The 57,671-nt window shown below is 39.3% G+C and carries 49 protein-coding genes and 1 tRNA gene (1 of these 50 running past the window's edge); 28 read left to right on the forward strand and 22 right to left on the reverse strand.

Annotated features, from left to right (window positions below; all coding sequences use genetic code 11):
• Positions 1-63: 63 nt before the first annotated feature.
• The 5 genes from EDC17_RS06810 to EDC17_RS06830 form a co-directional block, all read right to left on the reverse strand.
• Positions 64-2,004, reverse strand: coding sequence for a CHAT domain-containing protein (locus tag EDC17_RS06810; RefSeq protein WP_132777347.1), 1,941 nt, complete (start codon positions 2,002-2,004; stop codon positions 64-66).
• Positions 2,005-2,721: 717 nt separating this feature from the next.
• Positions 2,722-3,132 (reverse strand): hypothetical protein, encoded by a 411-nt coding sequence (locus EDC17_RS06815; protein ID WP_132777348.1) that lies wholly within the window; start codon positions 3,130-3,132, stop codon positions 2,722-2,724.
• A 428-nt stretch (positions 3,133-3,560) separates the two neighbouring features.
• Positions 3,561-5,423 carry a M1 family metallopeptidase gene (locus EDC17_RS06820; protein ID WP_132777349.1) on the reverse strand — a complete coding sequence of 621 codons (1,863 nt, stop codon included), beginning with the start codon at positions 5,421-5,423 and terminating at the stop codon, positions 3,561-3,563.
• A 91-nt stretch (positions 5,424-5,514) separates the two neighbouring features.
• Positions 5,515-5,934, reverse strand: a complete 420-nt coding sequence (locus EDC17_RS06825) for a DUF983 domain-containing protein (RefSeq protein WP_132777350.1) — start codon at positions 5,932-5,934, stop codon at positions 5,515-5,517.
• Positions 5,935-5,962: 28 nt separating this feature from the next.
• On the reverse strand, positions 5,963-6,811 hold the full coding sequence (locus tag EDC17_RS06830; RefSeq protein WP_132777351.1) for an AraC family transcriptional regulator: 849 nt from the start codon (positions 6,809-6,811) through the stop codon (positions 5,963-5,965).
• 246 nt (positions 6,812-7,057) lie between these two features.
• Between EDC17_RS06830 and EDC17_RS06835 the strand changes: the two genes are divergently transcribed.
• The 3 genes from EDC17_RS06835 to mfd all read left to right on the forward strand — a co-directional run bounded on the left by EDC17_RS06835 (position 7,058) and on the right by mfd (position 11,541).
• Positions 7,058-7,501: a hypothetical protein gene (locus EDC17_RS06835; RefSeq protein WP_132777352.1), complete on the forward strand. Its 444-nt coding sequence runs from the start codon at positions 7,058-7,060 to the stop codon at positions 7,499-7,501.
• A 199-nt stretch (positions 7,502-7,700) separates the two neighbouring features.
• Entirely contained in the window at positions 7,701-8,126 is a 426-nt protein-coding gene (locus EDC17_RS06840) for a nuclear transport factor 2 family protein (RefSeq protein WP_132777353.1), read from the forward strand.
• A 79-nt stretch (positions 8,127-8,205) separates the two neighbouring features.
• Positions 8,206-11,541 carry a transcription-repair coupling factor gene (gene mfd, locus EDC17_RS06845; protein WP_132777354.1) on the forward strand — a complete coding sequence of 1,112 codons (3,336 nt, stop codon included), beginning with the start codon at positions 8,206-8,208 and terminating at the stop codon, positions 11,539-11,541.
• Positions 11,542-11,670: 129 nt separating this feature from the next.
• Here mfd and EDC17_RS06850 read toward each other — a convergent pair whose 3' ends face one another.
• On the reverse strand, positions 11,671-14,169 hold the full coding sequence (locus EDC17_RS06850) for a M14 metallopeptidase family protein (RefSeq protein WP_132777355.1): 2,499 nt from the start codon (positions 14,167-14,169) through the stop codon (positions 11,671-11,673).
• Between the two features lie 117 nt (positions 14,170-14,286).
• Between EDC17_RS06850 and EDC17_RS06855 the strand changes: the two genes are divergently transcribed.
• A complete protein-coding gene (locus EDC17_RS06855) occupies positions 14,287-15,471 on the forward strand; it encodes a trans-sulfuration enzyme family protein (protein ID WP_132777356.1) in 1,185 nt (394 codons plus the stop codon).
• A gap of 54 nt (positions 15,472-15,525) precedes the next feature.
• Here the strand turns inward: EDC17_RS06855 and EDC17_RS06860 are convergent, their stop codons facing one another.
• The 4 genes from EDC17_RS06860 to EDC17_RS06875 form a co-directional block, all read right to left on the reverse strand.
• Positions 15,526-16,647, reverse strand: coding sequence for a TlpA disulfide reductase family protein (locus EDC17_RS06860; protein WP_132777357.1), 1,122 nt, complete (start codon positions 16,645-16,647; stop codon positions 15,526-15,528).
• 96 nt (positions 16,648-16,743) lie between these two features.
• Positions 16,744-17,553 carry a TPM domain-containing protein gene (locus EDC17_RS06865; protein WP_132777358.1) on the reverse strand — a complete coding sequence of 270 codons (810 nt, stop codon included), beginning with the start codon at positions 17,551-17,553 and terminating at the stop codon, positions 16,744-16,746.
• 10 nt (positions 17,554-17,563) lie between these two features.
• Entirely contained in the window at positions 17,564-17,998 is a 435-nt protein-coding gene (locus tag EDC17_RS06870; protein WP_132777359.1) for a TPM domain-containing protein, read from the reverse strand.
• An 85-nt stretch (positions 17,999-18,083) separates the two neighbouring features.
• Positions 18,084-18,662 (reverse strand): LemA family protein, encoded by a 579-nt coding sequence (locus tag EDC17_RS06875; protein ID WP_132777360.1) that lies wholly within the window; start codon positions 18,660-18,662, stop codon positions 18,084-18,086.
• Between the two features lie 160 nt (positions 18,663-18,822).
• Between EDC17_RS06875 and EDC17_RS06880 the strand changes: the two genes are divergently transcribed.
• The 3 genes from EDC17_RS06880 (at position 18,823) to EDC17_RS06890 (ending at position 21,031) form a co-directional block, all read left to right on the forward strand.
• A complete protein-coding gene (locus EDC17_RS06880; protein ID WP_132777361.1) occupies positions 18,823-20,364 on the forward strand; it encodes an NAD(P)/FAD-dependent oxidoreductase in 1,542 nt (513 codons plus the stop codon).
• 99 nt (positions 20,365-20,463) lie between these two features.
• Positions 20,464-20,536: transfer RNA gene (locus EDC17_RS06885), tRNA-Gly, on the forward strand.
• A 48-nt stretch (positions 20,537-20,584) separates the two neighbouring features.
• A complete protein-coding gene (locus tag EDC17_RS06890; protein WP_132777362.1) occupies positions 20,585-21,031 on the forward strand; it encodes a PH domain-containing protein in 447 nt (148 codons plus the stop codon).
• Here EDC17_RS06890 and EDC17_RS06895 read toward each other — a convergent pair.
• A complete protein-coding gene (locus EDC17_RS06895) occupies positions 21,024-22,262 on the reverse strand; it encodes an MFS transporter (protein ID WP_132777363.1) in 1,239 nt (412 codons plus the stop codon). The genes EDC17_RS06890 and EDC17_RS06895 overlap by 8 nt on opposite strands.
• A 170-nt stretch (positions 22,263-22,432) precedes the next feature.
• On the opposite strand from EDC17_RS06895, the gene EDC17_RS06900 reads away from it, so the two are divergent.
• A complete protein-coding gene (locus tag EDC17_RS06900) occupies positions 22,433-23,410 on the forward strand; it encodes an energy transducer TonB (RefSeq protein WP_132777364.1) in 978 nt (325 codons plus the stop codon).
• Between the two features lie 72 nt (positions 23,411-23,482).
• Here EDC17_RS06900 and sufD read toward each other — a convergent pair whose 3' ends face one another.
• From sufD to sufB, 3 genes are all read right to left on the reverse strand, one after another.
• Positions 23,483-24,790, reverse strand: coding sequence for a Fe-S cluster assembly protein SufD (sufD, locus tag EDC17_RS06905; protein WP_132777365.1), 1,308 nt, complete (start codon positions 24,788-24,790; stop codon positions 23,483-23,485).
• 55 nt (positions 24,791-24,845) lie between these two features.
• On the reverse strand, positions 24,846-25,604 hold the full coding sequence (gene sufC / locus EDC17_RS06910; protein ID WP_132777366.1) for a Fe-S cluster assembly ATPase SufC: 759 nt from the start codon (positions 25,602-25,604) through the stop codon (positions 24,846-24,848).
• Positions 25,605-25,689: 85 nt separating this feature from the next.
• The gene (gene sufB, locus EDC17_RS06915) at positions 25,690-27,141 is read right to left on the reverse strand and encodes a Fe-S cluster assembly protein SufB (protein ID WP_132777367.1); all 1,452 of its coding nucleotides are present in this window, start codon (positions 27,139-27,141) and stop codon (positions 25,690-25,692) included.
• Positions 27,142-27,552: 411 nt separating this feature from the next.
• Between sufB and EDC17_RS06920 the strand changes: the two genes are divergently transcribed.
• Both EDC17_RS06920 and EDC17_RS06925 read left to right on the forward strand, forming a co-directional pair.
• The gene (locus tag EDC17_RS06920; RefSeq protein WP_132777368.1) at positions 27,553-28,023 is read left to right on the forward strand and encodes an Lrp/AsnC family transcriptional regulator; all 471 of its coding nucleotides are present in this window, start codon (positions 27,553-27,555) and stop codon (positions 28,021-28,023) included.
• Positions 28,023-29,096, forward strand: coding sequence for a DUF6695 family protein (locus EDC17_RS06925; RefSeq protein WP_132777369.1), 1,074 nt, complete (start codon positions 28,023-28,025; stop codon positions 29,094-29,096). The genes EDC17_RS06920 and EDC17_RS06925 overlap by 1 nt, the downstream gene beginning before the upstream one ends.
• Position 29,097: 1 nt before the next feature.
• On the opposite strand, the gene ung is transcribed toward EDC17_RS06925, so the two are convergent.
• Positions 29,098-29,769, reverse strand: a complete 672-nt coding sequence (ung, locus tag EDC17_RS06930) for a uracil-DNA glycosylase (RefSeq protein ID WP_132777370.1) — start codon at positions 29,767-29,769, stop codon at positions 29,098-29,100.
• Positions 29,770-29,868: 99 nt separating this feature from the next.
• Between ung and EDC17_RS06935 the strand changes: the two genes are divergently transcribed.
• On the forward strand, positions 29,869-30,408 hold the full coding sequence (locus tag EDC17_RS06935; protein WP_132777371.1) for a DUF2892 domain-containing protein: 540 nt from the start codon (positions 29,869-29,871) through the stop codon (positions 30,406-30,408).
• A 37-nt stretch (positions 30,409-30,445) separates the two neighbouring features.
• Here the strand turns inward: EDC17_RS06935 and EDC17_RS06940 are convergent, their stop codons facing one another.
• Positions 30,446-30,904, reverse strand: coding sequence for a hypothetical protein (locus EDC17_RS06940; RefSeq protein ID WP_132777372.1), 459 nt, complete (start codon positions 30,902-30,904; stop codon positions 30,446-30,448).
• 10 nt (positions 30,905-30,914) lie between these two features.
• Positions 30,915-31,388, reverse strand: coding sequence for a DUF4293 domain-containing protein (locus EDC17_RS06945; protein ID WP_132777373.1), 474 nt, complete (start codon positions 31,386-31,388; stop codon positions 30,915-30,917).
• A 53-nt stretch (positions 31,389-31,441) separates the two neighbouring features.
• On the opposite strand from EDC17_RS06945, the gene truA reads away from it, so the two are divergent.
• The 5 genes from truA to EDC17_RS06970 all read left to right on the forward strand — a co-directional run bounded on the left by truA (position 31,442) and on the right by EDC17_RS06970 (position 36,754).
• Entirely contained in the window at positions 31,442-32,257 is an 816-nt protein-coding gene (gene truA / locus EDC17_RS06950; RefSeq protein ID WP_132777374.1) for a tRNA pseudouridine(38-40) synthase TruA, read from the forward strand.
• 68 nt (positions 32,258-32,325) lie between these two features.
• The gene (locus EDC17_RS06955; RefSeq protein ID WP_394343351.1) at positions 32,326-34,023 is read left to right on the forward strand and encodes an ABC transporter ATP-binding protein; all 1,698 of its coding nucleotides are present in this window, start codon (positions 32,326-32,328) and stop codon (positions 34,021-34,023) included.
• Positions 34,024-34,109: 86 nt separating this feature from the next.
• Complete coding sequence (locus tag EDC17_RS06960) at positions 34,110-35,207, forward strand: DUF695 domain-containing protein (RefSeq protein ID WP_132777376.1); 1,098 nt, start codon at positions 34,110-34,112, stop codon at positions 35,205-35,207.
• A 95-nt stretch (positions 35,208-35,302) separates the two neighbouring features.
• A complete protein-coding gene (locus EDC17_RS06965; protein ID WP_207895708.1) occupies positions 35,303-36,304 on the forward strand; it encodes an endonuclease/exonuclease/phosphatase family protein in 1,002 nt (333 codons plus the stop codon).
• Positions 36,305-36,310: 6 nt separating this feature from the next.
• Positions 36,311-36,754, forward strand: a complete 444-nt coding sequence (locus EDC17_RS06970) for a hypothetical protein (RefSeq protein WP_132777378.1) — start codon at positions 36,311-36,313, stop codon at positions 36,752-36,754.
• Between the two features lie 75 nt (positions 36,755-36,829).
• Here EDC17_RS06970 and EDC17_RS06975 read toward each other — a convergent pair whose 3' ends face one another.
• Positions 36,830-38,941: a M3 family metallopeptidase gene (locus tag EDC17_RS06975; protein ID WP_132777379.1), complete on the reverse strand. Its 2,112-nt coding sequence runs from the start codon at positions 38,939-38,941 to the stop codon at positions 36,830-36,832.
• Positions 38,942-39,167: 226 nt separating this feature from the next.
• Between EDC17_RS06975 and EDC17_RS06980 the strand changes: the two genes are divergently transcribed.
• The 5 genes from EDC17_RS06980 (at position 39,168) to EDC17_RS07000 (ending at position 44,792) form a co-directional block, all read left to right on the forward strand.
• Positions 39,168-40,277, forward strand: coding sequence for a DUF4407 domain-containing protein (locus EDC17_RS06980; RefSeq protein ID WP_132777380.1), 1,110 nt, complete (start codon positions 39,168-39,170; stop codon positions 40,275-40,277).
• 70 nt (positions 40,278-40,347) lie between these two features.
• The gene (locus EDC17_RS06985) at positions 40,348-41,535 is read left to right on the forward strand and encodes a DmpA family aminopeptidase (protein ID WP_132777381.1); all 1,188 of its coding nucleotides are present in this window, start codon (positions 40,348-40,350) and stop codon (positions 41,533-41,535) included.
• The gene (locus tag EDC17_RS06990; protein WP_165894379.1) at positions 41,504-42,610 is read left to right on the forward strand and encodes a serine hydrolase domain-containing protein; all 1,107 of its coding nucleotides are present in this window, start codon (positions 41,504-41,506) and stop codon (positions 42,608-42,610) included. The genes EDC17_RS06985 and EDC17_RS06990 overlap by 32 nt, the downstream gene beginning before the upstream one ends.
• Positions 42,611-42,622: 12 nt before the next feature.
• A complete protein-coding gene (locus tag EDC17_RS06995; protein WP_132777383.1) occupies positions 42,623-43,369 on the forward strand; it encodes an aspartate/glutamate racemase family protein in 747 nt (248 codons plus the stop codon).
• Between the two features lie 10 nt (positions 43,370-43,379).
• The gene (locus EDC17_RS07000) at positions 43,380-44,792 is read left to right on the forward strand and encodes an aldehyde dehydrogenase family protein (RefSeq protein ID WP_132777384.1); all 1,413 of its coding nucleotides are present in this window, start codon (positions 43,380-43,382) and stop codon (positions 44,790-44,792) included.
• Between the two features lie 57 nt (positions 44,793-44,849).
• On the opposite strand, the gene EDC17_RS07005 is transcribed toward EDC17_RS07000, so the two are convergent.
• A complete protein-coding gene (locus EDC17_RS07005) occupies positions 44,850-45,197 on the reverse strand; it encodes a phage holin family protein (protein WP_132777385.1) in 348 nt (115 codons plus the stop codon).
• A 161-nt stretch (positions 45,198-45,358) separates the two neighbouring features.
• On the opposite strand from EDC17_RS07005, the gene EDC17_RS07010 reads away from it, so the two are divergent.
• The 3 genes from EDC17_RS07010 (at position 45,359) to typA (ending at position 49,320) form a co-directional block, all read left to right on the forward strand.
• Positions 45,359-45,790 (forward strand): DUF2147 domain-containing protein, encoded by a 432-nt coding sequence (locus EDC17_RS07010; RefSeq protein ID WP_132777386.1) that lies wholly within the window; start codon positions 45,359-45,361, stop codon positions 45,788-45,790.
• A 344-nt stretch (positions 45,791-46,134) separates the two neighbouring features.
• Entirely contained in the window at positions 46,135-47,325 is a 1,191-nt protein-coding gene (gene kbl, locus EDC17_RS07015) for a glycine C-acetyltransferase (RefSeq protein ID WP_132777387.1), read from the forward strand.
• Positions 47,326-47,514: 189 nt separating this feature from the next.
• Positions 47,515-49,320, forward strand: coding sequence for a translational GTPase TypA (gene typA, locus EDC17_RS07020; protein WP_132777388.1), 1,806 nt, complete (start codon positions 47,515-47,517; stop codon positions 49,318-49,320).
• Between the two features lie 166 nt (positions 49,321-49,486).
• Here the strand turns inward: typA and EDC17_RS07025 are convergent, their stop codons facing one another.
• Together EDC17_RS07025 and EDC17_RS07030 are read right to left on the reverse strand one after the other, a co-directional pair.
• Positions 49,487-49,987: an ecotin family protein gene (locus tag EDC17_RS07025; protein ID WP_132777389.1), complete on the reverse strand. Its 501-nt coding sequence runs from the start codon at positions 49,985-49,987 to the stop codon at positions 49,487-49,489.
• A gap of 143 nt (positions 49,988-50,130) precedes the next feature.
• Positions 50,131-51,984, reverse strand: a complete 1,854-nt coding sequence (locus EDC17_RS07030; RefSeq protein ID WP_132777390.1) for a Xaa-Pro dipeptidyl-peptidase — start codon at positions 51,982-51,984, stop codon at positions 50,131-50,133.
• 140 nt (positions 51,985-52,124) lie between these two features.
• Between EDC17_RS07030 and radA the strand changes: the two genes are divergently transcribed.
• Positions 52,125-53,510: a DNA repair protein RadA gene (gene radA, locus EDC17_RS07035; protein WP_132777391.1), complete on the forward strand. Its 1,386-nt coding sequence runs from the start codon at positions 52,125-52,127 to the stop codon at positions 53,508-53,510.
• A 154-nt stretch (positions 53,511-53,664) separates the two neighbouring features.
• On the opposite strand, the gene EDC17_RS07040 is transcribed toward radA, so the two are convergent.
• Entirely contained in the window at positions 53,665-54,333 is a 669-nt protein-coding gene (locus EDC17_RS07040; RefSeq protein WP_132777392.1) for a TlpA family protein disulfide reductase, read from the reverse strand.
• 64 nt (positions 54,334-54,397) lie between these two features.
• Here EDC17_RS07040 and EDC17_RS16840 point away from each other — a divergent pair, with 64 nt between their 5' ends.
• The 3 genes from EDC17_RS16840 to EDC17_RS07050 form a co-directional block, all read left to right on the forward strand.
• The gene (locus tag EDC17_RS16840; protein WP_165894380.1) at positions 54,398-54,538 is read left to right on the forward strand and encodes a hypothetical protein; all 141 of its coding nucleotides are present in this window, start codon (positions 54,398-54,400) and stop codon (positions 54,536-54,538) included.
• Positions 54,539-54,614: 76 nt separating this feature from the next.
• Positions 54,615-56,537, forward strand: coding sequence for a glucosamine-6-phosphate deaminase (nagB, locus tag EDC17_RS07045; protein WP_132777393.1), 1,923 nt, complete (start codon positions 54,615-54,617; stop codon positions 56,535-56,537).
• 170 nt (positions 56,538-56,707) lie between these two features.
• Positions 56,708-57,671 carry the beginning of a TonB-dependent siderophore receptor gene (locus tag EDC17_RS07050; RefSeq protein ID WP_132777394.1) on the forward strand. It continues 1,496 nt past the right edge of the window, so the window shows 964 of its 2,460 coding nt (coding positions 1-964); the start codon lies at positions 56,708-56,710; its stop codon lies beyond the right edge, outside the window.

Genomic DNA, 57,671 nt, shown 5'->3' on the forward strand with positions numbered 1-57,671 from the left:
ATCATCCATAAACCACAAGAACCTGAAGGACCTGTACCCACAAAACTATAAACGAATTATCGCTTAATCAAACATGTAGTTTATAGGGCGGATACCGTTAATGGTCGAAGTGCGTATTACATGACAAACAAATTCTAACCAATTCTTATGGATTACATTTTGCGCCGCAGATTTCAACTTTACCAAAAGTCTAAAATAAAGCATAGTTCCATTGTCTACAGAAATGGGTAAAAATGTCGAAGTGACTGAATAGGCTCCCACTTGAAAAAACGCATTTGCAATCGGGTTCATCGTCCCATATGTTGGAGCTGTACCGCATGCTGACAAAAAGATCAAAGGAGCCACAATACCATTTTTCACAATATCATCTCCTTTAAGCTTTTCGCTTCCAATGTATAGAAATGAAGAATTCGTACTTTCATCAAACCCGCCATGACAATCAAAAATTATAAAGCTTGGTCTTATTTTTTCTACTTCTCTTTTTACATCAGAAATGCTTTGACATTTAGCAATCTTAAACCCGATCTCATTTTGGTGTTGTTCAATGAATAGTTGCCATTTTGTAAACTCTGCTTCTTGACAACCAAAAATTACTAAAGTCTTTTTGACAATATCCTCATCAACAACAAAAGTAGTTTCTCTATTGCTTGAATATAAGGACATTAATCCGTGCAAAGAGGTTTCCGGTAGCCGACAAACATCATGTGTAAATGATAGAGGTATCCCTCCGATATTCATCCATTCAACTGGAATATCAGATATAACAACAATCTGACTATCTCGTAATTTAATTACATTTTGAATCTTTTCACTTAATGTACGGTTAGCAAGTTTTCTACCGAAATTACTTATAGTTTTATTAAGCTTTTTTCTAGTTTTATTACTTAAATACTGAGGGAAGTTACTAGGTTTAAAAAATGAAAGTTCTCTATTTATACTTTTCCCAATTAAAGGTAGTCTAAGTATAGGTGAGTAAGTAAAAGAAGCATGTAAAAAACTAATATTATCTAAATAAGATAAACGCATTTGATTGAGATGAAGAGCAGGCGTAACATCAATTTCCTTATCGTCTTCAGTGGTGATTTCAATAGTATAATTACTTGACTGTTCCAACAATAATCCGGTAAGGGTTCCTCTATTATATCTATTTAGATCTGGATTATGAAATGGAGCGACAAGAATTAAGGGAGCAAACTTCGGTGTATTCTTTAAAGGCAATTTAACAAGCTTTTCAGAATATGCCAACTTTGTAAAATAATCAATTATTTCCAAAGAATTTACAAACTGTTCCTGGCGTTCAAAAGTATTTCTGTTTAATATTGCTTTAGTAGAAATCTCTTTATGCTTTTCAATCGCTTCGGCTTCATCAAAATCTCTACCCATACAAAAATTACCAATAATATTTCCAGAGATGTATGCATTATTCTGAATTGGTAAAAAGAATGGATAGTTCGCAAATGGTTTAAGGTCTAAATCTAAAGATACATCGAACTTAAAGAATTCGTCAACATAAGGGCTTTCTTCTGAAAGATTTTTCTTTATTTTCTCTTCTTCTTCTAAAATTCTCCTTAAAAACTGTTGTGGATTATCAATAATTTGAGGATTGTGTTCTCTATATTTTTTTTTATTATAAAAACTAAAGAAAGTTAAATCTAATCCAGCCTGTAACATTAATTTAAACTTTTCAAGATGTAAATTATCCGAACCATCAAAAAAAATTAATCGAACTCTATTTGCAGACAATACATCGTCTTTAACATCTTCAAAATAACGGATATTGATAACTTTAAAATCATAGCCAAAATTTGAAGCAGTCTGTAAATGAAATCCGTAAAAATTAATTGGTCTGACCAGCTGCATCAAATCCATAGGCAATTTAGAAATAAATTCTACTACTCCATTATTTAATGAATCGGGTGGAAAAAATGTTATAAAACGCTTCTCATCACTTGAAAAAACTATATATTCAATCGAGGTTAAAGATGTATTGATTTCAATTGCCATAGAAATGTTAATAAAGCACTAATTTAATTCATTTTACCATATAATGTTTGGTTTTGTAGTTGTGTAGTCTCGTAGTTGGGTACTTTTCAAACTTTCTTCAAAGCTTTATAATCCTATTGTCAAAAAATATAGAAAATTCTATGTTTTCTATTTGTTACTTTTTGGGTGTAAGTTGTTGATATTTAACCTAATTAAACATACTGGGTGCCCGCTCAATTTGTTAAAAGGCAAAGTTAAGCTTTGTTAATGGTTATTCCGAAATAATCCTTAATCTAAGGAATAATCAATTTTCTCTCTAAATGTATTCGAATCATTTAAGAATCTTAAAATAGCATCATGATCTTCGTAATCTAATTCTATAATTTCCTTAATTGCTAATTTTTTGTTTTGGGAATTATTGTAATAATTTTACAAGTGACATAGCCAATAAAATAACCAAGGTCTTTAACAGTAGAGACATTGTGATTATGAAACCAATCTTCAAAATCCGTGTTAAATAAATTTTTACGAAAAGCTTCTAATACAGTTGAATAATTTGCATGGCCATATTGGGTGTATTTAAAGTTGATAGGTTTTTCCTATTACAAGCTCTGCGATAAAATCACATCCCCCTCATAAATAGCATTTTTTAGCAAGTTATTATCGTTGATTGATTTTTGTTGTGTATGTACCTATTCATGCATAGCAACAAATTCAATACCACCGGATTCAGCATTTTTATATTAATCTTTTTTTCTGAGATTGATATTCAGAAGTATTTATTGTTGAATCTGAGAAAGCCAATTCAAACCCTATTACTAAATTCTTATTTATAGGTTTACCACCACCTGAGTTTCCAAGTCCTATGCATAGATAAAGATTAGCGGATTGTGAGTTAGGGTAAAGCTTTTTGAAGTTTTTAAGATATTTCTTTATTCTATTTTTATCGGCTTCTAACGATTGTGTTTTTGTTCTTAAAGAATTCCAAAATTTAGGATAGCGAAGTATTGCATTAACGTAAACTGAGTCGGTGTATTTCATTATTCTACAATTCTCCTTTAGACCATGAGTACCCAGATCAAGATAGTTTGACTGAATGATGTTAAGTTGATCATTATAAGAATTAGATTTATGTACATCAAATTTCATAGAAAATCAAAAATTCTAATAATTGATTAACAAACCCATTTGACATAAATTTATGCACCTAACTTGTCTTTCATGTAAAAATATTTCACGATTAAACCTATATTATTCATACCGTCTAAATACCTGAATTGCAATTATTGACTAATCTTGGCACAATAATTTCTTGTAAAACATTGATAAGATTAAAAAAAATGACTCGATGTTGGAATATATAAGTTTTAGAGAAATAAAATAAGAATAGATTCCCCTTACATTATAAACAAACACATAATTATGAGACAAATTATACTTTGTGTCGCCATGCTCATTTGTTCTATCTTCATGTATGCACTTATCTCTGTGTTAGAAAATAGCGAGGAAAATATAAGTCTTACAGGATGGAATAACTATGAAATTAAATAGGCCCACAGAAATGTGGACCTATTTAATTATTGGGCTTCCTTAATATTGTCTCCGTGTTCGATATCCGCCAACCTCTGCGTTGGATCAATCCAGGCTTTTGCGATTTCTTTATTCACTTGGAATGAATAAGTTGGTTTCGTCCAAAACCAATCTGTTAAAACTGTACGCTGTATACCTTTATAGATATCATATCCTTCAGAAGGCTTAACCCCGCGCATCTCGCGCAAAGGAATATAGAACAATTCTTTGCTTCCATCCTTATATTCTACCAAAATATCCAGGGGCATTGCTAGATCTGACTTATTCTGGATCTGAATGGTTTGATTAGAAATATCGCCAATCGCATAATCGATTTTACGCGTCGTATTTATAAACAAGTTGAAATACCATTTTAAATTAATACCGGACACTTCTTCAGCTACACGTTTGAAATCATTGGGCGTAGGATGCTTAAATTTCCATACTTCATAGAATTTCAAAAATGTTTTCTCCAAATTTTCTTTTCCGATGATATATCCTAATTGCTCCACAAGTACAGCACCCTTATTATAAGCTTGATTCGAATAAGCATAGTTCGTATTGTAATAATCGGCTAGCAAGCTCATAGGTTCCTCTTTGCCAGACAATGCCAAACGATAATATGCTCTATAGGGAACCATAACAGGATTGGTCGGTATAGCGCCCTTTTTCTCAAAAAGTTCGTGCATACCCAGCTCTTCTATGTAAGACGTAAAACCCTCGTCAAACCACTCATCCACAGTTTCATTGATCCCAAACAAATGCTGGTACCAGGAGTGAGCTGCTTCGTGAAAAATAACATTCACAAGACTCTTAAGGTTTCGTCCTCCCGTAACTAAGGTAACTGTCCCGTACTCCATACCACCATCACCACCTTGTACGATCGTATACGTTGGCCACGGATACGCGCCGAAACGTCTACTGGTCAGGTCAAAAAACTCTTTGGCAAAGCCTAGCGCTTGTTTCCAATTGGACACAACCTCTGAGCTAGAAGGCAAATAAACGATGTATAGTTTTACTCCGGCATTCGTAGTTGTGGAGTCGACCACAAATTTAGGGTCTGCACCCCATGCGAAGTCGTGAATATTGTTTGCTTTAAAACGCCATGAAGCTTTGTTCTTTTTCGCTTTGACTTTGGTATTAGATACATATCCTTTTACTTCTGTTGGATTTTGCAATACGCCTGACGCCCCCAACACATAATCTTTATTGATGTGAATTGTAACATCGAAGTCTCCAAAAGGTGCAATAAATTCTCGGCCTACATACTCATCTAGATGCCACCCAAATTCATCAAAATGTGCCATCTTGGGATACCATTGCGTCATCGACAGGGCTACCCCCTCTTTGGAATTACGTCCACTGCGGCGAATCTGCTCCGGAACTTGGGCTTGCCATTCCAGTTGGAAAGTCGTCTTGGACCCATCAGCAATAGCTTGAGGCAAATTCACCTCCAGAATGGTGCCGTCTACTTTGAAAGTCGCAGGCGTGCCATTTACTTTTATTGAAGAAATTTTTTGATAACCTATTTGATCAGGCGTCAATTTAGAAATGCGGCTTTCTAACACCGGCTTTTCTTTGGTTCCTATATTTTTCACCATACGAGCATCGGGGTCGGAGATGGAAGTCAACCGATGATCCATCATGCTACCCGGTTGGAATGCATTGAAATAAAGGTGGAAATAAACCTTAGACAGAGATTGTCCTGAATTATTACCATAGACCAAAGTCATAGCCCCATTATACTGAAAGTCTTTTTCATTGACATCAATGTCCATGGTATACTTAACGTCTTGTTGCCAGTAACCTTTACGCTGTCCAAACACCATAGAGGACAAGGCCATACAAAGTAGAAGTGCAAAATATTTCATATCGAAGTAATTGATTGAAAATAAAATTAGGGATTAATCCCACAGAAGAGATTCATCCCTATTATATTGTTACAAAATAAAGATATTTTGGTTAAATATCTTCCTTATTCGGCATTAAATAATACTTTTCTTGAAATTTGAATTGCGGGGTCATCCAATAAAGAAGCACAATGCGCGAGTAACGATAGTTAAATGGCGCCATCAGAATTGCAATAGCAATCGCCACTGTAAGGTATAACCATGGAGATTCCAAATTGCCTGTAAGAATGTAAGTAGCCACACTAGCGGTTACCAATTGGGCTACGACAAAGGCATAACTTACATACATCGCCACATAAAAATAGCCCGGCTCCTTCTCAAATTTGAGCCCACAATGCGGACAATTTTCACGCATCTTTTTTGATTTGAAACTTAACAATGGAGCGCTAAACATTTCCCCCTTACGACATCTTGGACATTTGCCTTCTATTGCACTTTTCCATTCACTCGGTATTGTATATTGTGTAGACATATTAATAGATATAATTTTCTTTTTATTATTATTGATGACGACGAAACTCCTCTGGTGTCACGCCAACTACTTTCTTAAAAAACTTGGTAAAGTACGAATTATCATTAAAATTTAGTTCATAAGCAATCTCAGCCACCGAATAATCCTTAATGATCAGCAAACGCTTAGCCTCCAAGATGACGCGGTCACGTATAAGTTCGCCCGCAGACTGCCCGAGCAGCTCCTTGCACAACGCATTCAGGTGATTCGGCGTGATATACAGCAACGCTGCATAGGCCCTCGGCAGGCGCATAGTCTTAAAGTTTGCTTCGATGAGATTTAAGAAATTGCGCAAGAGGGTGTGATTGTACGAATTCGATTCTGCCGTAAAACTTGGTGTACGTCGCAGATTCAAAAGATTGAAAAGATAAAATAGCGACGATGTCACGTAGTCAATACCCTGCCTGTTGTCATGTAATCTCTCCAAAATTTCCCTTACCAATTCGCGATCCTGCTCCTCGACAACAAAAACACCATCACGCACCAATCCCGAAAAAAAACTCAAAGAGGATAAGTAATCTGTCCGTATCAAAGTATTCTTGAAAAGGTCCTTGTGAAAATTAACTACATACCCTTTCATCTCACCTTCGAAGTCCCATATATGTATCTGACCCGGCGACATAAAATAGATCTGCCAAGGCTCCACCTCGAAGCGCTCAAAATCTATACTATGGTTTCCAGCACCAGCAGTAAAAAGTACAAAATGGTAAAAATTATGTCGATGAGGAAACACCAAATTGGCATTGCGCTGTAGATAAGTCTCCAACCCCTCAATCATGATATGCCCATTTCGCTTATCGGAAACACTACATTGCTCTATTACAGGAACCTTTGCCATTACAATACAAAGATACAGTGATTTTACCACTCCTAGTGGTAGTATTAAGTCTTTTAATGGTACTTTTTACAGATAAGTAAATATTACCACAATTCACTTCTATAAATATCAAGTCTGCCTATTTCTTGCTATCTTAGTTGCATGTCATTACACAAAGACCCAGAACTCAAAGAAGCCGTACTGCAACTTCCTCCCAAAGAGAAGGACAAACTTCTTGTGCGCCTCATTAGCAAGGACAAAATGTTGATGAAACAACTCCACTATCAGCTCCTAGAGAATGAAGACGACTTAGGCGATCGCATAGTAGCCCTGCGTCAGAAACTTCAGGACCTCCTGGAGCCCTCGCACTCCGGGATAAAAAATGTAGCCATGTATTCCAACTACAGATCACTGACGGCTCTCCTTCGTCAAGCCAGTGGAATGATCACCGAGCATGAGAAGATAACAAAAGACAAATTTAGTGAGGTAGAATTTCGGTTGTTGATACTTGCATTGGCCTTTGAACATTACCCGATACTATTCCAAAAAAGCTATGTGTCTATATCCGACAAATTACACCGATACGTCGCTACGCGCATCCAGTCCACACGCAACAAGTACGATAAACTACACGAGGACTTGCAGTTTGACCTGAGAGATCTCTTCGACAAGGTCGAAACCTTTGCCAGTGAACACCCCCAGTTGGCATAGCCTCCTTAGATTAGTTTATTCCAGAGACCTCATCTAGTGCATATTCGATTATCGGTAGATATTTTTAGGAGTATTTTGCCGAGTAGAGCCCGCTATTTACCGAATTTCAGCACCATTCTGTCGAAAGCTTATTCTTCCGCCTTCCCTTGCGTTATACCTTTATCATAACAAAAAACAAAAAATTAAAAATCAAAAAGTTATGAAAAGAAATATCAAAACCATCGCAGTATTATTCATCGCATTAGTAACAACAGTTTTTTATGCTCATGCAGATATCAAACCGTACAAAGACCTAGACAGCAAAGAAGTTATTATGAACTACGTAGGCGCCTCCTTGTTAGGACATTCTGATTACACCAAGTATATGTTTGCGGACGATTTTACGTATTCCAATACAGCTAACAGTGATGTCCATGGGAAAAAAGAATATTTAAAGTTCCTTAAAGATGTAAAGTCTTTGAAGCTAAACTGTACCCAACAGTTGGAGGTTCTGGATCAAATGGGTAACACCGCCATTGGCAAAGTAACTATGGACTTCGGTCACTTCTCTAGAGTAGATTACATCACTTTAATTCTATCAGAAGAAGGCTGGAAAATCAGTAAAGTAGTAACGACATATCCTTAAACATAAATCTATCCAAAGTTATAATGCAGTGAGCCTCTCTTAGATTTTTACTAACTTTGGGAAAAACATTGGGACTTAAGTGAATATTCAGGAAATCTTAGCACATTACGGACAGACAACGCAAGTAACTTCACTTGTAAAAGCAATTCAATCAAAAAATCCTAAAATCCAACTCAAAGGGCTTATTGGATCATCGGATGCCATGGTAGCGGCTTCTGCTTATCAGTTACAAGTGCGCCCCTATGTGTTTATTTTACCTACACACGAAGATGCTTCTTATTTTTTGAGCGACTTAGAAAGTTTGTTTGATAAGCAGATTTTGTTTTTTCCGTCTTCCTATCGTAAATCTTTTGATTTTACGCAGCTGGATAGCGCCCATGTGTTGCAGCGTGCCGAGACGTTAAGTTCGTTGAATCATACTTCGGAGCTACCCAAAATCGTAGTCACTTACCCTGAAGCAATCGCCGAAAAAGTTATCAACCGTACCGATTTAGAGAAAAACACCTTAGCAATTACACAGAATACAAAGCTGAGCATTGAGTTTATCAATGAATTCTTGTACGAGTACGATTTCGAAAGAGTGGATTTCGTCTATGAGCCGGGACAGTTTGCGATACGTGGTGGCATAGTGGATATATTCTCATTTTCCAATGATTTGCCTTATCGCGTGGAATTCTTTGGCGATGAGATCGAGAGCATCCGTACATTTGATATCGAGAGCCAGCTATCGGTGAATAAGATACATACGGTGACGATTGTGCCCAATGTACAAGCTAAGTTTTTGGCAAGTAACCATATTTCCCTACTGGAATATGTTGACCGAGACACAGTAGTGTGGATTAAGGATGTGCAATTCACACTGGATGTTATCCAAGAGGGTTACAAAAAAGCTTCACAGCTTTGGAAAGCCTTATCGGAAGCAGACCTCAAAGCCAATCCGGATTTAGTAGACCCGCGGTTTACGTTTACGGACGACAAAAACTTTGGGTCTATGTTGTTCGATTTTCCCAATGTGGAATTTGGGAAGCAATTTTTCTTTAAGGCGGATGAGGTTATTACTTTTGACACCCATCCACAGCCTTCGTTCAATAAGGATTTCAACTTGTTGATACACAATTTCAAGGACAACGAAAGCAAAAAGATACAGAATCTGATATTTTCGGATTCGACAAAGCAGGTGGAGCGTATTTACGCCATCCTAGATGATATAGACAAGTCCGTAACTTTCACGCCAGTGTACAAAGCACTACGTGAAGGCTTCCGGGATGACAGCATTAAATTGGCCTGTTATACCGCCCACCAAATTTTTGACCGTTACTATAAATACAAACGCATAAAAGCCTACGAGCGCTCGCAAGCAATTACACTGAAGGAATTGCGTGATCTCAAGCCGGGCGATTACATCACACACATCGACCACGGTGTAGGTAAATATGCCGGTCTAGAAAAGGTTGATGTCAACGGCAAAACGCAAGAGATGATTCGTCTGATATATGCAGACAATGACCTTTTGTATGTCAATATCAACTCCCTAAACCGTATTTCCAAATATTCAGGTAAGGAAGGAACCGTGCCGAAGATGAATAAATTGGGCACGGATACTTGGGACAAGCTTAAAAAAACAACCAAGAAAAAGGTTAAAGATATTGCGCGTGACTTAATTAAACTTTATGCGGTGCGTAAAGCACAAACAGGGAATGCCTTTAGTCCTGATTCCTACTTACAAAAAGAACTTGAAGCATCCTTCATCTACGAAGACACGCCGGATCAAGAAAAGGCTACAGCCGATGTGAAGCGTGACATGGAATCACCGCATCCGATGGATAGATTAGTCTGTGGAGATGTGGGTTTTGGCAAGACCGAAGTGGCAATCCGCGCAGCTTTCAAAGCTGTAGCAGACAGCAAGCAGGTGGCTGTATTGGTGCCCACTACCATTTTGGCCTTACAACACTTTCGCACATTCTCGGAACGCTTAAAAGGCCTACCCGCTAATATTGATTACATCAACCGCTTTAAGTCGACAAAGCAAATCAAGGAGACTCTACAGAAACTTGCCGAAGGAAAAGTGGATATTATCATTGGTACCCATCGGTTGGTGAGTAAAGATGTGAAATTCAAGGATCTTGGATTGATGATAATTGACGAAGAACAAAAGTTTGGCGTTTCAGTCAAAGAGAAACTAAAAGTGATGCGCGCGAATGTAGATTCGTTGACACTGACCGCAACACCTATTCCACGTACGCTCCACTTTTCGCTGATGGGAGCACGTGATCTAAGCATTATTTCTACGCCTCCTCCGAATAGACAACCGGTACAAACCGAATTGCACGTATTCAATGAGACGCTAATTCAAGAAGCCGTTTCTTACGAGATTGACAGAGGTGGTCAGGTGTTCTTCATTCACAATCGTGTGGCGGATTTGAAGCAACTGGGTGCGATGATACAAAAGCTAGTACCTGGGGCGCGCGTAGGTGTAGCTCATGGCCAGTTGGAAGGTGATGACTTGGAAGATGTGATGCTGAAATTTATCAACCACGAATTTGATGTTCTCGTTGCTACGACTATTATTGAGGCAGGATTGGATATACCAAATGCCAATACGATTATAATCAACCACGCACATATGTTTGGATTGAGTGACTTGCACCAGATGCGCGGTCGCGTAGGGCGTTCGAATAAAAAAGCGTTTTGTTACTTGTTGAGTCCTCCGATGTCTACCCTGACTCCAGAAGCATACAAACGTCTTTCGGCGATCGAGGAATTCTCGGAGCTCGGTTCGGGTTTTAATGTCGCTATGCGTGATTTGGATATTCGGGGTTCGGGCAATCTGCTGGGTGCCGAGCAGTCGGGATTTATCGCGGAGATTGGTTTTGAAATGTACAATAAGATTTTGGACGAAGCGGTTCAAGAGTTGAAGGATGATGAGTTTGGGGATCTATTTGCTGACGAGCAAAACCGTAAGTATGTGTCCTTTACGCAGATTGACACCGATTTGGAAGTGATGATCCCGGACGAGTATGTGACGAATATTGGCGAACGCTATAACTTATATAACGAGATTGCGAAACTGGAGAATGAGCAGCAATTAACAGCCTTTGAGAAGGAATTAGAAGACCGATTTGGTCCTATTCCTGCACCTGTATTTGAACTATTCAACACGTTGCGCTTGCAGTGGTTGGGTAAAGAGATTGGGTTCGAGAAGATTATGTACAAAAAACAGACCCTCAAAGGTTTCTTTGTCAATAATGCCAAATCCAGCTATTACGAATCCGAACAGTTTGGAAAGGTATTGGCATTTGTAGGCGCAAACCCATCGATTAGTAATTTAAAAGAAGTAAAAGGACAGTTGCGCTTAGCATTAAGCAATATTACAACGATAGATTATGCTTTGCATTTGTTGAAGCAGATGGTTTAAATAAGCAAATCGTCATTTCAAAAGAAACACCGTGGAGTGAGAAATCTAAACGATTAGTTGTTAAAACTTTAGATTTCTCTATTCCGTTACATTTCATTCGAAATGACGACCATAAAATGGCTGATAGCTTTAATCCACTTGAAAAACAGCATTTGCCATTACCAGCTTGCCTGAATCCCAAAAATTTCGGAACAAAACATTATCCACGAGATAAACGATAGTGCCTGCCCCTACGGATTCTGTTCCGAAGACTAAACCATTTTTAATTTGCTTGCTTAGGTGCTGACCTACAAAACCACTCATTAAGGCATTCTCATGGATATAACCGACATTCCAGCCCGCACCATCTTTATAGTATTGATAAAGCGTTCCGTTTTGACGTAATGTATAATATTCTTTGTTGCCGTACATTAACGGATGTGTAGCATCGAAGTCCACTTTGTAAATCGCACCAGCTGTATATTCTTTCAATGATTCGCGCTCACGATCAGCATAAGGCTTCAATGGGTCTTCCTTGGCCTTTGCAGTAGTATCCTGCTTTACAGGCTTAAGCTTTACCCAACTTTGCGCGGAAAGCTGCGCTACTGCACTTTCTAGTGCAATCACCTTACCGCCTGCACGTAGCCAATTGGCAAAATTTTCCCCCTGCGTCTTATCATTTAAGAAAGGATAACTTCCGCCAGGCATAATAAACACATCTATTTCTGACCATTTGATACGTCCTATATCTTTCGGATGCACCAAAATAATAGGGTATTGCAATTGTTGATCGAAATAGTGCCACACTTCGCCAACATTCAAAGCGCGTTGACCTTCACCAGCTAGCATAAGAACTTTAGGCGCCTTGATAGTTTTTACATCTGAACTACCCAAATCCTTTGCTCCTTCGAGGATGCCCGAACTGATGGTATATACCTTGACACTGTGTTTATCCGCTAGTTCCTTTAAAGATTTCTGGATCTCCTGTGCCTTATTTGTAGAAGACATAACCAACAACGAACCACGCGGAAAATCTTCCCCATTTAATTTGAAAGCATAGTCCGAACGCTTCACACTTATTTTCTTTTGTAATAATGATGCTAACAGCTGAGCCGACGAAAAACCATCCCATTTAATAGCATAGCCAAAACTATTGCCTATCGTATTATTCACTTTCTCAAGCGCATACGGCTTGATACCGCTTACTTTGGTTTGACTCGCGACACCTTGAAGACCATATACGTAAGGCATCGACCATGCAGTGATATCATATGTGACAGAGTCCTTCAACTTAGCTTCCGGCTCAAACAAGACGCGCACCAACGCAGCTTTGGGTTGGTTGCCCGGAATTACCAAATCTTTAGTCTTGGCCGTATAAGTTGTGGATTTCTTAGTTGAATAATCAAGTCCTTTGAAAGTTCCTTCTGCAGTATAGTAACGGATATTATTTTTGTCCATCAAATCCAATAACGACCGAATGCGTGATTCATGATTTGGCTCATATTTAATAATATAACTTTGAAAAGATGCCAACTCACCGCTGTTCGCTTTGGTATAGAAACTTTTAAATTCTTCCACGACTTTGGAGGAGTTTTGTGACACGATTTCCACCAAATTCATACCTGATGCATGATGTTGTATAGCTCGATCTACCAAAGTCAGCGTATCTTTCTGATCGGTATACACGCCCAAGCCAGCAGAACTATTTCCCGCTTTCTCGTACGTCATACCAATAGCACCTGAATATATCGGGTAAGTATCGCCGTAGGATGGATAGAATAAGTCAAAGCGTTCTTTGGTAAAATACAACCAGCCTTTTTGATCAAAATATTTAGCATTGTGCTGCCCGATGGTCGTTTGAAACTCTCTTTGCCACGGTGTTATCACTTCATGCAGTGGTTCAGCTGCAGGAGGGAAATAATAAGGCGCGTTAATACCCATTTCATGGAAGTCAATATGAATATGTGGCAACCAAGCATTGTAGATTTTCATACGTTGCTGACTTTCTACTTGAGTCTGCCATGCCCAGTCACGATTTAAGTCAAAATAATAATGATTCACACGCCCTCCAGGCCACGGTTCGCTATGTTCCCTCGCATATAGATCGGGATGATATTTGGCTCCTAGAATTCCATTTTGCCAATTATTATAACGCTCAGTTCCATCAGGATTCAGACACGGATCTATAATTACCAATGTATTTTCTAATTGCTTTTGTGATGCAGAATTTTGCTGATTCACCAGTTGATATAAGGTCATCATGGAGGACTCCATCGAAGAAGTCTCATTCCCATGTGCATTGTTACTCATCCATATGATGGCAGGCATATCTCGCACGGTCCCACTTCCCTTTGTCTCTCCCGCAATTTGTAAATTACTTTTCCGAATATCCTCTAGCCTTGATATATTCTTACCAGAAGAAATAAAAAATACATACATGGGTCTTCCTTCAAAGGATACCCCATATTGCTCATACTTCACCTGATTGGGAACCTGAGTAGACACATGCTTGTAGTATTCCAACACTTTCCAATGCGGTGTAATCTTGGTCCCTATTTGATATCCTAAAAATTCTTGGGGAGACTTAAGTTGCGCCATCGCTAGTGAACTTAAGCTGCAGGTAATAATAAAGGCTAGTATTCTTTTCATATTCTAGTTAACAATACTGCAATATAGAAATAAATCTATTTAAATCTTACTTGTAGACGACTGTTTTGTCACTTGTATTTAATGGATATTTTTTAGCTTTGAGAAAACCTATTACAAATGAGAAAGACGGAAACGAACTTGATACACATGGGTGAAGAGCACAACCAGACAAAGGCTGTAGTTACTCCCATTTACCAGACCTCTACCTATTTTGCGGATGAGGATTTGGATCAATATATTACGGCAGCGACCACACCTAAACATCCTGAATTTTATCATCGTCATGGCAACCCGACGAATAGTCAAGTAGCCGCAATCGTGGCCAATCTAGAAAAGACTGAAGATGCCCTCGTGCTGGCCACGGGAATGGCTGCAATTAGCACTGCTATACTGGCCATAGTAAAAGCAGGAGATCACATCGTCGCGCAAAACGCACATTACTCAGGCGCTACCCTTTTCTTGAAAGACTTTCTATCCGAATACGGCGTTACAGTTACGCATGTGGACCAAACAGACAATAATGCTTTTGCACAAGCGATCCAAGAAAACACCAAACTTATCTATATAGAAACACCTTCTAACCCCAACTTAGATATTACAGATTTAGAATATGTTGGAAAATTAGGTAAGGAAAGAGGCATCATTACGATGGTGGACAATACATTTTCTTCACCGATCAATCAAATTCCTGCGGAATTTGGGGTTGACGTTATCGTGCACAGCGCCACGAAATATCTTGGTGGTCATTCCGATCTCACAGCAGGCATAGTCTGCGGAAGCAAAGAATACATTACCAAAGTATGGAGACGATCCATTACTCTGGGAGCTAGCTTAAGTCCTTTTGACTCCTGGCTGTTGCTTCGTGGTTTAAAAACTCTAAGCTTACGTGTAAATCAAATTAATGCGAATGCGCTAGCTTTGGCCAAATGGCTAGAACAAAATTCTGCAATCAAGAAGGTGGCCTATACTGGACTTGAATCCCACCCACAGCATGCATTAGCTGCTAAGCAAATGAAGGGGCATACCGGAATGCTTTGCATCGAAGTCGCTGGTACAGATGAGTCTCAAGAATTTAAAAATGCACAGACTATATTAAGCAACCTTAAAATTTTCGCCAATGCCGCAAGTCTTGGAGGAGTGGAATCTTTGGTCGTTCACCCAGCAAGTATGTGGGGCGCGCACCACTCTTCTACACAGAAGAAAGTTTCGGGTATCACGCGAGGAATGTTGCGTATATCAGTCGGCATCGAACATATTGACGATATTATTGCCGATTGGGAACAAGCCATATCCCATATTTAAATAAAAAAAGCCTTGAAAACATATTCAAGGCTTTTACAATATTCATTAGGATGTCTATTTTAATAGCTCTTCTAATTTAGCTTCCAACGCTTCTCCTCGAAGATTTGAAGCTACAATCTTACCGTCTTTGTCTAACAAGAAATTTTGTGGAATACTACGCACAGAATACAATGCTGCAGCATCCGATTTCCATCCTTTTAGGTCCGACACTTGAGGCCATTGCTCTAATTTATCATCCGCAATAGCTTTTAACCATGCATCTTTTTTGCCTGGATTATCCAATGAAACACCTAATATGGTGAACCCTTTTTCTTTATATTTATTAAAAGCGGCTACCAAATTTGGATTCTCTTGGCGGCATGGTCCACACCATGATGCCCAGAAATCTACTAGCACATACTTCCCTCTTAACGACGATAAAGCAAGTTGGTTGCCTGCTGTATCTGGTAAAGAGAAATCCGGAGCAATAGCCCCAACGGCTACAGTCTTCAAACTTGCGATTCTTTCTGCCAATGATTTACCCTTATCACTAGACTGAAGATCCGCTGGGAAAGATTTAAAATATCCTTCATATTCTACCACATTGTCAGCACCAAGATTTTGATCAAGTATGTTCAGAGAAATATAGTTTTTTGCGGATTTGATATAATCGGCATCTATCGCTTTAAGTTTATCAAAAAGAGGAACAATCTCCTCACGAAGACCATTTACAAACTCTTCATCTTCGCGTTGTTCATCTGTAGCGGCATAATACTTCTTATTTACCCCTTCAATAGCATCTTCAGTCTCCTTCTTTAAGGATTTAAGCTTAGCAAATTCTTCATTCAGCGTATTACCCGAAACCTTTGCTGTCTGCAGCGAAGATCCTTCAATATTAATAACTCCTTTAGAAAGATAGACAGAACCGACATCCGGATTGTTTAGCTGACGAAGCGGCGACCCATCTTCCGAAAGTACTACATAGGCTTCCACAGGATTAGCTACTGTACCGTTTATGGTAAATTGTCCATTTGTGATGGCTGCTGAATCTAGTTTGCGCTGTCCCCCATCGACATATTGTAAGTATACTTTAGCGGGTGCATTGTACGAAGCAATTTTACCTTTTAATGTAAAATCTTCTTGAGCAAATGTTAATGCTGGAATACCAGCCAACAATGCAATTAATATATTTTTCATTGTGATAAATTTATTTGTTGCCATATATGGTTAAATATACAGCGAATATTTTGTGTTATTTATTATTTGTCTGGTTTTAACGCTCATTTAACAATACTACCAACGACCACTAGCACCGCCGCCGCCGAAGCCACCGCCGCCAAAACCGCCAAAACCGCCACCTGATCCGCCGCCAAAACCGCCGCCTCTGCTAGAGCCGCCACCTCCGCCGCCCATACCATTCAACAGCATCCACCAGAATAAATCATTCGAGCCTTTGCCGTTGATCATACGACCGCCTTTATTATTGCCGCCACCACCTTTCGATATCAAGGCAAAAATCACAACAATAATAATGATTACCGCGATTCCACTTATTCCACCTTTTCCATCCTTAACACGTTGTTTGCGCTCAGCTTTATATTCTCCTTTGGTGTATGAGATAATCGAGTTCGTCGCGTTATCCAAGCCTTCATAATAATTGCCTGACCGGAATGAAGGTTTGATGTCATTTTCAATAATTCGATACGCTATAGCGTCAGGAAGCGCTCCTTCTACACCATATCCAGTTTGTATGGTCACAGCGCGGTCACCGATAGCAGCCAATAGCATGACGCCATTATTATACTTCGCCTGACCCACACCCCATTTTTGAGCTAAACGGACTGCATAATCCGCTACATCATAACCATCCGTACTATTGACTAATACGACAGCGATTTGTGTAGAAGTAGTATCATTGAATGCGACTAGCTTTTGTTCTAAAGCTGCCCTTTCATTCGCTGACAAGGTATTTGTGTAATCCGTCACAATGGTACGCGACACTTCAGGAAGATTCTGAGCGTACAGTGAGTTTATCCCACAAACACTAAGTATACAGGTAAAAAAAAGAAGTACGGAAAATATATTTACTTTAAAAAATTTCATAGGTGCAAGTTTAATTACCAAAGTGTATATCGTTAGGCAATTCGTTTACATCGTCTTCTCGACGAGGAAAATAATGGTGCAATTGCTCTCCCGCATCGTGAATGCCCGCTACCAATCCACTTGCAAAATCCCCATTTCGAAAATGTAACAACATTTTCTCTTTAGTCTTTTCCCAAAAGTCTGCTTCTACCCGTGAATTTATTCCCGTATCTCCTATTATGGCAAATTGATGATCCTGTACAGCGAGGTATAAAAGTACACCATTACGCAGGCGCGTCTTGTGCATTTTCAAACTCTCAAAGTATTTTGTCGCCTTTTCTATGGCAGTTTTGCCGTCGCCCACCACATTTTCTATGACTACCCGAATCTCTCCTGAAGTCATATTCTCCGCAACACTCACGGCGTCCACTACGCGCTCTTGTTCTTCTTCGTTTAATATTGTCATAGTTGGCAGATATAATTGAAAAAGATGAATATAGTATACGGATTCGCACCTATATTCATCTTATACAATCGATTAAAGAATATTCTTAAAATGAAACTTCCGGTGCTTTGTCCGAACCTGCTACAGCTTGGAATGTCCCTTTCGGTTTGAAGCCAAAAATTCCAGCCATGATGTTGTTCGGGAAGCTACGTACCGTAGTATTGTAGTCCTGCACGGCTTCATTGTAGCTTCTGCGCTCTACAGATATGCGGTTTTCCGTACCTTCCAATTGCGCCTGAAGCTCCTGAAAATTAGAGTTTGCTTTCAAGTCAGGGTATGCTTCCACACTTACCAACAAACGGCCAATAGACTGTGATAAAGCATCTTGCGATTGTTGAAATTTCGCAATAGACTCTTCTGACAAATCATCTGGATTTACCGTCACAGAAGTTGCCTTAGCACGAGCTTCTACTACAGCTGTTAATGTCCCCTGCTCATGCTGAGCGGCGCCTTTTACCGTCGAAACCAAGTTAGGTATAAGATCAGCACGGCGTTGATACGCGTTTTCTACCTGTGCCCATTTTCCTTTAACGTTTTCATCTTTCGTTACCATGGTATTATACCCACAAGAACTCAATGAGAAGGCTGTAAACAAACCAATTAAGGCAAATAATAATCTTTTCATGTGTAATAATTCAATTCTGTTTGTCTAAAAATACAAATAAGTTTTTATTTATTTTATAATCTTAATCAAAGCAGATACCAAATTGAAGGAAATAATTCCTTCAATTTAAATTTTTGTAGCTTTGCATTATGTTTTGGGATAAATACCCAATAGAATATATATGCAACAAGAAATCGAATTAGCCATAAGTCCGGATCACATCTACAACGAGGACTTCATCATACAACAAGGCGTCAAAAAACTAAAAATTTCGAGGGATACAGTAAAAGGAATTTATATCCGCAAACGCTCCATAGATGCCCGTAGTAGACAAGTGCTCTACCGCATCCGAGTGGTATTTTATATCAATGAGGAGCCTCAGATAGAAACATTTTCATCCGCGCTAAAGCCAGTGGCTGACGCCAAACCGGTCATCATCATTGGTGCTGGCCCAGCAGGGTTGTTTGCTGCCTATCGCTGTATCGAGCGCGGCCTTAAGCCCATCCTACTGGAGCGTGGCAAAGCGGTTCGCGATCGTAGACGCGACTTAGCCAAGATCAACCGAGAAGGACTTGTCAATCCCGAATCCAACTATTGTTATGGTGAAGGCGGTGCTGGTACCTATTCGGATGGCAAACTCTACACCCGCTCTAACAAAAGAGGCGATGTGCATAAAGTATTGTCAATTTTCGTAGAAAATGGAGCTGATGAAGATATCTTAATTGACGCACGTCCACACATCGGCACCAATAAACTTCCTCATATCATCGAGGGCATGCGAAACCGCATATTGGAGATGGGCGGAGAAGTTCATTTTGACACCAAAGTAATCGACATTGTCGAACAGTTTGGTCAAGTGAAGGCGGTGAAAACTGCGGATGGCAAAACCTTTGATGCTGAACACGTGATTGTGGCAACAGGTCACTCTGCAAGAGACATATACGAATTGTTTAGAAACAAAGATTGGCTTTTGGAAGCTAAACCTTTTGCTTTGGGAGTCCGCATCGAACATCCGCAAGAGATTATCGACCAGGCCCAATATCATTGCAGCTCGCGTCACGAGAATCTGCCTCCTGCATATTATAGCCTCGTAGAGCAAGTGAATGATCGCGGTGTGTTTTCATTTTGTATGTGTCCAGGAGGCATTATCGCGCCTTGTGCGACGGATTTTGATGAAATTGTAGTCAACGGCTGGTCTCCCTCGAAACGCAATAATCCACATGCGAATTCAGGCACGGTAATCCAGATCAATCTTGAAGACGTACCTGACGCAGCAACTAACCCATTTGCCTTGCTGGATTTTCAGCGTCAGATAGAACGACAAGCATTTCAATTGGGTGGCGGTAATCTTGTGGCTCCTGCGCAGCGTATGGTGGATTTCGTCGAAAATAGAGTTTCTAGAAATTTACCTGAAAACTCGTACAAGCCGGGAACTAAATCCGTCGATTTAAAAGAGGTGCTCCCGGACTTTGTTCATCGCGCATTACGCGGTGCCTTACCTATTTTTGGCAAGAAAATGAAAGGCTATTATACGAACGAAGCTATTTTGGTAGGTGTAGAATCCCGTACCTCCTCGCCTGTTCGTATTCCTCGTGACAAAGATACTTTACAACATCCACAAATAAATGGCCTTTATCCTTGTGCTGAAGGTGCCGGATATGCAGGGGGAATCGTATCTGCAGCGATAGATGGCATCAATTGTGTGGACGCGATAAAAATTTAAGTGGTTAAGAATTAAGTGTATTATACTTTTTTAAGACAATTTTTGAAATTTAGTCTTGACAAGAATTAAAAAAGCCTTATTTTTGTATCACAATCGCAAGCGAAAGTAGCTCAGTTGGTAGAGCACAACCTTGCCAAGGTTGGGGTCGCGAGTTCGAATCTCGTCTTTCGCTCAATAAAAAAAGTTTCTCCTATTTGAGAAGCTTTTTTATTTTAGGGCTATGATTGTCTTTCATCCACAAAAAGGTTTTAAACCTATAATACCTATTTTCGGACTTCTAACGCTTTTCCTTATACCTACCGGAATTATTCTTTGGAGTAGTAAAGCTGCCGTAATGATCTGGATTCTCGTAGGCGTGAGTGCGTATGGTCTTATTAGTATTGCCTATCTCATCGCCCAGAAAACAACTAAATATTGGATAATTGACACTGAGCTGCATTATAAATCTACGTTCCTCAAAGGAACAATCGATATTCAGACAATTCGAAAAATCGAAGTAAACGCGAGCAATTGGCTCAATGGCAAACCCGCCAGCAGTAATACAAAGGGAATCATCTTGTTTTTTGGTCGATATGATGATGCCTTTGTCACGCCCGAACACAACCAGATATTCGTGAATGAACTGCTGAAAATCAATCCTGCTATAGAGGTGGTCTATATTAAATAGGCTGTTCCTGATCTTTACTTTTCCCTAGATTCATGACTGAAGGAGTCAAAAAGGACAATATGCCCACCACACACATAGCCAAGCCACCTATAATGAAGGCATTCACCACGCCTATCTCATCGGCAATCCAACCTGTAAAAAGCAAACCGATTACACTAGGAATTATTGCGAAACTGAAATACAGAGAGAATACTCGACCTAAAAATTCTGGCTTCACCTGCTCCTGAATAATAGTCATAAAGGATGCATTAAAAAAAGAAATTCCTACTCCCCCTAGTGTGGTAATAGCCACATATACCCAAAATAAATCCCCGCTTATCCAGCCTGAGAAAACGAAGGTCAATCCCAGCAGAATGTGCATGGCATTGACCAAGATCACTTTAGAAACATTTCCTTTCCAAGCACTTAATATCCCACCACCTACGAGCATACCTACACCCCAAACAATTTCGATAACACTCATCTCCCACTTACCACCTGAAAAATGATCTATGGTCAGCAAAGGATACATTATTGCGATGGGCATCACAAAAAAAGTTGTCAGCATCGCATATATAAATAGCATATACAACCCTTTATTCTTATGAATTTCGCCAAATCCTAATTTCAAATCCTTTAGCACCGAAGAAATAGTACCCTCAGCTTTCTCTTGTTGCAATTTTGGAATAGTGACCAAAAGTAAAGAGACAATCGCCAAGATAGCTCCTACTACATCCAGATACAATACCTTAGCGATGGGCATATAAGTAATGGCGAGCGCTCCTGCCGCTGGACCAGCAATCATGCTAACAGATTGCAGCATCTGGTTAATTCCCGAAACTTTAAGAAGCTTTTCTTCTGGAACGATTAGTGGAGCGATGGCTTGCATTGCTGGTGTATGGAACGCTTGTCCCAACGAGCGGCATACCAGAAGAAAATAGACAAAGAAAAGATTAGCTTCCCCTTCGACAAATGCAAATGACATTAAAAATGTACAACCCGCAATAAAAGCATCTGCATAAATCATAACCTTTTTGCGATCCCAACGGTCAATATACACACCGGCAAAAGGGCCGATGAGAGCTTGCGGCAGCAATCCTGCGATTCCAGCAAAGGCCAATACCTCCGCCGATTTGTAGTGCAGACTTAAGTATATAATAACCGCAAAATTAACAGCAGAACTACTCAACAAGGACACAAACTGTCCTATCCAGATATATATGTAGGTTTTGAACCAATCTTCCTTAAACATTCCACAATATTTTGCTCAAATATAGCATTGGGATTCAAATAATTAGTTACCTACCTTCCTTTTTGTGGTTTTGCTGTCTTAGGATAAGTCGATTTAAAGGCTAAAAGCTTTTTCAGCTTCAGGAGAAAAAAATTATATTTACAGATAATCTCAATTTATTAACCATAAAAATGAATATTAGAATAATCTTGCTATTTATATGGTGCATTTGCAGCATAAACACTGCCTTTGCACAGATTTCCTTCACTTCGCTCTACACCAAAGACGGAAAAGAAACTAAAAACCCAGAAGAAGCACATTATTATAGAGAAATGTCTCTAGCAGAGAATTCACAAGTTCAGGTGATTGAGAAATACATCGAAAATAATAAGACGAAATTAATAGGAACATTCCCCAGTTTCAAGGATAGGATTTTCATTGGACAAAAGCTGCAGGCATATGAGGATGGAAAGATAAAGAGCAAAGAAATTTTTAGTCATGATGGCATTTTAATTGACACTGCTTTATATTATCATCCCACTGGAAAATTGAGGATTGCCTACCAATACCCTTATAAAACAGAGAAAAATGCTACAACAGTCACCGATACACTAATATTGGCATATAATGATTCGCTAGGCAATAGAACGCTATTCAACGGCAATGGCTATGCAGAGCTTTTATCCTCCAATAATACAATCGAAAGAGGCAACTTTGAGAATCATAAAAAAACCGGCAAATGGTCCGGAGAATTTATGAACAACAAATACACATTTGAAGAGACCTATGACAACGGAAAACTTATTAGTGGGTACAGCAAAGATTCTTCGAACAATGAGATTCCTTATAACAACAGCAACTTTATGACACCTCCTGAATATCCGAATGGGATAAATGTATTAAGGTTATTTGTAGCTAATAGTTATCAATATCCTCGTGAGGCTATTCAAAATCGTGTAAAAGGAACTGTAAAAGTATCTTTCATAATTAATCAAGAAGGTCAGATGGTGGATATGAAAGTCGAGGAAGACTTAGGTTACGGAACAGGTGCAGAAGCATTGAGAGTTCTAAAAAGAGCTAAAAAATGGACGCCTGGTATTATGCGGGGAGTGCCTGTGCGGGTAGCATATAGTTTCCCGATCCGATTAGACTTGACATCATTAAGATAATGATAGATAAACTAAAAAGCGTCTAAGAATTACATCCTAGACGCTTTAAAAAATATAAAACTACACTACTAATTATTTTCTATCTAAGCCTTTAGCGACTAAATCTTCCACATACGCTCTTACTGCTTCATTGTTAAAACGTGAAGTCACGTCAAAAGCAAAAGCATGTACTAATAAGATACGTGCAGACTCCTCGCCGATACCTCTTGCTCTCAAGTAGAATAAAGCATCATCATCAAATTGCCCCATCGTACATCCGTGCGAACATTTTACATCGTCAGCAAAGATTTCCAATTGTGGCTTAGTATAAACTGTTGATTTATCACCCATCAACATATTGTTGTTTTGTTGGAAAGCATTTGTCTTCTGTGCATCTTCACGTACGAAAATCTTCCCGTTGAAAACAGCAGTTGATTCATCTTGAGGAATATTTTTGTACCATTCGTAAGACTCACAGTGAGGTTTTAAGTGATCTACCACCGTATGGTTGTCTACCAGTTGCTTATCCGCTAATAGGTTGATACCATACAAGTGAGATTCTACACTCTCCGCATCCAAACGCACATTGATATTATTACGCACGAAAGTAGCACCAGGGAAAGTACAGTTGTAATTGTTGTACAAGCTATATTTCGCTTGATAAACCTCGGTATGGTTGATATAGTTACTTACCGCATCTGCAACTTGAAGGTAATAGTGTTGAACTTTTGCGTTCTCATCCAATACGATTTCGGTTACTTTATTGTGTAAGTTTTTCGCTGTATTATCTAATGTAATGAAAGACTCCACAATTTCCACTTCAGCATTCGCTTCTACGATGAATAAGTTTCTTGTTTGTGAGAAAAAATCTTCACCCCCTGTCGCTACGTGAACAATATGCAAAGGTTTTGAAACCACTTTATTTTTACCCACTGACAAGTAAATACCAGAAGTATAAAGTGCCGTATTCAATGCGACTAAAGTATTATCCGTTTTGTCAGCATACTGTGCAAAATGTTTTTGAAAATTTGCTTCTTCAACAGCTTCTTCGATTGGTTTTACCGTGATACCAACTTCATCTTCTAAAGAAGAGAAAGCTAATACATACTGACCATTAATCAATACGATACGGTGTGCATCCAATGCTGGAATATCCGCTTTGCTCAAATCCAAATTTGCAACATCCACATCTTCGTTCAACAAGTAAGTCTTGTTTACCAAAGAATGAATGTTAGTATATTTCCATTCCTCATTCTTGACAGTTGGAAAACCTTCTTTTTCAAATTTAGCGAAAGCCTCTTGACGGAGAGCTTTCAAAGATGAAGGTTCGTTTGTAGCTTCTAGCTCTTGAAAAGTAGAAGTCAACTGTTCGAATAAAGAGTTTGCTATTGTTGTACTCATGTTATTTGTTATCAATCCGCTCATGACCATAAATTTTTATCGGTGACCGATTAGATTAGGCATTTTGCGCATCTAAGTCTTTTAACCAATCGTAACCTTTTTCTTCTAATTCTAATGCCAATTCTTTTGGACCTGTCTTTACAATGCGACCATTGTGCAATACGTGTACAAAATCAGGAACGATATAATCTAATAAACGTTGGTAGTGTGTGATTACTACGAAAGCATTTCCTTCCGAACGCAATTGATTCACACCATTTGCCACGATACGTAAAGCATCGATATCCAAACCTGAATCCGTTTCGTCTAGGATAGCCAATTTAGGATTCAACATCGCCAATTGGAAGATTTCATTACGTTTTTTCTCACCACCAGAGAAGCCTTCGTTCAATGAACGGTTAGCCAAGTTAGCAGAGAATTCTACTAATTTTTGCTTCTCTTTTACCATTGCTAAGAATTCTTTAGCTTCCATAGGAGGAAGACCTTTATATTCACGGATATCGTTAACAGCAGTTTTCAAGAAATTGATGTTCGATACGCCCGGGATTTCCACTGGATATTGGAAAGCTAAGAACAAACCTTCACGCGCGCGGTCTTCTGGAGATAAATCCAATAAATCCACACCGTCCAATGTCGCTTCACCACCTGTCACTTCGTAAGAATCACGCCCCGCTAATACGTTTCCTAATGTACTTTTACCAGCACCATTGGGTCCCATAATCGCATGAACTTCTCCTGCTTTTACTTCTAAGTTTAATCCTTTTAATATTTGTTTGTCTTCAACAGACGCTTGCAAATTCTTTATTGATAACATTGCTTTTTTAGTATTGAGTATTGAGATGTGAGTATGGAGATCTCTCTTTGCTCACATTTTCAAATTATCTAATTTTCAAATTCTCTTATCCTACCGATCCTTCTAATGAGATTGCTAATAATTTCTGTGCTTCTACCGCAAATTCCATTGGCAACTGATTAAGCACTTCTTTTGCGTATCCGTTTACGATAAGCCCTACGGCTTTCTCCGAATCTATACCGCGTTGATTTAAGTAAAACACTTGATCTTCGCCGATTTTTGAAGTCGTCGCTTCGTGCTCTAGTTTCGCCGATTTATTTTTGTTCTCGATATATGGGAAGGTATGCGCTCCACAGCGATCACCAATCAATAACGAGTCACATTGTGTAAAATTACGCGCATTATCCGCATTCGGACCGATTTTCACCAAACCTCTATAAGAGTTATGGCTTTTACCAGCAGAAATACCTTTAGAAACAATCTTTGATTTGGTGTTTTTACCAAGGTGAATCATTTTCGTTCCTGTATCTGCAACCTGCATATTACGCGTCATAGCCACAGAATAGAATTCACCAACAGAGTTATCACCTTTTAAGATGACACCTGGATATTTCCATGTAATCGCCGAACCTGTTTCTACCTGAGTCCACGAGATCTTGGAATTATCACCTTTACAGATACCGCGCTTTGTTACGAAATTAAAAATACCACCTTTACCGTCTTTATCACCAGGATACCAGTTTTGTACTGTAGAGTATTTGATTTCGGCATCTTTCATCGCTATCAACTCCACAACTGCAGCATGCAATTGATTTTCATCACGCATAGGTGCTGTACAACCCTCTAAGTATGACACGTACGAACCTTCGTCCGCAACAATCAGTGTACGTTCAAATTGACCGGTATTTTGAGCATTGATACGAAAATATGTAGACAATTCCATTGGACAGTGTACGCCTTTGGGAATATACACAAACGAACCATCTGAGAATACAGCTGAATTTAATGCCGCGTAAATATTGTCAGTTTGAGGCACTACAGTGCCCAAATATTCTTTTACCAACTCTGGATGCTCTTGCACCGCTTCACCGAAAGAACAGAATATTACACCCTTTTCTTTCAATTTCTCACGGAATGTAGTTTTCACAGACACAGAGTCAAACACTGCATCCACAGCAACTACACCAGCTAAGATTTTTTGTTCATCCAGCGGAATACCTAATTTCTCAAATGTCGCCAACAACTCCGGATCCACCTCATCCATGCTTTCCAACTGCTTTTTGGCTTTGGGAGCAGCATAGTACGACAACTCTTGAAAATCTACTTCTGGATTTTCAAAATTTTGCCACTTCGGCATTTCCATAGAAAGGAAGTGGCGGAAAGCTTTTAACCTCCATTCCAACAACCATTCTGGTTCATTTTTCTTAGATGATATTAGGCGAATTGTATCTTCGTTCAATCCTTTGGGAGCAATATCCATCTCAATATCAGTCGTAAAACCGTATTTATATTCTTCTTGCTCCAGCTCTTTCAGTAATTCGTCGTCTTTGGTACTCATATTTTATGCTTCCCCTTTTACTAATCAAACGTTTATATTTGACCTTTTTGGGACTACAAAGTTACGATATAAATACCAATAAAATAGCATATTTTGGACGCCCAAGGGGATAATCAGTGTAATTTTGTGACAAAAGTCACTTATTTGTTTGTTTAGGACGATTTTGTGAAAATATTTTTACAAAACTATGATTCAACATAGAATATAACTATACAGTTAGTCTTGATAAATATATTTTATCTATATAACAGCTAACTTTCATTAAGGTTTCCAAAGCAAAACATGACACTTTTAAACACAATATGAAATCAAATATGCGTTCTGCCCATCGCTTGGATTCGAATATTACCCCAAAACACATCTTATTTACAGTATATTTTTTTATATTTACAGTTCGAAGAAAGATGTACCATGTCCTATCAACTAGACAAACTTGATCTAAAAATTTTGCGCCTCTTACAAGAAAATGGTCGTATTACCAACTTGCAGTTGGCAACCAATATTGGCTTATCGCCAGCGCCAACTTTAGAGCGTGTACGCAAACTAGAAAATTCGGGTTTTATCAAGAGCTATCATGCCTTTGTGGATGAGGAAAAATTGGGTTTAGGCATCAAATCTTTTATTCAAATTTCACTAGATTTTCACACTCACAACGCCATTCCTGAATTTGTAGAAGCTGTCAAAGCTATACCAGAAGTAACAGAATGTCATCATGTGACGGGCAACTGTGACTTTATACTCAAAGTCTACGTTAAAGATATAAAGGCTTACGAGGCGGTCATTATGGAGAAAATCTCCAAAATTCCGTTTGTTAAGACTTTCCAGACAATGATGATTATGTCAACCTCTAAAAAAGAACCTATAGTACCGTTAGAATACTAATGAATAACGATTATCAAGATTTTGCAATTATCTTAACATGGCCGGATGCTACGATTCGCGGTGATGAAAAATGGATGATGTTTTTCAAGAAAATCGGTATTGTCAAAAATCTAAACTTCAAAGTAGGTCATACAGGAGTCGTCATCATCGATCACCAAACTGGCGACATGTTGTTTTATGACTTTGGACGCTATATTACTCCTCGAGGATATGGACGAGCGCGCTCCAAATTCTCGGACCCACTGCTTGACATACAGCTTAAAGCTGAAATTCAAGATAACGAAATTCGCAACATTCCCGAACTTATCAAGCATTTTGAGGAGCTAAAGCCAGCGATGTATGGTGATGGTAAATTGTTTTTCTCTATCGTAAAAGGAATAGACTTCCAAAAAGCCAAAGAATACGGCGATTCTTGTGTGGAACAAGGAACTTTTCCCTATGGAGCAGTTGCCAAAAACAACAACAATTGTTCGCGCTTCATCACTAGAATGCTGATGAAGTCATCGACGAAGTTTCATTTTTGGCACATGTTGAATCTGCCCGAAACCATAAAGAGTAGCCCGGTGAGTAATCTGATTAATGTAGTGGATGATCGGATAATATACTCCTACACGCCTTCGGAAGGAATAAAAAGTTTCAAGATGAATCGGTTCCAATCGTTCATTTTTTTGGTAAAACAACTGCGGGACAACGTTTCACGCAAGAAATCCTCCCTTTTCCCGAATGACCTTATCATCGGCGGAATGGATTTTATTTCGAAACCCATTACATTACCTAAAGATGCTGTTTATCTAGGCGGTGTGGGTGATGGGGCTTGGTTTACGATATCAGCAGCGGACATTTCCAATCAATATGTGATCAAACGATTTACCTCTACTGGGAAACTAGAGTATGTGGTGCGTGGCGAATCCACAGAGATTTTTAATATAAATCTTCCTTGGAAAATCACATACGACAGCCATTTGCTATTCACACATATCGAGCAGAACAATAAAAAAATTCGTATCAATCACCTCGAACGCTTTGAGAATAAGAAATACGATTTCGAGAAGATCAAAGAGCGTTACGCTTAAGCTACAATTTCCAATCTATTACACTTCTTCCCTTAGAAGCCAAATAAGTATTTGCTTTAGAGAATGGTTTACTGCCAAAAAAGCCGCGATATACGGACAATGGAGATGGATGTACAGCTTTTAGAATTAAATGTTTTCTCTCGTCGATAAGCACAGATTTCTTTTGAGCATAGCTCCCCCACAATACAAAAACCACATTTTCCAGTTCTTCGGAAATCTTAGCAATAATATGGTCCGTAAAAGTTTCCCACCCCTGCTTCTGATGGCTGGCTGCTTGATGCGCACGCACTGTCAATGTCGCATTGAGCAGTAAGACGCCTTGCGTAGCCCACTTAGTCAAGTCACCCGAAGTAGGAGTCTGAAATCCAGGAATATCTGTTTGCAACTCGGCAAAGATGTTTTTCAGTGATGGTGGAAAAGTAATGCCTTGGGGCACCGAAAATGATAGCCCATGCGCTTGGCCCACATTGTGGTAAGGATCTTGTCCGAGGATGACAACTTTGACATCCTGTAGACGAGTGAGACGGAAAGCATTAAATACCAAATCTTGAGGAGGATATATTTCAAATTGTCTACGCTCTTGCTGAACAAAAGCAGACAATTTTTTCATATAATCTTGTTGAAATAATGGCTTTAAGATGGGTCCCCAGCTTTCATTGTACATTTTTTCCATATAACAAAAGTACATTTTTCACTGCGAATCGTACAAACAAGTTTGCATAACTACTTAAATTAATGGATATTTGCATATTAAAAACTACAACAAGAAGAGATGTCAAATTTAGTGCGTATTATTATTAGCTGTTTACTTTTGGTAGGTACAGTAGTATTATTTTGGTTTGGATATTGGGGCTGGGGTATTTTAGGTATCTTGGTTACTATTTTAGCATGGGTGACCGTTTTCTTCCATGAATATATGCTTATAGCGCAATGGTATTTCCGTAAACAGGATATGGCTAAAGCAGAAAGCTGGTTAAGCAAAATCACCAATTACGAAAAACAACTTATCCCTGCACAACATGGTTATTACCACTTGTTATTAGGTTTGTTGGAATCTCAACGCGCGCCTTTGCAATCGGAGAAATTCTTCAAAAAAGCACTTTCATTAGGTCTTCACATGGATCATAATGTAGCTTTAGCAAAATTGAGTTTAGCAGGAGTAATGATGGCAAAACGCAATAAACGTGAAGCAGAGAAATATCTGCAAGAAGCGAAACGTGCTGACAAAAACAAACTGTTGGCCGATCAAATCAAGATGATGAAAGATCAAATGGGATTGATGGACAAACAACAGTTCCGTTACTCAAGATAAAACAAAACAGCCTCGAAAAATTTTCGAGGCTGTTTTGTTATAATTCTATTGTATATTCTAAAATCTTTCCTTGCTCTTCATAATCCTCAATCGCCAATTTTAATTGCTTAGGCTTGCCCCATTGCTTCTTCCAACCTCCTGTTTTGATGGTGAGCACTACTGGCTCATTCCGGGTCAATAGATAATGAAGATAATTTTGTCGATCCATGATATGGATTCTTACCTTACCCAATTGCATGGTTTCATACCACAATGGCACGTCACTACCACTCAATAATCCCGTAGAAAAGGTATTCAACTTGAACTCACGGGGATTTTTAAGGTACGATTGCAAATACAATTCGACAGTTGCGGTATCTCCTTTTGTGTTGACCTCGGCCTTTTTCGTCCATATTTCTATTTCATTGACATCAATAGACTTTCGCTCTTCCTTTTCTTGTGAGTAGGAAAGAAAGCTCAAACAGGAAAAGCAAAGGGTAAAAAATAAACTTCTCATTACTAAAATCTTAACGCAATCTATCCGCGGATTTAATTAATTTTTCGTCCTTGCGAATACCGCCAATGGCCATCGCCAAGAAGATAATCGCAATAGGTAATAAGAAAAATCCTACGCCAATATTATTTGCCCCAAATTTTTGGCTGATTAAATCTAATGTAGCAGCTGAAGTGAAATACATCCACACACCCAGAAGTGCGATCAAGACAATGGACAAATAGATTAGCTTGATCTGAAGTTTTCTGTTTTTGTATTGAAAAATCGTAATCAAAGGAACTAGGGCCACTAATATCGTTGCTATAGTCTGCAAGGTGAAGCTGCTTTGTTTTACAGATTCATTATTTGAAGCCGAATATTCGCCGGTTACAAACATTTTCTTGCCCAGGCCCACAAGGTCTATATAATTCAAATAAGGGAATATAAATAACCCCAAAATCACTACCGTAGCTAATAATAACCAAATCGTTTGAATACGTTGTATCATATCTAATTCTATAATCTTGACAATACTACAAATATAATATAAACCACAGAAATATGACTTTGTTCTACCTCATCTGTGGAAGTATTTTTTTTACCTTTGTCTCTGTGAACGAAAAGAAAAGATATTTTTTAGAGATCGCTTATGATGGCACTGCCTATCACGGATGGCAGATTCAGCCAAATGCGATGTCGGTTCAAGAAAAATTAAACCACGCTCTTCATACTTTTTTACGGGAAGAAATAGAAACGATTGGGGCAGGACGTACCGATACGGGTGTACATGCCAAACAGTTGTATGTGCATTTTGATAGTTCACAACCTATTTTGAACGATAATCCATCACGCGCATTACAAGCCCTAAATGCTTTATTGCCTTTTGATATTTCGGTCCAACGCATTCTTACTGTGGCAGAAGATGCACACGCACGCTTTGATGCCACAGAGCGCTCGTATGAGTACCATCTACATTGCCAGAAAAATCCTTTTCTGATTAACAAGTCTTGGTTGATGCGCGACATTCCGGACATCGAAAAGATGAATGAGGCGGCTCAATACTTGTTAGGAACCAAAGATTTCGAATGTTTCAGTAAATCTAACACCCAAGTATTCACCAATATCTGTACTATTAAAGAAGCGCGGTGGGAACAAAACGATGAAGGTTTTGTTTTTCATATTACGGCCGATCGTTTTTTGCGCAATATGGTCCGCGCCATTGTGGGCACTTTATTAGAAATTGGCGTAAAAGGTAAACCAATTTCTTATATTGAGGACGTGTTAGCGAGCAAAAGCCGTTCGAAAGCAGGTGTTTCGGTGCCTGCGCATGGTTTGTACTTAACACGAGTTATTTATCCATATATTCAAGAAAATTAGATTTGAAACAAGATAAGATATCGGGAAAAGCGTACGACAGCAGATTGTTGGGTCGTTTAGCCAAATATATGCGTCCCTATCAAGGCATCTTTTGGGTATCTGTAGTGCTCACCATTCTGTTGGCGGCTGTTGCTCCCGCATTGCCCATGCTTATCGAGTATACCTTGGATAATTACATCTTGAATGGGCAGTACAAAGGGCTCAACAGCATGCTCATCGTGATGTTGGCCTTATTAGTTGCGCAGACAATTATTCGGTATTTCCACACCCTGATGACCAATACGCTGGGACAGTCTGTCATTCGGGACATCCGTATTCAAGTCTTCGAACACATCACCAATTTACGCTTAAAATACTTCGATAATACGCCTATCGGGCGACTTATCACCCGTACTATTTCTGATCTGGAAACCATTGCTAATATCTTTTCAGAAGGATTAATTCAGATTATCGGTGACCTACTGCAATTGGTTGTGATACTAGGCGTCATGTTCTATACCGATTGGCGATTGACATTGATTATCCTCATTCCTATGCCGTTGATGTTGTGGGCGACATATATTTTCAAGGAAGCGATGAAGTCTGCATTTCAAGATGTACGACTTTGGGTGTCCAACCTGAACACCTTCTTACAAGAGCATATCTCGGGGATGGCGGTTATTCAATATTTTGCTCGTGAAGAGCAAGAAATGAAGAAATTCGACGCCATAAATAAGGAGCATCGAAATGCACACGTGAGAGCGAACTGGTATTTTTCTATTTTCTTTCCAGTGTTGGAGATTATCATAGCGATTGCAACCGGACTTTTGGTGTGGTACGGTTCGAAGCAAGTGCTTGCTGATGTCATTTCTCCCGGTGTTGTGGTGGCATTTTTGATGTATATCAATATGATTTTCCGCCCTATACGTGAGTTGATTGATAAATTCAACACCTTACAGATGGGTATGGTATCCGCCGAACGTATTTTTGAGGTGTTGGACACCAACGAATTTACACCTAATACAGGAACATACCGACCGGAGCACATCCGTGGTGCAATTGAATTTAAGAATGTATGGTTTGCGTACAATGACGAAAAATGGGTCTTGAAAGATGTCAGCTTCAAGGTGCAACCTGGCGAAACTTTAGCATTAGTAGGTGCTACGGGAGCTGGAAAATCTTCTACCATCAATATATTAAGCCGATTCTACGAGATCCAGAAAGGTCAGATCTTATTGGACGGTGTAGACATTCGCGACTATGAACTTACTTTCTTGCGAAAAAATATATCCACCGTGCTTCAGGATGTCTTCCTATTTTCGGACACTGTAAAGAATAATATCACGCTACAAAACCCTCATATCACCGACGAGCAAATCATCAATGCCGCTAAAAGAGTGGGTGCATATGATTTCATCATGCGATTGCCTACTGGATTGGATTACAAAGTACAAGAGCGGGGTGCTACTTTGTCGGCAGGTCAGGCGCAATTGGTATCGTTTATCCGCGCTTTGGTGCACGATCCACGTATTTTGATACTCGACGAAGCGACTTCATCTATTGACACCGAGACCGAAATATTAATCCAATCCGCTATCGATAATTTGATGGAAGGTCGTACTGCCATTGTCATTGCACACAGACTCTCGACGATTCAGAAGGCCGATAAAATTATCGTATTGGAGAAAGGCGAAATGAAAGAAATGGGATCCCACCAAGAACTTTTGGCTTTGGACGGTTACTATAGAAAGCTGTATGATTTACAGTTTACCTCCGCAGGCATTTAATACTTCTGCAACTATTTTTTATTTAAAAATTATTAGCTAAATTAACCATTGATTAAAAAATCGGAAAAACTTAAATCCTAATGCTAATGAATTTTCTAAGAAATATGTTCTCTAAGAAGGAAAATACGCCTGATTCATATACATATTCAGATTTTTGGAAGTGGTTCGCAAACAACGAAAAGAACTTTTTTTCCAGTGTAAAAAGCAGAGAAAACATTGAAACCGAATTCTTTGATAAACTTGCTCCTGAGCTGAATAAACTTGGGTACCGCTACTATTTTCTTACAGGAATGAAAGATGAGCATACTGCGGAACTCATTTTTACGCCGGACGGAAGCATCAAAGATATTGTATTCGTGGAAGAACTTGTTGAAGCAGCTCCCCTACTGGACAATTGGAAATTTGTCGCCTTGAAACCCGACTCCAACATCGAACAGATGGGTATCCGAATGGGAGATTATGAGTTTTCTAAAGAAAATCTATTCTTTTACCCGATTGAACACGCTCAATATCCCGATGAAGTAGAAATCGTCATCGTACACGAGCAGTACAATGAAAAAGATAAGCAACAAATCATAAGCGGTGTATATATTTTCTTGGACAATTATCTTGGAGAACTTAACTCCTTGACTACGATTGATCATTTGACGGTGGTGGGCCGTGACAAAGCCGAAAAGGAATTGATTTCTATAGCTAAATTAAAGGATTATCTCATCTGGCGAGAAAAGGAATTTGTAGAAGGATATCAAGGGATACGCCACAATACCGAGAATGATAGCTATTCGATGTTTGAGGCCAAGCTAGCGAATGGAAATGTACTTTTGGCGACTATCAATACCGATATTTTGAAATGGGACAAAAAAGCCTCGCATCCCTGGATTGCTACTATGATCATCAAATATAAGCCTGCGAACAATGGATTACCGAGCAGCGCGGATTATGAATTTTTGAACGACATAGAAGTCGAGATAATAGGATTGCTACACGATAAAGACGGATATATCAATGTAGGAAGACAGACGGCAGATGGCGAAAAAGAAATATATTTTGCATGCAAAGATTTTCGCAAACCTTCGAAAGTGTTTTATCAAATCCAACAAAAACACAAACATAAGCACGAAATCACCTTTGACATGTACAAAGACAAATATTGGCAATCCTTTAACCGATTTATGCAAAATTAATAGTGGATTTTGGGCGTGGATTTTATATTTTAGGTTATTCAACAATAATCTAAAGTATGCTCTCTCGCCTCTTACTTGTAGTATTCACATTATGTTTGACCTTAAACATTTCCGCACAAAAGAAATTGTTCACGGTTTTTCAGCTTAATATTTGGCATGAAGGAACCGTTGTTCCCAAAGGGTATGATGCCATTATTAATGAAATCATCGACAAGAATGCGGATGTGGTAATGCTTTGTGAAGTCAATAATCAGCATGGAGTAGATTTCGTTTCTAGACTTCTCCATGACTTAAAAGCAAAAGGGCAACATTATTACGGCAGATCAAGTGAACAGTCTGTAGATGTGGCTACACTTTCCAAGTACCCCATTCTAGCGCAGCATACCTTATACGAAAAAGAAAATCGGCAAGGTCAGGTCTTAAAAACGAAAATAGAAATCTTCAACCATCCCCTAGTTTTCTATTCTGTGCACTTGGACTATACCAATTATGCCTGCTATCTCCCGCGAGGATATGATGGTGTGACTTGGAATAAAATGGAACAACCTATTACCGATGTGCAACAAATCCTTATTGCCAACCGCAAGAGCAAACGTGATGAAGCTATCCGTGATATAATTGTGGATGCTCAACAAGAAGCAAACAGACATAGCATAATTATCGCTGGGGATTTCAATGAACCCTCCCATCTGGATTGGATCGAGGGCAACAAATACTTGTACGATCGTCGTGGAGCCGTAGTACCTTGGGACTGCTCAGTCATGCTTTATGGCGCGGGCTATCGCGACGCATTTCGCTTTCAGTATCCTAATCCAATGACACATCCCGGCTTTACCTACCCTTCATTCAATAAGGATGCGCCGATTGAAAAATTAACTTGGGCTCCAGAGGCTGACGAACGCGAAAGAATTGATTATATTTACTTCAAATCATTAGGCAATACCCTAACACTAAAAGACATTAAAGTCGTGGGACCTGAAATTAGCGTTCGTTATGCACAAAAGCACGAAAACGACGGTAAAGATCAGTTTATGCGGCCTAAAGATGTATGGCCCTCGGATCACAAAGGACTATTAGCTACATTTACTATTAATTAAAATAAGATGTCCACACGTTTTACAGACCAGAATAAAGTGCTATCCGATTTTGAAAAAGAAGTCTGGGTGATATGTGCCGTCTGTTCGAAGAAAGCGATCGCCAAACTGGACGTTGATCAAAAAAAAGCGCAGCTATTTTGTACGAATTGTGGCACTCACCGACAAACTTCTACGGAAGTGTCTCCATACGGGATCAAGGGGAATTTGAGGCTCGCTCCACATAGGTACTTCGAAGTAGAATTGTGGTTACAACATCCCTTCAAGAATGAGGTTTTTTATGCTTTAAATGGCGAGCATTTGGATTATCTAGAACAATATATTGGCGCAGATTTGCGGGAGCATAAAAACAGGACACACTTTACGTTATTGGAAAAATTACCCAAATTCTACCATGAAGCGAAGAACAGAAAAGGCCTACTCGCTATCATCCAGAAATTGAAAAGAAAGTAAACACCTATTATTTATACAAAAAAATGGGCTCATTCTTCGAATAAGCCCATTTTTATATTGATAGAGGGAATTCCCTTAATTCAAACCTCGTTTTTTCATCAAGTGGATTGGATCTGGATCTTTTCCTCTGAATAATTTATACAATTCTGCTGGATTTCCTGTACCACCTTTTTCTAAGATGTTTTTGCGGAAAGAGGTCGCTGTCGCTTGGTCATATAAACCATTCTCTTTGAATGCAGCAAACGCATCAGAGTCTAATACTTCTGCCCAGATGTAAGCATAATATCCTGCAGAATAACCTCCTGAGAAGATGTGTTGGAAATAAGTACTTCTATACCTTGGAATGATAGATTCGATCAATCCCGCTTTGCGCATCGCAGCACTTTCAAAAGCATTTACATCACCTGTGATAGGAGTTTTGATGTTGTGGTAATTTAAATCCAATAATGAAGCAGCTAAATATTCTGTAGTTGCGAAACCTTGGTCAAAAGTACCCGCTTTATCCATTTTCTCAATTAATGAATCCGGAATAGCTTCACCTGTCTTGTAATGCTTCGCATATGTTTTTAGCACTTCTGCATCCGAAGCCCAGTTTTCCATTATCTGAGATGGTAATTCTACAAAGTCACGTGATACAGATGTACCCGATAAGGATTGGTATTTCACATTGGACAATAATCCGTGCAATGCGTGACCAAACTCGTGGAATAAAGTACTTGCCTCATCGAAAGTCAACAAAGCAGGTTGGTCACCCACAGGTTTTGTAAAGTTACACACAATGGAAATAACAGGAGCTACACGCTTACCATCTTTTGTAGATTGTTTGCGGTAAGAAGTCATCCACGCACCACCACGTTTTGATTCACGTGGGAAGAAATCCGCATATAGTAATCCTAAGTGTGAACCGTCTTTATCTTTTACCTCGTATACTTCTACTTCTTCGTGGTATGTAGGGACATTATTTAACGCTACGAAAGACAGTCCAAACAATTTGTTGGCTGTTTCGAAAGCACCCTCACGTACCGCCGCCAAACTAAAGTAAGGCTTGATCTCTTCTTCGTTAAGTGCAAAACGTTTTACACGAATTTTCTCAGCATAATATCTCCAATCGTATGGAGCTACTTTGAAAGTATCTTGCGCTGCATCGATTTCTTTTTGGATATCTGCTGCTTCTACCTTAGCCTTGTTGATCGCTGGCGCCCACAATTTGCTTAGCAATTGATTGACATTAGCTGCGTTGGCTGCCATTGCTTCTTCTAGCACGTAAGCTGCATGAGACTCATAACCCAAAAGCTTCGCTTTCTCCAAACGAAGGTTAGCGATTTTGATAAGGATTTCTTTGTTATCATTATCATTACCGTTATTACCGCGCATTTGGTACGCATTCCAAATATCTTTGCGCAATTCTCTATTATCAGCATATTGCAAGAAAGGCATTACCGAAGGATTCGAAAGTGTGAACACCCATTTTCCTTCTTTACCTTTAGACTTCGCGACATCAGCAGCAGCAGATTTAAGACCTTCTGGCAAGCCTGCTAGATCCTCTTCTTTCTCCACCACTAATTCGTATGCATTTGTTTCTGCTAATAAGTTTTGACCAAATTGAGTAGTCAAAACGGACATTTCAGCATTGATTTTTTTCAACTTCTCTTTGTTCTCATCGGATAGATTAGCTCCCGAACGCACAAAGCTTTTGTATGTTTCTTCTAATAATTTTTGATCTTCTGCATCCAAGCCAAATTGATCTTTGTTTGTATAAACAGATTTTACACGCTCGAATAATTTAGCGTTCAATTTGATCTCATCGCTATGCGCAGATAATTGAGGTGCCAATTCTTTAGCCAACGCTTGAAGACTGTCATTGGTATTCGCTGAATTCAGATTGGAGAATACCGTCGCTACATTTGACAATAATGACCCTGCATTTTCCAGCGCTAAAATAGTATTTTCGAAGGTCGGTGCTTCGCTATTATTTACGATAGTATCTATTTCTAAATTATGTTTTTTCAGCGCTTCTTCATAAGCAGGTTTAAAATGCTCGTCTTTGATTTTATCAAATGGTGGAACATTAAATGGCGTTTCATACGCTGCTAACAAAGGATTGTCTGTCTGTAATTTATTTTCGCTACCGCATCCTACGAACATAGATGCAACTACCAAAAATGGAATGAAGCTTTTTTTATTCATTACAATTTATTTTGTTTTTATACGTTTGCAAAAGTAAACAATATTTCATGCAATCATGAACTATTCTATAACCCAAGGTGTCCAAGATAAATATATTCACACGAATAGGCAAATAATCCTAAAACATCTTTATTCACCGACATAATATAACCTTTTACCGAAAATAAATTCTATAATATAAATCAATACTTACTTTTGAACCAAAATCATACGCAAATAAGATAAAATGAACAACCTACAAAATTTCTTTTGGTGGTGTGCAGGCATACATAAAGAGACCCTCAAAAAGTACCCGGAGGAATACAACAAATATATCAGTATTGGAGCGACAATATTTTTCACAGGCTTATTTGCGGCTTTAGCTGGCGGTTACGCTTTATATTTTGTGTTTAGTGGTGGCAGCTTTGCCCTATTGTATTCGATCGTATTTGGGCTGATTTGGGGTTTAGCCATATTTAACCTAGACCGATACATTGTACTAAGTATAGATAAGACCAAAGGGACTTTCAAACAGTTTTTGCAAGCCCTCCCGCGTATTCTGCTGGCGGTACTTATCGGACTGGTGATTTCCCGTCCTTTGGAGCTTAAGATTTTTGACAAAGAAATAAAAGAACACCTCCGTGTAGAATATTTGAAGCAGCAGCAGGCCACGATCGATACGCTTAATCGTACTTTCGAAAATAAATATGCTGCCGAATATGTGCAGCTACAAGGATTGAAGACACAAGCCGATTCTTTAGAGTCTTCCATTAAAACAGATAGGCAAAAGCTTAATCACGAGATATTCGGCACCAAAACCGATGAAACCTCGGGTGTATTGGGCTATGGACCCTATGCTAAAATGAAAGAATCCAACCTTCAGAAGCAAGAAATATTTTTAGATACACTGCGCCAACGCATACAAGGTAAAGAAGCACTTCTTTCTCAACGAAAGGTCAAGGAAGGTATAATGGATGAAAAAATCCTTACCGACAAAAGCCTCGACAGCGCTATTAATGTAGCGGGATTTGCAGATCGTAATGCAGCGCTAAGCAATTTGCACAAGAACCCGGACGGCACAGAAGAGACTTCGACGCAATATGCTGTGTTCTTCATTACATTGTTATTTGTATTTTTCGAATGCTTGCCGGTATTTGTCAAGCTGATGAGTCATAAGGATGCTTATGATATCGCTGTTGCAAACCAGAATATTGTGCACCACTTCGAATCCGCATCGAATGTTGATATTGAAAAAAATGCGCTTAACCAACTGATTCCACATCGAACAGATGTGGCGATACAACGCAGAATGGATAAACTAAGTCAAGAGTACGAAGCACAAAAAAGCATGGAATAAAAATCATTCTTTGCCGAAAAGGTCCATTTTCATAAGTAATTTAGTATTTTGCAATACAATATTTTGCCCCATGAAAATACTAACTTATGGATTGTGCATAGCATTGAGCTATTGTACACTTATCGACTCACAATTATTTGCTCAAGAAAAAAGAAGCCGCGCGCGTGATTTAGGGATCACCGTAGGCATATTACCTACTGGTCAATGGAATGCCATTACGGATGTTGCCGGGGTTAAGGTAGGACAGACCTCTGTCATATCTGGCGAAAGCGTCCGTACAGGTGTGACTGCCATCATCCCTCATGAGGGAAATCTCTTTCAAGACAAGGTGGCTGCAGCCGTATATGTAGGAAATGGTTTTGGAAAGATGATTGGGATTTCCCAAATCCAAGAATTAGGAAATATTGAGACGCCTATCCTATTGACCAATACCCTTAATGCCCCTAAAGTAGCAGATGCCCTGATTGATTACATGATCAATCTTCCCGGAAATGAAAGAGTCAAATCCGTTAATTCTGTCATCGGAGAAACGAATGACGGAGGTCTCAATGATATTCGCGGTAGACACGTGAACCGAGATCATGTGTTTCAAAGTCTTCGAGAAGCAAAATCTGGCCCCGTTGCCGAGGGTAACGTAGGGGCAGGTGTAGGCACCGAAACATTAGGCTACAAAGGAGGCATTGGAACCTCATCGCGCAAATTGCCGGCGTCCAAAGGAGGGTACACCGTAGGTGTACTCGTACAGTCCAACTTTGGTGGCGTATTGCAGATTAATGGTGCACCAGTAGGCAGAGAGCTTGATAATTTTTATATGATGGAAAAGAAAGAAGCTTACAAAGCCGATGGCAGTTGCATGATTATAATTGCAACAGACGCCCCTCTTTCTTCGCGCAATCTCGAGAGATTAGCCAAAAGATCTTATATATCCTTTGGAAATGTAGGCGGATTTTCGTCCAATGGTTCCGGTGATTATTCCATCGCTTTCTCCACTCATCCATCCGTACGTGTACCTTATGACAATAAAAACCAAAGAGAGTTGGATGTAAAAGATGTGCACAACGACGAACTTTCAGCATTATTCATGGCCGTATGGGAAGCTACAGAGGAAGCCTTGCTCAACTCTATGTTTATGGCAGAAGACATGACGGGGATCAACAACCGCACCGTAAAAGCATTACCTATAAAGAAAACGTTAGAAATATTGAAAAAATACAATGCGCTTAATCATGACAAATTGCCTAAGGCTGTTAAAAACTAAAGTCAGCATCGTTATTATTTTCTTAGTCGCCCTGCATTCAGAAGCTTGGAGCCAATCCAAGAGGTTGGAAATAGACAAGATCATGAATGAAGTTGGAATACCGGGCATACAAATCGCTTATACGAAAGGTAAAAACACAGACTTATATGCGCAGGGTGTCAAAAAGTTTGGAACAGCTGACAAAATCGATTCAAAGACAAGATTTCAGGCGGCATCACTCACCAAAGTAGTCGCGGCTTACACTTTCTTTCGCTTGTTGGATAGGGGATTGATTGAGCTGGACAAACCGTTAATGTATTATTACACCTACGACCGATTGTACAATACAACTCATGGAGATAAAATCACCGCCCGAACGGTACTGACGCATAGCTCTGGCCTACTGAATTGGGAAGGTGATGTGCCATCTGCGCAGTGGCGTGCGACACCGTTAACCCTACAATTCGAGCCTGGAACAGACTATATGTATTCGGGAGAAGGCTTCTATTTTTTACAAGAAACGATGGAACATATTACCCAAAAATCGTTTCAATCACTGGTCGAAGAAGAGGTCTTAAACCCTTTAGGATTAACGCACACCAATATCGTTTGGAACGACACCCTAGAACCTCGTGCCGCCTATGGTCATTACGAGCTAGATAAACCTCGAAAATTAGGCAAGTATGCCAAGACAAATGCAGCCTATACATTGTATACCACGGCTGCGGATTACACAAAATTTATCCAACAGGCGCTACTGCAAGGAAAAGGCTTGAAAAAAGGCACCCACAAGCTCATGTTAGAGAAAGCAGGTGAAGCCAAAAAAAGTCCGGATGTAGACCCTACCGACCAATATGTACCATGCGCGCTGGGATTGCGCATGCAACTCAACGAAAAAGGAGTTGCTTATTGGCACACGGGTTCAAATCCGGGATTTCGCTGCTTTTTTATTACCTACCCTAAGCGCAAAGAAACGCTTGTCGCTTTTATGAATACGGACCAAGGTTTTCCTGCTATGAAAAAGTTAATGCAGTTATTCTTGGACAACAACCAGACTTTTTGGGCCTATGATTGGCGCGAAGGAGAATTAGATTAATATTTTTGAATTATGATAGGTATTGTAGGAGGGGTCGGGCCATTAGCTGGACTCGACGTTTTTAAAAAAATAATAGAAGAAACTGTAGCACTCAAAGATCAGGAGCATCTCCCGGTCCTATTATCTTCCCAACCGCAACGTATTGTGGACAGAACAAATTTTCTCGTTGGTAAAGAACCAACAAACCCAGCATATGCCTTTTTGGAAATAATAAAAGAGTTGGATGCTGCAGGCGCGCAAATCGCAGCGATACCCTGCAATACAGCACATGCTCCCGCTATATTCGATCCGTTGCGAGCTGCTTTGAATACACCTCCGCTAAGCATTCGAGTGCTTCACTTGGTCGAGGAAACCGCTAAATTTATACAGCAACAGTATGCGGGTCATAAAATAGGAATTTTGAGCACGACAGGCACCAGGGACACAGGTTTGTATACTAAAATGCTTGAACAGCATGGAATAGAAAGCATCTCTCCGGATGATGTATTGCAGGAAAAGGTTCATCAAGCCATTTATAATGAATCGTACGGCATCAAAGCTTATTCCTCTCCTGTCACGACTCATGCCAAGGAGGATTTAATTCAGGTAGTCGAAGAATTAAAGAACCAAGGTGCACAGGTGATTGTTCTTGCTTGTACTGAGCTGCCTCTGGCGCTGACAGAAAAAACATATTTTGGATTACCGACTGTCGATCCTAACCGTGTTTTAGCAAGGGCGTTGATCCAGCATGTGGCTCCAGAGAAGTTGAAACCACTATAAAAGTGCCCCTATGCAAAAAATCACTGTTGAAGAAATTGATGCAATATATGCCCAGCAGGTAGCTAATACTTGGCAAGTCAAACAAACGAGTATTGCACAGCGTACGACTTGGCTAGGAAGCCTTAAGCAAATTATTCGTATCAAGGAAGAGGAGATTAAGGCAGCGATATATAAGGATTTTAGAAAAAGTCCGATTGAAACCGAGACCACCGAAATCTTGGCGAGCCTTCTGGAAATTGATCTTTTCATCAAGAATCTCAAAAGATGGGCTAAGCCGAAATCCGTCAATTCTTCTCTGCTTTTTGCGAGCACAAAGGCAAAGCTACATTACGAACCCAAAGGAAATACACTTATTATCACACCATGGAACTATCCTTTTCAGCTGCCGATAGTGCATCTGGTGGCTAGTATAGCCGCAGGAAATACCGTCATACTTAAACTCTCTGAATCAACACCGCATATTAATGCCGTAATAAATGATATTATCAGCAATCTTTTTGAAAGAAAGCATGTAGCGGTCATGGTCGGTGAAGTGGAAGAAACCACCCATCTCTTGTCCCTCAAATTTGATCACATACATTTTACGGGATCGCCCAATGTGGGTAAGATTATAATGGCGGCGGCTGCCAAAAATCTCTCGGCAGTGACATTAGAGCTGGGTGGCAAGAGTCCTGCCTTCATCGATAAAAGTGTCAATTTGCGCGAAACAGTTAAAAATATTATTTGGGCAAAATTCGTCAACATGGGGCAGACATGCATCGCTCCGGACTACTTGCTCATCGACAAAAATATAGCTGCTGATTTTGAGAAAACCATACGACAAGAAATACTCTCCGCATTTGGAACATCAGCCATATCGAGTACTGACTTGGCACGTATCATCAATGAAAAACAATACGATAGATTAGCGTCATATGTAGAAAATCTTGAAGCCAGCAGTGCAGAATGGATTGTAAAAGGCGAAAATTATAGGGATCAACTCTTTATCCATCCTATGGTAGTCAAAAATATGCCGATGAATAGTCCCATCATGCAAGATGAGATTTTCGGACCCATCCTCCCTATAATTTATTATGAGAGGCTCCAAGATGCCCTAGAAATAGTAGCGAGGAAGGAAAAGCCGTTAGCACTTTATATTTTCAGTAAAGACAAGCAGTACCAAGATAGAGTTTTACAACATACCACCGCTGGGGGCACCACGATTAATGACGCCATGATTCATATCATACATCCTGCCTTGCCATTCGGCGGTGTCAACAATTCAGGCATCGGCCAGTCTCTGGGAATATATGGTTTTAAAACATTCTCTCATGAGCGAGCAGTCTTAGAAGCCAAATACTTTCCGATGAGTAAGATGTTTTGGTACCCATACACCTCCCGGACCGAACAGGTCTTATCTTTTTTCAAGAAAATATTTGGGTAAAAAAATACCTAAGTCAAGGACTTAGGTAAATAAGTGTAGTAGTGTAGTGCTATATAATTACTTTTCTTCGCCTCTGATTTTACCAATTATCATTTCCAGTACGGCTACAATAATGGCAAATAACATAGCGTTCCAAAATCCTCCAACTTCAAATTTACTACCTAAAATAGCATCACTTAACATGACCATCAGTACCGTTATAATAAACGAGATCAAACCAAAAGTCAACCAGTTAAGTGGAAAGGTAAACAGACGTAAAATACCTCCGATTAAAGCATTGACTAATCCAATAACTAGTCCTGTCACGATTGCCCACCAAAATCCCGCGACATGAGCACCAGGCACAATATAGGCTGCAACAACAACTACCAATCCCGTTAAGAGTAAAGATAAAATAAATCTCATGACACAATTATTAAAAAAACTTAAACTTTTATTAGTGTTTAATGTCAAAAGTAGTGCCAATAAGTCTAATTAAGAATGAGAATCTTACGAACTTTTTTATAAATACTATGCTGGCATAATTTTTATTTTTTTATCTTTAATATGAATATAAAACTCACATTATGAAAAAGATTTTATTAGCATGCTTTGCTTTGATTATGGCCTTTGCTGTGCAGGCGCAATCCAATTCAGATATTGTAGGCAAATGGACCACTGTAGACGATGAAACTGGTGAAGCCAAATCCATCGTTGAGATTTTCAAAAAATCAGACGGAAAATACTACGGAAAGATTGTGAAACTATTACAAAAACCCGCAAATGACAATTGTGTAAATTGTAAAGATGACCTCAAGAACAAGCCTTTATTAGGTCTAGAAATTATTCGCGGACTCAAAAAAGAAGGTAACGAATTTACTGGAGGTAGCATCACTGATCCTAAATCAGGCAAAACTTATAAATGTACAATTACCCGAAATGGAGACAAATTAGGTGTCCGTGGCTATGTGGGATTTTCACTCATCGGAAGAACCCAGACGTGGACCGCTACAAAATAACATCCATAGCGGATAAGACTTAGAAATAGCGACGGAAAATATTAGGGCACTGAAAAAGTCCTCTTCAAAAATTTGAGTATCAAAAAAAGGGAAAAAGCACATATTTAACCCACTGAGAATCTCATATTTGAAGAGTTGTTGCTAAATGCATTCAAATAAACAAAGGATAAGGGCTTATGAGTATAAAAATTCATAAGCCACTTTTTTAGTGGATAGTTTATCAGTGCCCTCGAAAATATCCGGCGCTTTTTTTATTAAAATCAAACAAACGATTTCACAACTTTTTAGAGTTTTAAATATACTATATTTGTATTACTAGTAGGTCATACTTAATCTCATATACTATGTATAAAACATTAAAACCAGCGCTGGAACAAGAACTAGCTGCTATTAAAGAAGCAGGCTTATATAAAGAAGAACGCATTATCACCACTCCCCAAGGAGCGGATATTAAAGTAAGCACCGGTCAGGAGGTAATCAACTTCTGTGCGAACAATTATTTGGGATTATCCTCCCATCCAAACGTAATCGAAGCTGCAAAAAAAGCAATCGACACGTATGGATATGGTATGTCGTCGGTACGATTCATCTGCGGCACGCAAGATATCCACAAGGAATTGGAAGCTAAGATTTCTAAATTTTTAGGTACTGAAGACACCATATTATATGCTGCTGCTTTTGATGCCAATGGTGGCGTATTCGAACCTCTATTGGGTGCTGAAGATGCAATTATTTCGGACGAATTAAATCACGCATCCATTATTGATGGTGTCCGCTTATGTAAAGCGCAACGTTTCCGTTATAAAAATTGCGATATGGAAGATCTAGAAGCACAATTGAAAGCAGCTTCGGGTGCAAGACATAAAATAATTGTGACAGATGGTGCATTCTCTATGGATGGCTCGGTTGCTCCGTTGGACAAAATCTGTGATTTGGCAGACAAGTACGAAGCATTGGTTATGATTGACGAGTCGCACTGCTCAGGTTTTATTGGTAAGACTGGGCGCGGCACACATGAATTATTCAATGTTATAGACCGCGTAGACATTATCACGGGCACCTTGGGCAAAGCGCTTGGTGGAGCTTCAGGAGGTTTTACATCAGGCAAAAAAGAAATAATTGATATGTTGCGTCAACGATCGAGACCCTACTTATTCTCTAACACGCTAGCTCCTGCTATCGCTGGTGCTTCAGTAGCTGTATTGGATATGCTTAGCGAAACGACAGAATTACGCGACAAGCTAGAAGCAAACACGAAATATTTCCGTGAGAAGATGACTGAAGCTGGATTTGACATCAAACCAGGCTTCCACCCTATTGTTCCAGTCATGTTGTATGACGCTAAACTGGCGCAGGAATTTGCCGCTAAAATGCTGGAAGAAGGCATTTATGTTATCGGATTTTATTACCCAGTTGTTCCACAAGGAAAAGCTAGAATTCGTGTTCAAATTTCAGCAGGACATGAAAATCATCACTTGGATAAAGCCATTGCGGCCTTTACAAAAGTAGGCAAAGAATTGGGTGTGATTAAATAAAACATCTTAATACCATAGAGTTGAAAAACTCAATTTATTTCCTGCAATCAAGGATTTTCAAACGAATTAATCTAAGTATTTGATTATGAAATAAAACCCATAAAAAAATAATAGATAAAATAATAAAAATTGAGGTGCAAAATAATTATCTTTGCACCTCAATTTTTATTTATAATACATTATCGCTCAATGCAAAATATTAGAAATATCGCGATTATCGCTCACGTCGATCACGGGAAAACAACATTAGTAGACAAAATCTTACATTTCACAAATCTTTTTAGAGATAATGATGGTACAGGTGATTTAATTCTAGACAATAATGATTTAGAACGTGAACGCGGTATTACAATCGTTGCTAAAAACGTTTCAGTTCAATATAAAGGCGTTAAAATTAACGTAATTGATACACCAGGTCACGCCGATTTCGGAGGTGAAGTTGAGCGTGTATTGAAAATGGCGGATGGTGTTGTTTTATTAGTAGATGCTTTTGAAGGCCCAATGCCTCAAACTCGTTTCGTAACTCAAAAAGCTTTGGCTTTAGGCTTAAAACCGCTTGTTGTTGTTAACAAAGTAGATAAAGAAAACTGTCGTCCAGAAGAGGTTTATGAGAATGTTTTTGATTTGTTCTTTAGCTTAGACGCTACTGAAGAGCAATTGGCATTCCCAGTATTATACGGATCATCTAAAAATGGTTGGATGTCTACAGATTGGAAAGAACCTAAAGAGGATGTTTCTGAATTGTTAGATGCGATCATCGATCACTTCCCTCCTTCTCCATTTGTGGAAGGTACTCTACAAATGCAAATCACATCATTGGATTACTCTACTTTCGTAGGACGTATCGCTATTGGTCGTGTTGCGCGTGGTACAATCAAAGAAAATCAGCCTATTTCATTAGTAAAACGTGATGGGAAAATCGTAAAATCACGTGTAAAAGAATTGCATACTTTCGAAGGCTTAGGTCGTCGTCGTGTGGCTGAAGTAGCTTGTGGTGATATCTGTGCGGTTGTTGGTATTGAAGGATTTGATATTGGTGATACTATCGCTGATTTCGAAAACCCTGAGCAATTAGAGGTTATCAGCATTGATGAGCCTACAATGAATATGTTGTTCACGATTAATAACTCTCCTTTCTTTGGTAAAGAAGGTAAATTGGTTACTTCGCGTCACATACATGATCGTTTACAAAAAGAATTAGAGAAAAACTTAGCATTACGTGTGGTTCCTACAGAATCTCCTGATGCGTGGTTAGTATATGGTCGTGGTATTCTTCACTTATCTGTATTGATCGAGACTATGCGTCGTGAAGGTTACGAATTGCAAGTAGGTCAACCTCAAGTAATCTTGAAAGAAATCGACGGCAAAAAATGTGAGCCTATTGAGGTTTTAGTTGTTGACGTACCTGCAGAAGTTTCGGGTAAAGTAATTGAATTAGTAACACAACGTAAAGGTGAGTTATTAATTATGGAAACTAAAGGCGAAATGCAACACTTAGAGTTCGAAATCCCTTCACGTGGTATCATCGGCTTACGTAACAACGTATTGACGGCTACTGCTGGTGAGGCTGTAATGGCGCACCGTTTGAAAGGTTACGAGCCTTGGAAAGGAACTATCCCTGGACGTCTTCATGGTGTATTGATCTCTTTGGATAAAGGTACTACTACTGCATACTCTATCGATAAATTACAAGATCGTGGTAAATTCTTCGTTGATCCAGGAGCAGAAATCTATGAAGGTCAAATCTTAGGTGAGCACATCCGTGACAACGATTTAACAATCAACATCGTTAAAGGGAAGCAATTAACAAACATGCGTGCTTCAGGTACGGATGACAATACACGTATTGCACCAGCTATCAAATTCTCTTTAGAAGAGTGTATGGAGTATATTCAAGCTGACGAATACATCGAGGTAACTCCTCAGTCAATCCGTCTTCGCAAAATTCACTTAACAGAGAATGAGCGTAAAGTAAATGCTAAGAAATACCAATAGTATTGGTTTCTAAATAAAAAGTAAAAGCCTCGAATCAATGATTCGAGGCTTTTACTTTTTATTAGAACGTCATTTAGGACAGAATTCAATGTAGTGAGAAATCCAATATTTTAATCCTGAGATTTCTCATTCCGTTTATAATTCATTCGAAATAAGGACAAAGCAGCTATTTACTTCTTTCTTCTGCAGCAAAGTATATTTCCTCTTCTGCTTTGTATATCTTGAATTGCACATCATACTCTTCAGGCACATATATGACAATCGGCAATTTTCCATTATAACGAATCATTTCTGGCTGAGCCGTCACGAAGAGATTTCTTTTAGCAGCATCAGGACAACCGATCATAGTTGATGTTACTTGACCGTTTGTTTTAAACACATAATAGTTGTATCCCCAGCCTTGTAGGTCTTTTGTTTCGAGCAATCCTTGTAAATGAAATGAATTACAACCATCCACTTCCATCCATTTACCTACTGAAAATTCTATTCTCTTTTGATCGTCCTTATCCGAATGTGGCACTTCTATTACTACTTTCTTGTATCCTGCCTCAGGATTTGGAAATCTAGATAAATCCTGTTTTGTAATCACTTGCTGAGCCATAGCTTGAATTGAGAATGCAATAAACAACACAAATAACCCCAAAGTTTTAATTCTATTATGTTTCATAACTTCTTACTTTTTATCATAAGACGATAATAAAAGACAAAAGATTACAGTTGACGTCCCAAATTAGTTGTTGTTAACACTATTTAACAAATAATAAGCGTCAGCAGATTCAATTCTAGCGCTTATTTTATTTTTATATTTACTTACTGAGTAGCTTTTTCATAAGCAACCTTACCACCTACAATTGGTAAGGTAATGATGGCGCCATTTAACTCAATTGTAATTTCAGTTCCTGCTTTTGGCCATAAAGTAAATTCTTTATCGCTAGAGAAAAGCATTAACCCTATTTGTTTACCAGCAGGTATTACTTGATCATCCGGTTGTAAATCAAATTTTAAATCATAGAACTTACCCGGCTTTAGAGGAACACCTTTCGAAATAGATTTATAATTTTGAGGATCTGCCCAACCACGAGTAATGATGTTTTCGGTTATTTTGGCTTTTTTATCCTCCGACCATGGCAATGCCACCAACCATACAGAAAAGTTTGCGGCAGGTTTGTTGACTGCTAATTTAACTGAGACACTCGCTATACCGGATATATGAAGGTCTTCTTTCAATACTGGACTTACATATAGCAAACGATTCTCTGATTGCTTAGCTGTAGCCAAATCTTTTCCCGAAAAAGAAACATCATCCACTAAGACTTCTTTAGTTTTAGCTTCAGGTTTGGCTACTTGCAATGTCCCTGCCGAGCGACCTCCCTGACCTAAATACAATTTGACAGCTGTAGCTGCAGGATTCGGATAATCTACATAAGATGTAGGATTATTTTGTTTGTCATTTTCCCTAACAATCCAAGATTTAGGATCATTCTCCACACCATTTTCTATATTAAAAAGGAAACGTGTAAACCACTTGTTCATCATTTCATGCGGAGGCTCACCACCATGTCCGCCTTGGTGATAATAAATCTGAACAGGCAATCCTTTGGCTTTTGCTTCTTTATATATGCGATAACTATGCTCAGGCATTACGTTCCAATCGTTGAAACCATGCGCCATTAATAAAGCTGCCTTGAAGTTTTTCATCGCGTTTAAATAGTCACGACCTGCCCAAAACGCATTATAATCACCACTTTCTCTATCAATACCATTTAAGATTTCGCCATCGCGATAAGTCTTATTGTTATAAGCTCTCTTATCTTCAGCACCACTATGGATAAAATCGAAAAGCACGTCTACATCTTCGCCTAAATAACCGCCTGGGCTACGTACCAGTCCATTCGAGCGGTAATAATGATAATAAGATGTATTCGGCGCAATCGGAATTATAGCCTTTAGGCCTTCAACGCCTGTCGTGGCCGCTGCTATGGGCAATGTGCCATTGTACGACGTTCCAGTCATTCCCACATTACCTGTACTCCAAAACGCATGCACTTTCTCTTCTCCATCTGGAGTTGTATAGCCATTATCCTTTCCAGACAACCATTCAATGACAGCTTTTGGTGCTAAGGATTCATTTACACCACCAACTGTAGGAGAACCTTGTGAGAAACCTGTACCTGGTGAGGAAGAATGCACCACTATGAATCCCCGAGGCACCCATTGTCTAATTAATGAATTTGAAATTATAGGCCTTTTACCTGTTCGCACTACACTTGGGTGGATGCGGGGTTTGGGGGCTTTGGCACCCAGCTCATGTTTAACATTCCACATCACTCCCTCCAAATCGCCAGCCACGCCCGCATAATACGGACTGGTTTCATAGATTATAGGAAGTTTTAATTCTCCGTTCTCAGTTTGAGAAGGGCGTGTCACACTTACGTGCATACGATCAAGTTTACCATCGCCATCTGTATCAAAAGAAGTTTCGACCCACAAATCATGTCGTATCCATTTCGTAGGATCCTGAAAAGCTGCTACAATTTGAGCTTGACCATCCTTGAAGAAAGGGGTCGCACGGGTTGAATCTTGTTTTGCGTGAGCAATAGATGCAAGGGAATGAACTATAAACAGTAAAAGTAAATAGAACGATTTAGTCTGTTGTCGTATCATCGGATATGGTTTATAACAATGTAATTGATTTCCCTATTAGGTTGGCTGGGAAATTTCTAACCTAAGTAAAGGAAATTTATTGTTTGGCACAATGGATTTGGAAAATAATTTTTAAGCTATATTTTTACTAATTTAGCCTAATGGCAAAATCAAAATCAGCACATTTCTGTCAATCCTGCGGATATGAATCTCCTAAGTGGCTAGGACAATGTCCCTCGTGTAAACAATGGAATACTTTTGTAGAAGAAGTGGTTACCCCCCCCTCCTCGCGCGTTCCGGAATGGCGAAGTACCAACAATTCGACATCGGGAAAACGACAAAATCAAGCGGCCATTATTCATGAGATAGTCTATACCGAAGAACAACGTCTGATTACACCGGATAAGGAGTTTAATCGCGTCTTAGGTGGCGGTATTGTCCCGGGGTCATTGGTTTTGATCGGTGGAGAACCTGGTATTGGTAAATCTACGTTGATGTTGCAATTGGCACTTTCAATTCCTGCATCTAAGGTATTGTATATCTCTGGCGAAGAAAGTGAACAACAGATTAAAATGCGTGCCGAACGCTTGTCGCAGCATTCGAAAGCAAACTGTTATATCCTCACCGAAACTTCTACTCAAAATATTTTCAAACAAGCGGAAGCTGTTAAGCCCGATATTGTCGTTATTGACTCCATTCAGACTTTACACTCCCAACAAATCGAGTCTGCTCCGGGCTCTGTCTCTCAAGTGCGTGAATGTACCGCAGAATTGTTGCGCTATGCCAAAGAAACCAATGTTCCGGTCTTTATCGTAGGTCATATTACGAAAGACGGATCTATCGCAGGACCAAAAGTGTTGGAGCACATGGTGGATACCGTACTGCAATTTGAAGGGGATCGTCATCATGTATACAGAATTTTACGTGCTGTTAAAAATAGATTTGGTTCTTCATCCGAATTGGGGATTTACGAAATGCAGGGTTCGGGATTGCGCGAGGTATCCAATCCTTCCGAAATCATGATCTCTCAACGCGATGAGCCGACGAGTGGTGTGGCTATCGCTACTATGCTGGAAGGCATTCGCCCACTGATGATTGAAGTACAGGCTTTAGTCGGTAATTCAGCATTTGGAACACCTCAGCGTAGCTCTACAGGATTTGACACCAAAAGATTAAATATGCTATTAGCTGTTCTTGAGAAAAGATTTGGTTTCAGATTAAGCGTTCAAGATGTATTCTTAAATATAACAGGAGGGCTCCGTGTCGAAGACCCAGCTATTGACCTAGCTGTCATCGCCGCGATTATCTCTTCTCAACAGGATATGCCTTTGCCTACGAATATTACATTTGCGGGTGAAGTAGGACTGTCTGGCGAAATCCGTGCTGTCAATCGGATTGAGCAACGTATTGCAGAGGCCGAGAAATTAGGATTTGAAGGAATATTCATCCCCAAACATAACACAAAAGGATTAGATGCCAAGAAATATAATATTGCCCTCCGACCCGTCGGAAAATTAGAAGATGTTTTTCGGGCGTTGTTTGGGTAGAAAAAGGACAGAGGGTTACAAAAAAATTATAGAACAGAAGGTTCATTTCGACCAAGGGGAGAAATCTAAAATTAATAGTAAATCAATTATAGTATTAGATTTCTCCTCGTTCCTCGTCGAAATGATAAAGAAGTTTGTTTTTTCTTCCCTATTATCACTTTAATATCTCTTCTAACTTTTTTCTTAAATCATCACCGTGCAGGTTACGGGCAACAATAATTCCCTCTGGGTTGACCAATACATTTTGAGGTATTGCTTTAATTCCATATACTCCTGCCGCTCCATTATTCCAGTGCTGTAAGTCCGAAATGTGTTTCCATGTCAGTTTATCATCATCAATGGCTTTTTTCCAAGCTTTCATATCTCTATCAAAAGAAACACCCAATATTTCGAAATTTTTATCTTTAAAATCTTGATAGATGGCTACTAATTTAGGATTCTCTTCACGACAAGGAGGACACCATGATGCCCAAAAGTCGACCAACACAAATTTTCCTCTTAAATCCTGTAAGGAGTAAGGGTTTCCTTCCAAATCAAACTGCGTAATTCCCGGAGCCTTCTTGCCTACAGATGAATTTTCTACAGCCTGAATATAGCGTTCGAATATCTTTCCTTTGGTAGACTTACGCACCGATTTGTCCAATTTCTTAAAATAAACTTTCATCTCCTTTGGATCTGGATCATACGAATTCAAGCGTTGAATAAGCTGAATGGAATTTTCATCCTTGGGATTAGCAAGTATTTGTTTGATGAGTTCTTCTTTGTCTTGTGCCCATAGTGCAAGCGGCAAAACAAAAGCTATAAGAAATAAAAGTCTTTTCATGATGCAGTAATTTTTGACCAAATATAAAATAATCTACTAATTTAGTATAGTTTATAATAAAAATATGACACAAGAACCGCACAACTCTATGCGAATAAAAGTAGAAATGGCAAAGGCTAATCTTTTAGAAGTTACCAAATTAATGCCTGAAGCTCAAGAAATGCAATGCTTTAACTTAAAATTTTATCTAATAAATATTAAATAATTAGCTTTTTAATTATTAATAAGGGTATTTTATTGTTAAATTTGCAATTCACGATTCATCATAATATACCTCATAAATGGCAAGATTAAATTTATTAGAGGAAACACGTTTTGAAAAGGTACCTGTTAAGGTATACCCTAATCAAAATGTTGCTTCGATTCAAGTTGCAAATCGTATAGCTTCCATCATCAAAGAGAAGCAGGCAAAAGGCGAGACAGCAGTGCTGGGCTTAGCAACAGGTGCGACTCCAATCAAAGTTTACCAAGAGTTAGTGCGTCTTCACAAAGAAGAAGGATTGAGCTTCAAAAATGTAGTAACATTCAATTTGGATGAGTACTATCCGATGCAGCCTACTGCAGCGCAAAGCTACGTGACCTTCATGAATAAAAATTTATTCGATTACGTGGATATCCCTCGTGAGAACATTAATATTCCTGATGGGACAATAAGTGAAGACCAAGTACAAGCATACTGTGAGGCCTACGAGCAAAAGATTACCGATTTAGGTGGCTTGGACATTCAAATTCTAGGTATTGGTCGTACAGGTCACATCGGTTTCAATGAGCCGGGTTCTGCTCCAAACTCTGGAACACGTTTAGTCACTTTAGATGACTTAACACGTCGTGACGCATCCCATGATTTCGGTGGTAAGGAGAATGTACCTACCAAAGCGATTACTATGGGTGTAGGAACTATCTTCAAAGCGAGAGAGATTATCTTGATGGCTTGGAATGAGAAGAAAGCAGAAATTGTAAAAAAAGCAGTTGAGGGCGAAATCTCCTCGGATATTCCAGCTACATACCTACAATTGTCCGACAATGTAGAATTCATTCTGGATGAAGGTGCGGCTTGTTTATTAACAAGATTTGATACACCCTGGTTAGCACATGATGTAGTATGGACTGACACGTTGATCAAGAAAGCAGTTGTATGGTTATCATTAAAATTGAACAAAGCCATCCTCAAGCTTACTGACGACGATTACAACAACAATGGTATGTCGAGTCTTTCGACAACCAAAGGTCCAGCATACAACATCAATATCCGTATCTTCAACGAATTACAACGCACCATCACAGGATGGCCAGGTGGTAAGCCCGGTGTCGACGATTCTAATCGTCCTGAGCGTGCAGAGCCAGCGCGTAAAAACGCGATTTTGTTCTCACCACACCCTGATGATGACGTAATTTCAATGGGGGGTACATTTATCCGTTTGGCGGATCAAGGGCACAATGTGCACGTGGCCTACCAAACATCGGGTAATAATGCGGTATGGGATGATGATGCACGTCGATTCTTAGAGTTTGCGACAGACATCACTAGAGAATTAGGTGATGACGCATCCAAATTGGATCAGTTGTACAAAGAATCTAATACCTATTTTGCAAAGAAACAACCAAAGGAAATCGATCCAGAGATTATCCGCAAGGTGAAGGCGTATATCCGTAAAGGCGAAGCTATCGCTGGATCACGTTTTGTAGGGCTACCGGATGAGAATATTCACTTCCAAGACTTGCCTTTCTACGATAGACAAAAATTCTCTAAAGATGTATCTTTTGAGGAAGATATCCAACAAACAATGGAGTTGATGCGCCAAGTAAAACCGCATCAAGTATTTGCGGCTGGTGATTTTCACGATCCACATGGAACGCACAAAGTTTGTTTTGACATCATTTTGGAGGCATTGACACGATTGCGTGCGACTGAAGAATGGGCTAAGGATTGTTGGTTATGGTTATACCGCGGTGCTTGGTACGAATTCCCAATCCACGAAATCGAAATGGCGGTACCACTTTCTCCACAGGAAGTAAAACGTAAGCGTTTGGCGATCTTCAAACACCAGTCGCAAAAAGACTTACCTGTTTTCCCTGGGGACGATCCTCGCGAATTCTGGGTAAGAGCAGAAGATAGAACCACATATACTGCAGGTCTATACCGCAAATTAGGTTTAGCAGATTATGAAGCTATCGAAGCTTTCGTAAAATGGAAATTTAATTAATATTCATAGCTAATTATCAAAAGCCTTCTTTTAGTAAAAGAGGGCTTTTTTCTTTGTATGACTTTCTGAATGATAAATTTCTGATTGTTAAACTTTTTATCCGATTGTTTATTTTATTCTGCTTCTTCATGATTTAGCTTTGCAGTAATTTAGAATTAGTTTAAATAAGCATGAAGAAAAAAATATATTATTCGCTGTTCACATCCTGGGCCTTATGCTCAGTAGCGTACGGACAGACAACCCTTAAAGGTAAACTAGTTGACATTAAAGGCAAAGAGCTACCAAATTTTACCATCAGTTCAGGAAATAAACAAGTTCAATCGGATACCCAAGGAAACTTTCAATTATTTATCCCTCAGAGCGGCACTTTTGATATTATGGTGTCTGGTTTAGGCTACCGAAAAGAAACGGTGACCGTTATTCCGACAGGAGACATAACAGCGTTAAAAAGTATTGTTCTTCAAAAAGTCGACCGCGAAATAGAGCAGGTAGAAATTGTAGGATACAACTCCGTCAATAATAAAAAAGTAGGTGTTGCCAAATCAGGTATTGACAATAAAGATTTGCCGCAATCTGTTCAGATCATTAATAAACAAGTCATAGAGGATCAACAAATCAATACCTTAGGTGATGCGCTGAAGAACGCGAACGGAATAGCGTTGGGTGCCAATCGCGGTGGTGTTGGCGAAAATTTCTTCGCACGAGGCTACAGCTTAGGGGCTAACAATATTTTCAAAAATGGTTCACGTACGAATAACGGTGGACGTATCGAAGCAAGTACATTAGAGTCAGTAGAAATTCTGAAAGGATCTGCTGCCCTGCTCTACGGAGGCGTATCGGGCGGAGCTGTTGTCAATCTAGTCACCAAAAAGCCAAAATTTGAAAATGGCGGAGAAGTATCGTTTAGATATGGTTCCTGGGATACGTATAAACCCACTTTGGATGTATATGGCCCACTGTCTCAACAAGTAGCTTTCCGCATTGTAGGAACTGGAGAATCTGCAAATAACTATAGGGATGTAGTGAAGATAGATCGCGTGTACATAAATCCATCCGTATTGTATAAAATCAATGAACGCTCAGAACTAAGTTTCAACTTTGACTATCTAAAGTCAAATTATACGCCAGACTTTG

Origin of the sequence: Sphingobacterium alimentarium (assembly GCF_004342685.1) — a bacterium.
Classification (GTDB): domain Bacteria; phylum Bacteroidota; class Bacteroidia; order Sphingobacteriales; family Sphingobacteriaceae; genus Sphingobacterium; species Sphingobacterium alimentarium.

What these genes read in the sequence shown, in the direction of transcription:
- EDC17_RS06985 (WP_132777381.1), top strand. Translation starts at nt 40,348, where the DNA reads ATGAAAATACTAACTTATGGATTGTGCATAGCATTGAGCTATTGTACA.
- EDC17_RS06975 (WP_132777379.1), bottom strand. Translation starts at nt 38,941, where the DNA reads ATGAATAAAAAAAGCTTCATTCCATTTTTGGTAGTTGCATCTATGTTC.
- EDC17_RS06860 (WP_132777357.1), bottom strand. Translation starts at nt 16,647, where the DNA reads ATGAAAAATATATTAATTGCATTGTTGGCTGGTATTCCAGCATTAACA.
- typA (WP_132777388.1), top strand. Translation starts at nt 47,515, where the DNA reads ATGCAAAATATTAGAAATATCGCGATTATCGCTCACGTCGATCACGGG.
- EDC17_RS06840 (WP_132777353.1), top strand. Translation starts at nt 7,701, where the DNA reads ATGAAAAGAAATATCAAAACCATCGCAGTATTATTCATCGCATTAGTA.
- kbl (WP_132777387.1), top strand. Translation starts at nt 46,135, where the DNA reads ATGTATAAAACATTAAAACCAGCGCTGGAACAAGAACTAGCTGCTATT.
- EDC17_RS06970 (WP_132777378.1), top strand. Translation starts at nt 36,311, where the DNA reads ATGTCCACACGTTTTACAGACCAGAATAAAGTGCTATCCGATTTTGAA.
- EDC17_RS06890 (WP_132777362.1), top strand. Translation starts at nt 20,585, where the DNA reads ATGATTGTCTTTCATCCACAAAAAGGTTTTAAACCTATAATACCTATT.
- ung (WP_132777370.1), bottom strand. Translation starts at nt 29,769, where the DNA reads ATGGAAAAAATGTACAATGAAAGCTGGGGACCCATCTTAAAGCCATTA.
- EDC17_RS07010 (WP_132777386.1), top strand. Translation starts at nt 45,359, where the DNA reads ATGAAAAAGATTTTATTAGCATGCTTTGCTTTGATTATGGCCTTTGCT.
- EDC17_RS06955 (WP_394343351.1), top strand. Translation starts at nt 32,326, where the DNA reads ATGCGTCCCTATCAAGGCATCTTTTGGGTATCTGTAGTGCTCACCATT.
- EDC17_RS06875 (WP_132777360.1), bottom strand. Translation starts at nt 18,662, where the DNA reads ATGAAAAGATTATTATTTGCCTTAATTGGTTTGTTTACAGCCTTCTCA.
- EDC17_RS06835 (WP_132777352.1), top strand. Translation starts at nt 7,058, where the DNA reads ATGAAACAACTCCACTATCAGCTCCTAGAGAATGAAGACGACTTAGGC.
- EDC17_RS06935 (WP_132777371.1), top strand. Translation starts at nt 29,869, where the DNA reads ATGTCAAATTTAGTGCGTATTATTATTAGCTGTTTACTTTTGGTAGGT.
- EDC17_RS06825 (WP_132777350.1), bottom strand. Translation starts at nt 5,934, where the DNA reads ATGTCTACACAATATACAATACCGAGTGAATGGAAAAGTGCAATAGAA.
- EDC17_RS06855 (WP_132777356.1), top strand. Translation starts at nt 14,287, where the DNA reads ATGAGAAAGACGGAAACGAACTTGATACACATGGGTGAAGAGCACAAC.
- EDC17_RS06820 (WP_132777349.1), bottom strand. Translation starts at nt 5,423, where the DNA reads ATGAAATATTTTGCACTTCTACTTTGTATGGCCTTGTCCTCTATGGTG.
- sufC (WP_132777366.1), bottom strand. Translation starts at nt 25,604, where the DNA reads ATGTTATCAATAAAGAATTTGCAAGCGTCTGTTGAAGACAAACAAATA.
- EDC17_RS06810 (WP_132777347.1), bottom strand. Translation starts at nt 2,004, where the DNA reads ATGGCAATTGAAATCAATACATCTTTAACCTCGATTGAATATATAGTT.
- EDC17_RS16840 (WP_165894380.1), top strand. Translation starts at nt 54,398, where the DNA reads ATGACACAAGAACCGCACAACTCTATGCGAATAAAAGTAGAAATGGCA.
- EDC17_RS06940 (WP_132777372.1), bottom strand. Translation starts at nt 30,904, where the DNA reads ATGAGAAGTTTATTTTTTACCCTTTGCTTTTCCTGTTTGAGCTTTCTT.
- EDC17_RS06960 (WP_132777376.1), top strand. Translation starts at nt 34,110, where the DNA reads ATGAATTTTCTAAGAAATATGTTCTCTAAGAAGGAAAATACGCCTGAT.
- EDC17_RS06815 (WP_132777348.1), bottom strand. Translation starts at nt 3,132, where the DNA reads ATGAAATTTGATGTACATAAATCTAATTCTTATAATGATCAACTTAAC.
- EDC17_RS06980 (WP_132777380.1), top strand. Translation starts at nt 39,168, where the DNA reads ATGAACAACCTACAAAATTTCTTTTGGTGGTGTGCAGGCATACATAAA.
- truA (WP_132777374.1), top strand. Translation starts at nt 31,442, where the DNA reads ATGACTTTGTTCTACCTCATCTGTGGAAGTATTTTTTTTACCTTTGTC.
- EDC17_RS06925 (WP_132777369.1), top strand. Translation starts at nt 28,023, where the DNA reads ATGAATAACGATTATCAAGATTTTGCAATTATCTTAACATGGCCGGAT.
- EDC17_RS07000 (WP_132777384.1), top strand. Translation starts at nt 43,380, where the DNA reads ATGCAAAAAATCACTGTTGAAGAAATTGATGCAATATATGCCCAGCAG.
- EDC17_RS06990 (WP_165894379.1), top strand. Translation starts at nt 41,504, where the DNA reads ATGACAAATTGCCTAAGGCTGTTAAAAACTAAAGTCAGCATCGTTATT.
- EDC17_RS06900 (WP_132777364.1), top strand. Translation starts at nt 22,433, where the DNA reads ATGAATATTAGAATAATCTTGCTATTTATATGGTGCATTTGCAGCATA.
- EDC17_RS06880 (WP_132777361.1), top strand. Translation starts at nt 18,823, where the DNA reads ATGCAACAAGAAATCGAATTAGCCATAAGTCCGGATCACATCTACAAC.
- EDC17_RS07025 (WP_132777389.1), bottom strand. Translation starts at nt 49,987, where the DNA reads ATGAAACATAATAGAATTAAAACTTTGGGGTTATTTGTGTTGTTTATT.
- EDC17_RS07005 (WP_132777385.1), bottom strand. Translation starts at nt 45,197, where the DNA reads ATGAGATTTATTTTATCTTTACTCTTAACGGGATTGGTAGTTGTTGTT.
- EDC17_RS07030 (WP_132777390.1), bottom strand. Translation starts at nt 51,984, where the DNA reads ATGATACGACAACAGACTAAATCGTTCTATTTACTTTTACTGTTTATA.
- EDC17_RS06830 (WP_132777351.1), bottom strand. Translation starts at nt 6,811, where the DNA reads ATGGCAAAGGTTCCTGTAATAGAGCAATGTAGTGTTTCCGATAAGCGA.
- sufB (WP_132777367.1), bottom strand. Translation starts at nt 27,141, where the DNA reads ATGAGTACCAAAGACGACGAATTACTGAAAGAGCTGGAGCAAGAAGAA.
- EDC17_RS06850 (WP_132777355.1), bottom strand. Translation starts at nt 14,169, where the DNA reads ATGAAAAGAATACTAGCCTTTATTATTACCTGCAGCTTAAGTTCACTA.
- EDC17_RS06995 (WP_132777383.1), top strand. Translation starts at nt 42,623, where the DNA reads ATGATAGGTATTGTAGGAGGGGTCGGGCCATTAGCTGGACTCGACGTT.
- EDC17_RS07040 (WP_132777392.1), bottom strand. Translation starts at nt 54,333, where the DNA reads ATGAAAAGACTTTTATTTCTTATAGCTTTTGTTTTGCCGCTTGCACTA.
- radA (WP_132777391.1), top strand. Translation starts at nt 52,125, where the DNA reads ATGGCAAAATCAAAATCAGCACATTTCTGTCAATCCTGCGGATATGAA.
- EDC17_RS06865 (WP_132777358.1), bottom strand. Translation starts at nt 17,553, where the DNA reads ATGAAATTTTTTAAAGTAAATATATTTTCCGTACTTCTTTTTTTTACC.
- EDC17_RS06895 (WP_132777363.1), bottom strand. Translation starts at nt 22,262, where the DNA reads ATGTTTAAGGAAGATTGGTTCAAAACCTACATATATATCTGGATAGGA.
- nagB (WP_132777393.1), top strand. Translation starts at nt 54,615, where the DNA reads ATGGCAAGATTAAATTTATTAGAGGAAACACGTTTTGAAAAGGTACCT.
- EDC17_RS06920 (WP_132777368.1), top strand. Translation starts at nt 27,553, where the DNA reads ATGTCCTATCAACTAGACAAACTTGATCTAAAAATTTTGCGCCTCTTA.
- EDC17_RS06870 (WP_132777359.1), bottom strand. Translation starts at nt 17,998, where the DNA reads ATGACAATATTAAACGAAGAAGAACAAGAGCGCGTAGTGGACGCCGTG.
- EDC17_RS06945 (WP_132777373.1), bottom strand. Translation starts at nt 31,388, where the DNA reads ATGATACAACGTATTCAAACGATTTGGTTATTATTAGCTACGGTAGTG.
- sufD (WP_132777365.1), bottom strand. Translation starts at nt 24,790, where the DNA reads ATGAGTACAACAATAGCAAACTCTTTATTCGAACAGTTGACTTCTACT.